General features: G+C 40.3%; 65 protein-coding genes, 6 riboswitches and 1 other annotated feature (1 of these 72 cut by a window edge). Of the genes, 46 read left to right on the top strand and 19 right to left on the bottom strand.

All coding sequences use genetic code 11. From position 1 onward, the window contains the following. Positions 1-2 precede the first annotated feature (2 nt). Positions 3-863 (bottom strand): dimethylarginine dimethylaminohydrolase family protein, encoded by an 861-nt coding sequence (locus tag BA79_RS01205; RefSeq protein WP_035700470.1) that lies wholly within the window; start codon positions 861-863, stop codon positions 3-5. 179 nt (positions 864-1,042) lie between these two features. On the opposite strand from BA79_RS01205, the gene BA79_RS01210 reads away from it, so the two are divergent. From BA79_RS01210 to BA79_RS01230, 5 genes are all read left to right on the top strand, one after another. After that, complete coding sequence (locus BA79_RS01210) at positions 1,043-1,564, top strand: acyl-CoA thioesterase (RefSeq protein ID WP_008346212.1); 522 nt, start codon at positions 1,043-1,045, stop codon at positions 1,562-1,564. A gap of 114 nt (positions 1,565-1,678) precedes the next feature. Then, complete coding sequence (locus BA79_RS01215; protein WP_035700473.1) at positions 1,679-2,005, top strand: PadR family transcriptional regulator; 327 nt, start codon at positions 1,679-1,681, stop codon at positions 2,003-2,005. A gap of 4 nt (positions 2,006-2,009) precedes the next feature. Then, a complete protein-coding gene (locus tag BA79_RS01220; RefSeq protein ID WP_035700476.1) occupies positions 2,010-2,762 on the top strand; it encodes an HAAS domain-containing protein in 753 nt (250 codons plus the stop codon). A 110-nt stretch (positions 2,763-2,872) separates the two neighbouring features. Then, a complete protein-coding gene (locus BA79_RS01225; protein ID WP_035700478.1) occupies positions 2,873-3,361 on the top strand; it encodes a small multi-drug export protein in 489 nt (162 codons plus the stop codon). Between the two features lie 16 nt (positions 3,362-3,377). Next, a complete protein-coding gene (locus BA79_RS01230; RefSeq protein WP_035700479.1) occupies positions 3,378-3,923 on the top strand; it encodes a GNAT family N-acetyltransferase in 546 nt (181 codons plus the stop codon). Between the two features lie 18 nt (positions 3,924-3,941). Here the strand turns inward: BA79_RS01230 and BA79_RS01235 are convergent, their stop codons facing one another. After that, positions 3,942-4,985, bottom strand: coding sequence for a bifunctional transcriptional activator/DNA repair enzyme AdaA (locus tag BA79_RS01235; protein WP_024719619.1), 1,044 nt, complete (start codon positions 4,983-4,985; stop codon positions 3,942-3,944). Positions 4,986-5,184: 199 nt separating this feature from the next. After that, a riboswitch (guanidine-I (ykkC/yxkD leader) is annotated at positions 5,185-5,294 on the top strand. 66 nt (positions 5,295-5,360) lie between these two features. Between BA79_RS01235 and BA79_RS01240 the strand changes: the two genes are divergently transcribed. Then, positions 5,361-5,690 carry a DMT family transporter gene (locus BA79_RS01240; protein WP_035700482.1) on the top strand — a complete coding sequence of 110 codons (330 nt, stop codon included), beginning with the start codon at positions 5,361-5,363 and terminating at the stop codon, positions 5,688-5,690. Further along, positions 5,687-6,001, top strand: coding sequence for a DMT family transporter (locus tag BA79_RS01245; protein ID WP_035700485.1), 315 nt, complete (start codon positions 5,687-5,689; stop codon positions 5,999-6,001). Before BA79_RS01240 ends, BA79_RS01245 begins: the two co-directional genes overlap by 4 nt. 33 nt (positions 6,002-6,034) lie before the next feature. Here the strand turns inward: BA79_RS01245 and BA79_RS01250 are convergent, their stop codons facing one another. Further along, positions 6,035-6,220 carry a hypothetical protein gene (locus tag BA79_RS01250; RefSeq protein ID WP_024719622.1) on the bottom strand — a complete coding sequence of 62 codons (186 nt, stop codon included), beginning with the start codon at positions 6,218-6,220 and terminating at the stop codon, positions 6,035-6,037. Positions 6,221-6,383: 163 nt separating this feature from the next. On the opposite strand from BA79_RS01250, the gene purU reads away from it, so the two are divergent. The 6 genes from purU to BA79_RS01280 all read left to right on the top strand — a co-directional run bounded on the left by purU (position 6,384) and on the right by BA79_RS01280 (position 11,959). Further along, positions 6,384-7,286, top strand: coding sequence for a formyltetrahydrofolate deformylase (gene purU / locus BA79_RS01255; protein ID WP_007498809.1), 903 nt, complete (start codon positions 6,384-6,386; stop codon positions 7,284-7,286). A gap of 43 nt (positions 7,287-7,329) precedes the next feature. Next, positions 7,330-7,549 (top strand) — a binding site (T-box leader). 56 nt (positions 7,550-7,605) lie between these two features. Then, positions 7,606-8,703, top strand: a complete 1,098-nt coding sequence (gene proB / locus BA79_RS01260; RefSeq protein ID WP_035701045.1) for a glutamate 5-kinase — start codon at positions 7,606-7,608, stop codon at positions 8,701-8,703. A gap of 12 nt (positions 8,704-8,715) precedes the next feature. Beyond that, positions 8,716-9,963 (top strand): glutamate-5-semialdehyde dehydrogenase, encoded by a 1,248-nt coding sequence (locus tag BA79_RS01265; RefSeq protein ID WP_035700487.1) that lies wholly within the window; start codon positions 8,716-8,718, stop codon positions 9,961-9,963. A gap of 124 nt (positions 9,964-10,087) precedes the next feature. Continuing rightward, the gene (locus tag BA79_RS01270) at positions 10,088-11,224 is read left to right on the top strand and encodes a response regulator aspartate phosphatase (RefSeq protein WP_008346192.1); all 1,137 of its coding nucleotides are present in this window, start codon (positions 10,088-10,090) and stop codon (positions 11,222-11,224) included. Then, positions 11,214-11,348 carry a hypothetical protein gene (locus BA79_RS01275; RefSeq protein WP_008346190.1) on the top strand — a complete coding sequence of 45 codons (135 nt, stop codon included), beginning with the start codon at positions 11,214-11,216 and terminating at the stop codon, positions 11,346-11,348. Before BA79_RS01270 ends, BA79_RS01275 begins: the two co-directional genes overlap by 11 nt. 182 nt (positions 11,349-11,530) lie before the next feature. Beyond that, entirely contained in the window at positions 11,531-11,959 is a 429-nt protein-coding gene (locus BA79_RS01280; RefSeq protein WP_017367099.1) for an organic hydroperoxide resistance protein, read from the top strand. A 33-nt stretch (positions 11,960-11,992) separates the two neighbouring features. Here BA79_RS01280 and BA79_RS01285 read toward each other — a convergent pair whose 3' ends face one another. Beyond that, complete coding sequence (locus BA79_RS01285; RefSeq protein ID WP_008346188.1) at positions 11,993-12,439, bottom strand: MarR family winged helix-turn-helix transcriptional regulator; 447 nt, start codon at positions 12,437-12,439, stop codon at positions 11,993-11,995. Positions 12,440-12,600: 161 nt separating this feature from the next. On the opposite strand from BA79_RS01285, the gene ohrB reads away from it, so the two are divergent. Then, entirely contained in the window at positions 12,601-13,020 is a 420-nt protein-coding gene (gene ohrB, locus BA79_RS01290; RefSeq protein ID WP_035700491.1) for an organic hydroperoxide resistance protein OhrB, read from the top strand. 73 nt (positions 13,021-13,093) lie between these two features. On the opposite strand, the gene guaD is transcribed toward ohrB, so the two are convergent. The 3 genes from guaD to BA79_RS01305 form a co-directional block, all read right to left on the bottom strand. After that, on the bottom strand, positions 13,094-13,564 hold the full coding sequence (gene guaD, locus BA79_RS01295) for a guanine deaminase (protein WP_008346184.1): 471 nt from the start codon (positions 13,562-13,564) through the stop codon (positions 13,094-13,096). Between the two features lie 142 nt (positions 13,565-13,706). Then, positions 13,707-15,995 carry a 5-methyltetrahydropteroyltriglutamate--homocysteine S-methyltransferase gene (metE, locus tag BA79_RS01300; protein WP_035700494.1) on the bottom strand — a complete coding sequence of 763 codons (2,289 nt, stop codon included), beginning with the start codon at positions 15,993-15,995 and terminating at the stop codon, positions 13,707-13,709. 156 nt (positions 15,996-16,151) lie between these two features. Continuing rightward, a riboswitch (cobalamin riboswitch) is annotated at positions 16,152-16,344 on the bottom strand. Between the two features lie 112 nt (positions 16,345-16,456). Then, positions 16,457-17,416 carry a S8 family peptidase gene (locus BA79_RS01305; RefSeq protein ID WP_007498796.1) on the bottom strand — a complete coding sequence of 320 codons (960 nt, stop codon included), beginning with the start codon at positions 17,414-17,416 and terminating at the stop codon, positions 16,457-16,459. 460 nt (positions 17,417-17,876) lie between these two features. On the opposite strand from BA79_RS01305, the gene BA79_RS01310 reads away from it, so the two are divergent. The 9 genes from BA79_RS01310 to BA79_RS01350 all read left to right on the top strand — a co-directional run bounded on the left by BA79_RS01310 (position 17,877) and on the right by BA79_RS01350 (position 24,572). Then, complete coding sequence (locus BA79_RS01310; protein ID WP_035700497.1) at positions 17,877-18,179, top strand: hypothetical protein; 303 nt, start codon at positions 17,877-17,879, stop codon at positions 18,177-18,179. A 1-nt stretch (position 18,180) separates the two neighbouring features. Then, positions 18,181-18,384 carry a helix-turn-helix transcriptional regulator gene (locus BA79_RS01315; RefSeq protein ID WP_172673023.1) on the top strand — a complete coding sequence of 68 codons (204 nt, stop codon included), beginning with the start codon at positions 18,181-18,183 and terminating at the stop codon, positions 18,382-18,384. Positions 18,385-18,583: 199 nt separating this feature from the next. Next, the gene (locus tag BA79_RS01320) at positions 18,584-19,270 is read left to right on the top strand and encodes a response regulator transcription factor (protein WP_008346176.1); all 687 of its coding nucleotides are present in this window, start codon (positions 18,584-18,586) and stop codon (positions 19,268-19,270) included. Between the two features lie 3 nt (positions 19,271-19,273). Next, the gene (locus BA79_RS01325) at positions 19,274-20,623 is read left to right on the top strand and encodes a sensor histidine kinase (RefSeq protein ID WP_035700503.1); all 1,350 of its coding nucleotides are present in this window, start codon (positions 19,274-19,276) and stop codon (positions 20,621-20,623) included. 66 nt (positions 20,624-20,689) lie between these two features. Next, complete coding sequence (locus tag BA79_RS01330) at positions 20,690-21,379, top strand: PepSY domain-containing protein (protein WP_035700505.1); 690 nt, start codon at positions 20,690-20,692, stop codon at positions 21,377-21,379. 93 nt (positions 21,380-21,472) lie between these two features. Next, complete coding sequence (locus BA79_RS01335) at positions 21,473-21,991, top strand: PepSY domain-containing protein (protein ID WP_008346169.1); 519 nt, start codon at positions 21,473-21,475, stop codon at positions 21,989-21,991. A gap of 76 nt (positions 21,992-22,067) precedes the next feature. Continuing rightward, a complete protein-coding gene (locus tag BA79_RS19475; RefSeq protein WP_008346168.1) occupies positions 22,068-22,211 on the top strand; it encodes a hypothetical protein in 144 nt (47 codons plus the stop codon). A 131-nt stretch (positions 22,212-22,342) separates the two neighbouring features. After that, positions 22,343-22,506, top strand: a riboswitch (M-box (ykoK) riboswitch). Positions 22,507-22,713: 207 nt separating this feature from the next. Then, positions 22,714-24,072, top strand: a complete 1,359-nt coding sequence (mgtE, locus tag BA79_RS01345; protein WP_007498785.1) for a magnesium transporter — start codon at positions 22,714-22,716, stop codon at positions 24,070-24,072. 101 nt (positions 24,073-24,173) lie between these two features. Beyond that, positions 24,174-24,572, top strand: coding sequence for a hypothetical protein (locus tag BA79_RS01350; protein ID WP_007498783.1), 399 nt, complete (start codon positions 24,174-24,176; stop codon positions 24,570-24,572). A 144-nt stretch (positions 24,573-24,716) separates the two neighbouring features. On the opposite strand, the gene BA79_RS01355 is transcribed toward BA79_RS01350, so the two are convergent. Next, positions 24,717-25,580, bottom strand: a complete 864-nt coding sequence (locus tag BA79_RS01355) for a LysR family transcriptional regulator (protein WP_025207232.1) — start codon at positions 25,578-25,580, stop codon at positions 24,717-24,719. A 204-nt stretch (positions 25,581-25,784) separates the two neighbouring features. Between BA79_RS01355 and BA79_RS01360 the strand changes: the two genes are divergently transcribed. Continuing rightward, complete coding sequence (locus BA79_RS01360) at positions 25,785-26,147, top strand: cupin domain-containing protein (RefSeq protein ID WP_079919273.1); 363 nt, start codon at positions 25,785-25,787, stop codon at positions 26,145-26,147. A gap of 232 nt (positions 26,148-26,379) precedes the next feature. Here the strand turns inward: BA79_RS01360 and BA79_RS01365 are convergent, their stop codons facing one another. Continuing rightward, positions 26,380-26,709, bottom strand: coding sequence for a MerR family transcriptional regulator (locus BA79_RS01365; protein WP_007498778.1), 330 nt, complete (start codon positions 26,707-26,709; stop codon positions 26,380-26,382). A gap of 192 nt (positions 26,710-26,901) precedes the next feature. Here BA79_RS01365 and BA79_RS19480 point away from each other — a divergent pair, with 192 nt between their 5' ends. From BA79_RS19480 to BA79_RS01375, 3 genes are all read left to right on the top strand, one after another. Further along, positions 26,902-27,057 carry a hypothetical protein gene (locus tag BA79_RS19480; protein ID WP_008346151.1) on the top strand — a complete coding sequence of 52 codons (156 nt, stop codon included), beginning with the start codon at positions 26,902-26,904 and terminating at the stop codon, positions 27,055-27,057. A 38-nt stretch (positions 27,058-27,095) separates the two neighbouring features. Further along, positions 27,096-27,254 carry a hypothetical protein gene (locus BA79_RS01370; protein ID WP_035700511.1) on the top strand — a complete coding sequence of 53 codons (159 nt, stop codon included), beginning with the start codon at positions 27,096-27,098 and terminating at the stop codon, positions 27,252-27,254. Between the two features lie 356 nt (positions 27,255-27,610). Next, positions 27,611-28,075: a MarR family winged helix-turn-helix transcriptional regulator gene (locus tag BA79_RS01375; protein WP_088004396.1), complete on the top strand. Its 465-nt coding sequence runs from the start codon at positions 27,611-27,613 to the stop codon at positions 28,073-28,075. Between the two features lie 234 nt (positions 28,076-28,309). Here the strand turns inward: BA79_RS01375 and BA79_RS01380 are convergent, their stop codons facing one another. Then, complete coding sequence (locus tag BA79_RS01380; RefSeq protein ID WP_035700516.1) at positions 28,310-30,733, bottom strand: bifunctional diguanylate cyclase/phosphodiesterase; 2,424 nt, start codon at positions 30,731-30,733, stop codon at positions 28,310-28,312. Between the two features lie 248 nt (positions 30,734-30,981). Here BA79_RS01380 and BA79_RS01385 point away from each other — a divergent pair, with 248 nt between their 5' ends. The 4 genes from BA79_RS01385 (at position 30,982) to BA79_RS01400 (ending at position 34,845) form a co-directional block, all read left to right on the top strand. Further along, positions 30,982-31,596 (top strand): DedA family protein, encoded by a 615-nt coding sequence (locus BA79_RS01385; RefSeq protein WP_007498772.1) that lies wholly within the window; start codon positions 30,982-30,984, stop codon positions 31,594-31,596. Between the two features lie 78 nt (positions 31,597-31,674). Beyond that, positions 31,675-31,845, top strand: a riboswitch (yybP-ykoY riboswitch). A 32-nt stretch (positions 31,846-31,877) separates the two neighbouring features. Continuing rightward, the gene (locus tag BA79_RS01390; RefSeq protein WP_035700518.1) at positions 31,878-32,669 is read left to right on the top strand and encodes a TerC family protein; all 792 of its coding nucleotides are present in this window, start codon (positions 31,878-31,880) and stop codon (positions 32,667-32,669) included. A 215-nt stretch (positions 32,670-32,884) separates the two neighbouring features. Continuing rightward, positions 32,885-33,640, top strand: a complete 756-nt coding sequence (gene sigI, locus BA79_RS01395; RefSeq protein ID WP_008346139.1) for an RNA polymerase sigma factor SigI — start codon at positions 32,885-32,887, stop codon at positions 33,638-33,640. Further along, the gene (locus BA79_RS01400) at positions 33,637-34,845 is read left to right on the top strand and encodes an anti-sigma factor domain-containing protein (protein WP_248596522.1); all 1,209 of its coding nucleotides are present in this window, start codon (positions 33,637-33,639) and stop codon (positions 34,843-34,845) included. Before sigI ends, BA79_RS01400 begins: the two co-directional genes overlap by 4 nt. 23 nt (positions 34,846-34,868) lie before the next feature. On the opposite strand, the gene BA79_RS01405 is transcribed toward BA79_RS01400, so the two are convergent. Next, complete coding sequence (locus BA79_RS01405) at positions 34,869-35,063, bottom strand: alpha/beta-type small acid-soluble spore protein (protein ID WP_008346135.1); 195 nt, start codon at positions 35,061-35,063, stop codon at positions 34,869-34,871. A 124-nt stretch (positions 35,064-35,187) separates the two neighbouring features. Beyond that, positions 35,188-35,904, bottom strand: a complete 717-nt coding sequence (locus BA79_RS01410; RefSeq protein ID WP_035700520.1) for a DUF1836 domain-containing protein — start codon at positions 35,902-35,904, stop codon at positions 35,188-35,190. Between the two features lie 279 nt (positions 35,905-36,183). Here BA79_RS01410 and htpX point away from each other — a divergent pair, with 279 nt between their 5' ends. From htpX to BA79_RS01430, 5 genes are all read left to right on the top strand, one after another. After that, on the top strand, positions 36,184-37,083 hold the full coding sequence (gene htpX, locus BA79_RS01415; RefSeq protein ID WP_007498762.1) for a protease HtpX: 900 nt from the start codon (positions 36,184-36,186) through the stop codon (positions 37,081-37,083). A gap of 143 nt (positions 37,084-37,226) precedes the next feature. Further along, a complete protein-coding gene (locus BA79_RS01420; RefSeq protein WP_007498761.1) occupies positions 37,227-38,573 on the top strand; it encodes a TrkH family potassium uptake protein in 1,347 nt (448 codons plus the stop codon). Positions 38,574-38,873: 300 nt separating this feature from the next. Continuing rightward, the gene (locus tag BA79_RS01425) at positions 38,874-39,401 is read left to right on the top strand and encodes a DUF421 domain-containing protein (protein ID WP_017359458.1); all 528 of its coding nucleotides are present in this window, start codon (positions 38,874-38,876) and stop codon (positions 39,399-39,401) included. Next, entirely contained in the window at positions 39,398-39,562 is a 165-nt protein-coding gene (locus BA79_RS19485; protein WP_008346124.1) for a hypothetical protein, read from the top strand. Before BA79_RS01425 ends, BA79_RS19485 begins: the two co-directional genes overlap by 4 nt. Next, complete coding sequence (locus BA79_RS01430; protein WP_008346122.1) at positions 39,555-39,737, top strand: hypothetical protein; 183 nt, start codon at positions 39,555-39,557, stop codon at positions 39,735-39,737. Before BA79_RS19485 ends, BA79_RS01430 begins: the two co-directional genes overlap by 8 nt. 32 nt (positions 39,738-39,769) lie before the next feature. Here BA79_RS01430 and BA79_RS01435 read toward each other — a convergent pair whose 3' ends face one another. Continuing rightward, positions 39,770-40,789 (bottom strand): acyltransferase family protein, encoded by a 1,020-nt coding sequence (locus BA79_RS01435; protein ID WP_007498757.1) that lies wholly within the window; start codon positions 40,787-40,789, stop codon positions 39,770-39,772. 293 nt (positions 40,790-41,082) lie between these two features. Between BA79_RS01435 and BA79_RS01440 the strand changes: the two genes are divergently transcribed. From BA79_RS01440 to BA79_RS19780, 3 genes are all read left to right on the top strand, one after another. Beyond that, on the top strand, positions 41,083-43,278 hold the full coding sequence (locus tag BA79_RS01440; RefSeq protein WP_035700522.1) for a PAS domain-containing sensor histidine kinase: 2,196 nt from the start codon (positions 41,083-41,085) through the stop codon (positions 43,276-43,278). A 1-nt stretch (position 43,279) separates the two neighbouring features. Continuing rightward, complete coding sequence (locus tag BA79_RS01445) at positions 43,280-43,771, top strand: methylated-DNA--[protein]-cysteine S-methyltransferase (RefSeq protein WP_035700525.1); 492 nt, start codon at positions 43,280-43,282, stop codon at positions 43,769-43,771. An 89-nt stretch (positions 43,772-43,860) separates the two neighbouring features. Continuing rightward, on the top strand, positions 43,861-43,995 hold the full coding sequence (locus tag BA79_RS19780) for a hypothetical protein (RefSeq protein WP_263485674.1): 135 nt from the start codon (positions 43,861-43,863) through the stop codon (positions 43,993-43,995). A gap of 24 nt (positions 43,996-44,019) precedes the next feature. On the opposite strand, the gene mtnA is transcribed toward BA79_RS19780, so the two are convergent. Further along, on the bottom strand, positions 44,020-45,081 hold the full coding sequence (mtnA, locus tag BA79_RS01450) for an S-methyl-5-thioribose-1-phosphate isomerase (protein WP_035700527.1): 1,062 nt from the start codon (positions 45,079-45,081) through the stop codon (positions 44,020-44,022). A gap of 6 nt (positions 45,082-45,087) precedes the next feature. Beyond that, complete coding sequence (gene mtnK, locus BA79_RS01455; RefSeq protein ID WP_035700530.1) at positions 45,088-46,281, bottom strand: S-methyl-5-thioribose kinase; 1,194 nt, start codon at positions 46,279-46,281, stop codon at positions 45,088-45,090. A gap of 82 nt (positions 46,282-46,363) precedes the next feature. Beyond that, positions 46,364-46,521: riboswitch (SAM riboswitch) on the bottom strand. 166 nt (positions 46,522-46,687) lie between these two features. On the opposite strand from mtnK, the gene BA79_RS01460 reads away from it, so the two are divergent. The 6 genes from BA79_RS01460 to BA79_RS01485 all read left to right on the top strand — a co-directional run bounded on the left by BA79_RS01460 (position 46,688) and on the right by BA79_RS01485 (position 51,723). Next, positions 46,688-47,869, top strand: a complete 1,182-nt coding sequence (locus BA79_RS01460) for a pyridoxal phosphate-dependent aminotransferase (protein WP_035700532.1) — start codon at positions 46,688-46,690, stop codon at positions 47,867-47,869. A gap of 52 nt (positions 47,870-47,921) precedes the next feature. After that, a riboswitch (SAM riboswitch) is annotated at positions 47,922-48,023 on the top strand. 99 nt (positions 48,024-48,122) lie between these two features. Then, positions 48,123-49,340, top strand: coding sequence for a 2,3-diketo-5-methylthiopentyl-1-phosphate enolase (gene mtnW, locus BA79_RS01465; protein ID WP_035700535.1), 1,218 nt, complete (start codon positions 48,123-48,125; stop codon positions 49,338-49,340). Beyond that, complete coding sequence (locus tag BA79_RS01470; RefSeq protein WP_017367123.1) at positions 49,341-50,036, top strand: 2-hydroxy-3-keto-5-methylthiopentenyl-1-phosphate phosphatase; 696 nt, start codon at positions 49,341-49,343, stop codon at positions 50,034-50,036. Beyond that, positions 50,000-50,632 carry a methylthioribulose 1-phosphate dehydratase gene (locus BA79_RS01475; RefSeq protein WP_035700537.1) on the top strand — a complete coding sequence of 211 codons (633 nt, stop codon included), beginning with the start codon at positions 50,000-50,002 and terminating at the stop codon, positions 50,630-50,632. Before BA79_RS01470 ends, BA79_RS01475 begins: the two co-directional genes overlap by 37 nt. 16 nt (positions 50,633-50,648) lie before the next feature. After that, a complete protein-coding gene (locus tag BA79_RS01480; RefSeq protein ID WP_008346104.1) occupies positions 50,649-51,179 on the top strand; it encodes a 1,2-dihydroxy-3-keto-5-methylthiopentene dioxygenase in 531 nt (176 codons plus the stop codon). A 301-nt stretch (positions 51,180-51,480) separates the two neighbouring features. Continuing rightward, positions 51,481-51,723: an aspartyl-phosphate phosphatase Spo0E family protein gene (locus BA79_RS01485; protein ID WP_008346101.1), complete on the top strand. Its 243-nt coding sequence runs from the start codon at positions 51,481-51,483 to the stop codon at positions 51,721-51,723. Positions 51,724-51,774: 51 nt separating this feature from the next. Here the strand turns inward: BA79_RS01485 and kinD are convergent, their stop codons facing one another. Next, positions 51,775-53,274 carry a sporulation kinase KinD gene (gene kinD, locus BA79_RS01490; protein WP_008346092.1) on the bottom strand — a complete coding sequence of 500 codons (1,500 nt, stop codon included), beginning with the start codon at positions 53,272-53,274 and terminating at the stop codon, positions 51,775-51,777. A 204-nt stretch (positions 53,275-53,478) separates the two neighbouring features. On the opposite strand from kinD, the gene mhqR reads away from it, so the two are divergent. Next, positions 53,479-53,934 carry a MarR family transcriptional regulator MhqR gene (mhqR, locus tag BA79_RS01495; protein WP_003211701.1) on the top strand — a complete coding sequence of 152 codons (456 nt, stop codon included), beginning with the start codon at positions 53,479-53,481 and terminating at the stop codon, positions 53,932-53,934. 186 nt (positions 53,935-54,120) lie between these two features. Here the strand turns inward: mhqR and motB are convergent, their stop codons facing one another. From motB to BA79_RS01510, 3 genes are all read right to left on the bottom strand, one after another. Beyond that, the gene (gene motB / locus BA79_RS01500) at positions 54,121-54,888 is read right to left on the bottom strand and encodes a flagellar motor protein MotB (protein ID WP_024719648.1); all 768 of its coding nucleotides are present in this window, start codon (positions 54,886-54,888) and stop codon (positions 54,121-54,123) included. Beyond that, on the bottom strand, positions 54,881-55,675 hold the full coding sequence (gene motA, locus BA79_RS01505) for a flagellar motor stator protein MotA (RefSeq protein WP_008346088.1): 795 nt from the start codon (positions 55,673-55,675) through the stop codon (positions 54,881-54,883). The genes motB and motA overlap by 8 nt, the downstream gene beginning before the upstream one ends. A gap of 562 nt (positions 55,676-56,237) precedes the next feature. Beyond that, positions 56,238-56,408: the 3' end of an ATP-dependent Clp protease ATP-binding subunit gene (locus tag BA79_RS01510; protein WP_035700539.1), read on the bottom strand. It continues 1,935 nt past the right edge of the window; 171 of the gene's 2,106 nt are visible here — the last part of the coding sequence; its start codon lies off the right edge, out of view — the gene reads right to left on this strand; it ends in the stop codon at positions 56,238-56,240.

The raw sequence follows: 56,408 nt of genomic DNA on the forward strand, positions 1-56,408 counted from the left end.
TTTTATGAACGCCTAATAGGTAATGTACAGCATCTAAAAGAGCCGCCGGATTTAATGATTTCTGAAAAATCTACTTCAATGACGGTGTAGCCGCGGGCTGTTAATGCAGCATTTGTTTCTTGATTGATTGGTAAGCTGATGACTTTTTTCTGACCAATGGACAACACATTTGGTCCAAGTGTGAACTGCTCTTGCTCACTTATTTCAATGAGATCATAATGCTTTTTGAGCATATGAAGATCCTTTTCCGTAAAAGCTTCAGGGTAAATCAAGATCTCATGATGAGAAAGAATATTCATCACACAATCAAGATGCAAAATGTGAGAAGGAAGATGAATAGGAATGATGTCGTGATTCGGCAGTTCTTTTTTGAGCTGCTGGATGGCGGCTAGATTTGTTCTTTTGCTGATCCCCACAAATACACGGGTTTGGTCTACAAGCACATCGCCGCCTTCAATCGTTCCATCATCCAGCGTGATGGTTGTCCATCCTTTTGTCTGTGCCCATTCTTTTAAGGAATGTTCTTCTCCTTGTCTGACAGGGGCTGCCATGTTTGAAACAAATAAAGTCTGTCCAATTGTAAATCCAATATCCCGAGTGAAGACTTGTTCAGGGAAACGTTCATTTGCAGGAAGAAGGACAGGCCGGACATGATGGTTTTTCAGCGTTTGGATGAATTGCTTATGCTGCGTGAGGGCTTTGATTTGAGAAATATTTTCTCTTGCAAAATGCTTTTGGGTTTCATTGATGATCTGTTTAATTTCCATATAAATTGGACTGCATAAGAGGACTTCTTGTAAATCATCATATTCACTCATACATTGCGGCGTTTTATACACTTTCTCTGATTTCATAGAATCCATCAAAGGGCCTCCTTGTTTATCGATAGTTATATTATTCCTCCTTCTAGTAAATGTTGAAACATTTCCGAAAGAAAATCTCTCATGAGAGACTAAAGCAAAAAGTTTAGACAAACCTAATAGAATAGTGTTTAATAAAAGTCGTTCCGCATCAACGAAAACAGCAAGAAGGAGCTATGACGATGAGTGAAGAAAATTTCAAATACTGCAAGGAATCAAAAGTTGTGAAAACCAGCAGGGTATTCCCCCTCGATACGAATAACCACCAAACGTTATTTGGCGGGAAATTAATGAGTTATATAGATGACATTGCTTCCATCTCGGCAGCAAGACACAGCCGTAGTGAAACAGTCACCGCATCAATGGATTCAGTTGATTTTTTAGAGCCGATTGGACAGAAAGAGTCCGTCTGCTTAGAATCTTATGTGACATGGGTCGGCACATCTTCTATGGAAGTATTCGTCAAAGTCATTAAGGAAAACTTGATGTCTGGAGAGCGCAGACTCGCAGCAACTTCATTTCTTACATTTGTCTCGCTTGATGAAAACGGGAAGCCAAAACGAGTTCCACAAGTCATGCCGGAAACAGAGGAAGAAATCATGCTTCATCAAACAGCGAAGCAGCGGGCAGAGGAAAGAAAAAGCCGCCGAAAGCATAGTAAAGCTTTGGCTGACGCACTTGGGACGGATAAGCCTTGGGCTTAAAAATCACCCTTTAAGCGGTGATTTTTTTCTGAGTCGGTATCTTGCATGGCAAGATAGTGTGTGGTAAGATCAAACTATCTTGTCATGCAAGGTACTGAAAGCGGAGGATCGATGATGACACAATCAACACAAATGCTAAAAGGAATTTTAGAGGGATGCCTGCTGTCGATTATTTCTGAAGGTGAAATTTATGGGTATGAAATGACAAAGAAGCTTGCGCACTATGGGTTTGATCAAATTAGTGAAGGGAGTATTTATCCGATCTTGCTGCGCATGCAAAAAGAACAACTAGTTCATACGTCTACAAAAGCATCGGCGAGCGGGCCGAAAAGGAAATACTATACGCTCACACAAAGTGGCGAAGAAGCGCTGACTGATTTTACCATGCGATGGAATGAGCTGTCAGGGAATGTAGAGCGATTATTACATAAAGGGAAGTGAGAAGATGGTAACAAAAGAAACGAGACACATCTTATTAGAGCTGCAACTCTATCTCATATCAAAAGGGAAAAATCAAGACGAGATCGACGAAGTGATGGATGAATTAACGACACACGCTGTCGAAGCTGAGAAAGATGGGAAAACAGGGGAAGATGTATTTGGCGGAGATCCACGGGGCTTTGCTGATGAGCTATCAAAAGAGCTCTCTAGAAACCATAAAGATTGGGTTCCGTTTGTCAGTGCTTTTTTAATTGGATCTCTTTTTTACATGATGTTAGCAGATGCCATCAGTCAAAGTTTATCGTATTCTTGGTATGCACTCATTGGTTATCCGCTAATAATAGTGGCCAATGTGATCATGACCATTGTGATGTTTAGGGCTTCTGCCTTTCAAACAAGCAGGAGGGCATTCTTTTACTTTTGGATATTAGGTGTTTTTCAGATGACAGCCTTGATCACAGTGAAATTATTGGACCAAAAACTTGGTACTCCTTTACTTGTGCTGACCTCGAGCCAAAGATGGGGCGTCATTCTTCTGTTACTGCTGTGTATTATCTTATTGAATGCCATTTTAAAAGCCAATATGGTGTCGCTCATTCCGCTGATCTTCTTCGGACCGCAGCTCCTATTCGAATGGCTTGGATGGACATCACCTCTCATGCTTCTTTTCACAAGTCTGGTATCCATTGTGATTTTAATCTTGCTCACAATCGCTTTTTTACGGAAAACAAACAAGAAAAATGAACATTTAATGTAGATAGAGCACATCACTTGCGATGTGCTTTTCTTTTTCTAAAAAAATGTAGATATGGGATCACATTTTTCTTTACAATGAGAAGAGGACAAAAATGAAAAGGGGTTCTGTGATTGGATATTGTATTGGGGTATGTACTCGTTTTTATATTGGCTGCTTTACCTTTCTTTGAAGTGGTTGGTGTCGTTCCGCTGGGGATTTTAAGTGGTCTGCATCCTGTGACAACGGCAGTTATTGGATTCGTCGGCAACTTTCTTACCGTCTTGCTACTCATCGTCTTCGTGGACCGATTTAAAGCGTGGTGGCTGAAGAGGAAAGAGGAGAAACATGATGAAAAAGGAGAGAAAAAACAGCTGAAAGCCAGAAAGGTTTGGGAACGGTACGGTCTCCCTGGTTTGGCACTTATCGGTCCTTTTATTATTGGCAGTCATTTAGCGGCTTTTATGTGTATGAGCTTCGGTACGAAAAGAAAACAAGTCACTGTGTGGATGACGGTCAGTTTAATCATGTGGACCGCATTAGCTGCTAGTTTAACGGGTGCGGGGTTCCATTACTTTGCCCCAGATTCAAATGGGTTGTTCGGAGATATTTTTAGCAAGTAAGCAGGGGGGATAACAAATGACACATCAAACACGGATCGTGTTTGAAACAGAGCGCCTCAGACTGAGAACAATGGATGAAGACGATGCGCCTTTTTTATATGAAAAGCTGTTCCAAGATGAAGAGGTCATGAAGTATTATCCTTCACTAAAGGATGAAAAGCAGACAAAAGAGTGGATTGCTTGGAATCAAAAGAATGACCGCACGTACCATACATCCCTGTGGATCATTGAAGAAAAAGAAACGAAAGAACCACTTGGACAAAGCGGAATTGTTCTCCAAAACGTCGAAGGACAAACAGAGCTTGAAATTGGCTATATGCTAAAGAGATCGGCATGGGGAAAAGGATATGCTGTTGAGGCTGCAAAAGGCTGTCTTGCGTATGGTTTTGACGAAATGAAGGTGAGGCGAATGGTCAGCTTAATTCGCCCTGACAATGAAGCGTCAGTCAAGGTCGCAATGAAAATGGGGATGAAAAAAGAAAAAACCATTTCAAAATGGGATCAAATGATTGATGTTTACAGTGTTACTCGTGACGGAAAAAGCGGCTCGCTTGAATCATAAGGAGAGCCGCTTTTTCTTTTATAGACGCTGTTCTAACTGAAGTAAATATTTCTTTCGTTCGATTCCCCCGCCATATCCGCCAAGTTCACCGCTTGTTTGAATGACTCGGTGACAAGGAATGATGATGGCCAACTGATTGGCACCATTTGCATTTCCAACTGCCCGAACCAAATGGGGATCGCCAAGCATGATGGCAAGATCTCGATACGATCTCGTTTCGCCTGGCGGAATCTGTAATAGAAGATCCCATACCCTTTTCTGAAAAGGGGTGCCATGTATAGCAAGTGGCACAGTAAACTGCGTGAGTTTCTTTTCAAAATATAAGGCCAATTCCTTTGCTAATTGCTGATGGACGTTTGTTTCTCCAACTAAAATACGGGCATGATGTTTTTTTCTGATGTTCTCAATTTCTCTTTCTAATCCTCGCCTGTCCATAAATTCAAGCAAATACACATGGGTTGCATCTGAAATGCTCATCATCCGCCCAATCGGAGTAGAAATAAAATTCGCATGCAAAATATTGACTTGCGCCTTTTTGGGTGGATTCCCCATGATTTTCGTAAAGGCATCATTGAAGGCACTGGAAGACTCGTAACCGAAGGTGACTTGCTGATCAATGACTTTTTTTCCGTTCAGAATCTCTTTAAACGCTAGCCCCATTCGGCGTGATCTAGCATATTGAACAAAGGTCATTCCATAGATTTCTTTGAATTTTCTCCGAGCTGTTGCAGAGTGAATCCCTAATTGGCGAAAATCTTCTTCTTTCCACCGTTTCTCAGGACTCTCTTCAACTGCTGATACAAGTGTTTTGACTTCTTCTGGAATGCTGTTAGGATATGTTAAAGGCGTGCATCGCTTACACGGCCGATACCCTGCAAGCAGCGCCTCCTCTGCTGTAAAGAAAAACTCACAGTTTTCATATTTTGGTTTTCTAGCAGTACATGTGGCATGACAGAAGATGCCGGTTGTTTTAATACCTGCAAAGAACGTGCCGTCATATTGCGGATTCTTATCAACAAGTGCTTGATAAAATTCGTGTTTTTGTTCGTCGGTCATCATCATTTGATCCACCTCTTGTTTTATTATATCAGTGATGTGGTCGTTCCTCTTTCTAACATTTAGTATACTTCGCTTTCATCCACTTTCTTTCGAAAAATGAACAAGTATATTTGAAGGGAAAAAGCAAAGTGGTAGACCGGCATATCACGGTGTGATACACTTTTTCATACAGAATCGGCTCTACGCTAGATCTGATTATCATGAATTGGTTTTCTAGGGTTCCGTGCGGGCAGCGCAGTCTGGACCGAGAGAAAACACATAGGGTTTAGACAATAGACCGTATGGACACGGAGGGATAAAAGCCCGGGAGATTTGATCAAACGATCGATTTCCGGGCTTTTTTTATTGCTTGGAATCGGTAAGAAAGGAAGAGATCGAATGAAATGGGGAAATGTTTTGATTGCAGCCGTATTTGAAGTCGGCTGGGTGATGGGGTTGAAATATGCTGGCTCTATATTGGAATGGAGCGCCACCATCGTTTGTATTGTTGTCAGCTTTTATTTACTCCTGAAAGCCACGACTGTACTTCCAGTTGGCACACTTTACGCCGTTTTCACCGGACTTGGAACAGCAGGTACGGTCATAGTAGGGATGATCATGGGTGAGCCGGTACATCTAGTAAAATTACTTTTGATCATGGTACTTTTAAGCGGTGTATTAGGACTCAAATTGACCACAGGTGAAAAGAAAGGGGAGGCTGAATCGTGAGCTGGCTTTTACTCATTGGGGCAGGCATCTTAGAAATGCTTTGTGTCACCATGATGAATCAATTTCAGAAAGATCGCCATATAAAATGGATCGTCTTCATAGCAGCTGGCTTTTCGCTTTCCTTTCTGATGCTGTCTCTTGCGATGAATACAATTCCGATGGGAACGGCGTATGCGATTTGGACAGGAATCGGAGCAGCTGGAGGAGCGATTGTTGGGATGCTGTTTTATGGTGAGTCGAAAGACGCAAAACGTATTTTCTTTATCGCACTGATTTTATCAGCAGCGGTCGGGTTAAAAATCATTGAATAAGAAAAGGCTGGCAAACATGAGCCAGCCTTTTTGCTACATCGAATGATGATTGGAATCGTTTTCATTTTTGCGGTAAAGCTGACTCACAAGCAGAAAACATACACCAAATGTAAGTAAAGGAATGAGTCTTTCTCCGGTCATAAATAGATAAATGCCCGTGATTAGACATACGATGCCGAGCCAAAAGCTCACTTTACCAAACAAAGTCATGCTTTTCATCTCCATCACTCCTTTTGTGATAAAAGGTCTATTCATATTATATCACGCCAGGTGCAGAATTGAATGAATATTCAATAAAAAATACGCCACTTAATTGCTTTTTCTCTTTCCAGTCCAGTATAATATTTCATTAGAATGAAAAACGTAAATGAGGTCATAAGCCATGAGAACATTGATTACAGAGAAACTTGAATTACACAGACAAAAGCATGAGCAAAAAGGCAGGCTTTTAGTCAGCTGCCCGGATCAGCCTGGTATTGTGTCAGCTGTTTCTACTTTTTTATTTGAACATGGAGCAAACATCATTGAATCTAGTCAATACACAACAGATCATGAGAGTGGCCGGTTCTTTTTAAGAATTGAATTTGATTGGAAAGACATTTCTGCCAACTTAGATCAATTGAAAAGCAGTTTTGAGCCAATTGCGCAATCATTTCACATGACATGGAGCATGTCGCGTGCAAGTGATCTGAAAAAGCTGGCGATCTTTGTGTCCAAAGAGCTTCATTGTTTACATGAACTTTTATGGGAATGGCAAAGCGGTAATTTAATGGCTGAAATAGCGGTTGTCATCAGCAATCATGAAACGGCAAAAGATACAGTCGAAGCACTCGGCATTCCATTCCACTTCGTGAAAGCAAATAAAGACATTCGCCAAGATGCAGAAAAACAGCAGCTTGCATTATTAGAAGAATATGATATTGATGCGGTTGTGCTTGCTAGATACATGCAAATTTTGACGCCAGCCTTTATTGAACAGCATCCGAACAAAATCATCAATATTCATCATTCCTTCCTGCCAGCGTTTATCGGTGCAAACCCATACAAGCGGGCATACGAGCGGGGAGTCAAATTAATTGGTGCGACTTCTCATTACGTGACAAATGATTTAGACGAAGGGCCAATCATTGAACAGGATATTGAGCGGGTAGATCATAGAGATGATGCAGAGGCATTAAAAAATATTGGTCGCACGATTGAGCGCAGCGTGCTTGCCCGTGCTGTCAAATGGCATCTAGAAGATCGAATCATTGTCCATGAGAATAAAACGATTGTGTTTAATTGACCGCTTGACTTTTCTGAAGCAATTGGTGATAATATAAAAAAATTAACGAGCGTTGAGAAGGAATAGTAAGCAGGACCTGCTGTGTAAAAGAGAGCAAATGACATGCTGAAACATTTGCCGCAGACAGCTGCTGAACCTACCCTTTGAGCCTTAGAGGAAAAATCTAAGCGCATGCCTGGCGTTACAGGAGTTGAGTGGAATAAGCAGACGTATGCTTATTCAATGAAGGTGGTACCACGGAAAATCCCTTTTTCGTCCTTTACATAAGGAGAAAAAGGGATTTTTTATGTGGTGAAAGGTATAGCGGAGGGAATCAATGATGAAAAAGCAAAGGATCGTCATAAAAATTGGTAGCAGTTCATTAACAGAGCAAAAGGGAGCCATTGATGAACAAAAAATGCAGGATCATGTCAAAGCCATCGCAAAGTTAAAAGAGGCAGGACATGAAATCATTCTCATTTCGTCAGGTGCCGTTGCGGCGGGATTTGGCAGTTTAGGATATCCGTCAAGACCTGTGACCTTAAAAGGGAAGCAGGCTGCTGCTGCTGTTGGTCAAGGCTTGTTAATGCAGAAATATACAGAACTATTTTCACAGTTTCAGATGACGCCTGCACAAATGCTTTTAACACGTAATGACTTTTCAGATCGTACAAGATATCGAAATGCTTACGCAACGATGATGGAACTGCTCGAAAGAAAAATTTTACCGATCATTAATGAAAATGATTCTGTGTCCATCGAGGAGCTTACCTTTGGTGATAATGACATGTTATCAGCACTGGTGAGTGGCTTAATTCATGCAGACCAATTGATCATTTTAACAGATATCAACGGAATTTATGATGCCAATCCAAGTGAGAATCCTGATGCGAAGCGGTTTGATGTGCTGACTCACATTTCAGATGAATTGTTCTCATATGCGAAGAGTACGGGTTCAAAGGTTGGAACAGGCGGGATGAAATCTAAGCTTTCAGCTGCACAAACAGCTCTCTCCCTTGGCGTTAAAGTCTTCATTGGTACAGGTGCAGGGGGAGACAAGCTTCTTCACATTCTCGCTGGTCAAGGGGACGGCACATATATTGGTGAACAAGACTTATCATCAGTCAATAACCGTCGCCAATGGATTCAATTCCACTCACCAGTCTCTGGAAAGATCATGATTGATGCGGGGGCAGAGGCGGCGATTTTGCATAATGGAAGAAGTCTTCTTCCAGCTGGTGTCATTGATGTAGCTGGTGAATTCTCTAAAGGAGAGGTCGTCGAAGTTGTTGGTCCAAACGGGTTAGTCGGTAAAGGGCAAACATTGTATGATTCTGATGAGCTTCTTGGCATTAAAGGGATGCGAAGTCAGGAGCTTTCTTATGAAAAACCTGAAGTCATTCACCGAGATCACTGGGTTCAGCACATACAAAACTGAGGAGGGAAAACGATGAATGAAGTTCTAGAAAAAGCAAAAAAGGCAAGCGCAGCAAAAGATCAGCTGCTATTAAAAACAACTGAACAAAAGAATGCTGCATTAGACGCTATTGCAAAAGCATTAAAAGCATCTTCAGCGTATTTAATTGCCGAGAACCAAAAAGATGTTCAGGCGGCTATAGACAAAGAGTTCACGCCATCTGTGATCGACAGAATTACATTAACAGAAGAGAGAATTGAAGCGATTGCAGACGCTACGCATCAACTCATTCAGCTCAAAGACCCAATTCGTGAAACATTAGAGACCATTCAAAAAGAAAACGGGCTTTTCATTGAAAAAGTACGTGTGCCTCTTGGAACGGTTGGGATGATTTACGAAGCAAGACCAAACGTGACAGTCGATGCGGCCACTCTTTGCTTGAAAACTGGAAATGCTGTGATTCTTCGAGGAAGTTCATCGGCCATTCATAGTAATAAAGCGATTGTGAAAGTCATTCACGAAGCGCTGCAACCAACGGATATTCCCGTAGACAGTGTACAATTGATTGAAGATACAGGCCGTGAGACGGCTAAAACCCTGTTCACTTTAAATGACTATCTAGATGTCCTTATTCCACGTGGCGGGAAACATTTAATTGATCTTGTTGTGAGAGAGTCTACTGTTCCAGTACTTGAGACGGGTGCAGGGAATTGTCATATTTACATTGATGAAACAGCCCAAAAAGAAATGGCTGAACAAATTGTTCTGAATGCGAAAACACAAAGACCATCTGTTTGTAATGCCATTGAGAGCATTGTCATTCATGAAACATGGGCAAAAGAACATGGTGCTTCGCTCTTTGAAGCACTTCAGACACATGGTGTAGAGATACGGGGCGATGAAGCAGTATGTGCACTTGCACCGAGTGCCACATTAGCTAAGGCCACTGATTTTGAAACGGAATTTTTAGCGCCGATTGTCAGTATTAAAACCGTCAAGACCATTGAAGAGGCGATACAGCATATTCAAATGTATAGCTCTAAGCATTCTGAAGCGATCATTACGGAAAACGACCAGCATGCGGCACTTTTCTTAACAGCCGTTGATGCTGCCGCTGTGTATCATAATGCATCTACCCGGTTTACAGATGGCTTTGAATTTGGCTACGGAGCGGAAATCGGCATTAGCACACAAAAATTGCATGCTAGAGGACCAATGGGTCTGCCAGCCCTAACCTCTGAAAAATTTGTCATTCGTGGGCAAGGACAAATAAGAGAATAACCAATCCAAAAGAGAGTCTTATCGCACAAGGCTCTCTTTTTCCTTTCATTTTTGTATTTCTCCGGTCAAGTATGATAAAATATGGTAATGTTTTATATTTTGAGAAGATTGGAGAAGGCAACGTATGGCGAAAATCATTCCCTCTTCGGATATTGGAGTGAAAATCAACAAGTGGTATGAATTAATCCGCAGATTTGATTCAGAACAAGCAGAACAGTTAAAGCAGGAAATTCGCACCTCTCTTGATTCAATGGAAGAAGATCAGAATTTGCTTCTCTATTTTTCTTTAATGGAATTCAGGCATGAGGTCATGCTCGATTATTTAAAGCCATTAAAGGAAGGAAAGCTTCGCGCCAACTTTTCCGAGCTTTCGAAAGAAATAGATGAGCATCAAACGCATGTCACAGGCATGCTTGAATATTACTATCATTTCTTCAGAGGCATGTATGAGTTCGGCCGGAGAGAGTACATTGCTGCCATATCGTCCTATCAAAAGGCAGAGCACAAGCTTTCTTTTGTATCCGACGATATTGAACGTGCAGAATTTCATTTTAAAATGTCAGAAATATATTATCACATGAAACAAACACACATTTCGATGCACCATGCCAAACTAGCGCTGGATGTCTATATTCAGCACGAACTATATGCGCTTCGTACCATTCAGTGTGAATTTATTGTAGCCGGTAATTATGATGATATGAGAAGGCATGAAAAGGCATTGCCACATCTCGAAAGAGCACTTGCAAGGTCAAGAGACTTTCAGAATGTGCGTTTTATTGCTTCTTCTTTGTTTAATATGGGCAACAGCTATTACAGAATGGGAGACTTGAACCGCGCACTCGACTTAATGAAAGAATCCATCTCATTATTTGATCAAAACCAATCTGATCATCTTCGTCGATCGATAGACCCTCTTTATACAGCCGCTCAGATCTTATACAAACAAGGTAAAAACAATGAAGCATTATATTACAGAGAAGAATGTATGAAACGAGCAGAAGCTCTGCAGGATGACATTCATATTCAGAAGACCATTTTTTTAGAAGCGTTGTACTTACGACAAGATGCAGAGCATATTAAACGAATTTTCCATTTTTTAGAATCTTCCTATGCATATCCAGATATAGAAGAGCTGGCTTTAGACACCGCAAAGTATTATAATGAAATGGAGGATTATGAAAAATCTTCCATGTTCTATGGGGAAGCGGAACATGCTCGTATCTATATTCAGAGAGGGGATTGTTTATATGAATTTTAAAAAATGGGCAGTCGTCTGTACAAGCATCACGATCTTGGCATTATGGATCACATCACCTAATGCCGACCCCGATAACAGAAACCATACGCTAGAAAAACCGAATCCGCAGCATATCACGATCTAAAAAGCCCTTTTTAAAGGGCTTTTTTTTATTGCCTTGATTGGTTCCATCATCGTGCGATGTACATTCATAAAAATAAAAAAAGGAGGAAAGATGAAAGTGAGTGTTTTTCATTGACTCTTGAATTTAGATTGTGTACAATTCAATTGTAGAAAATATTATTAGAGCGAAAGAGGGTTATATTCATGTCAGAAGTTTTATTTACTGCAACGGTATCAGCTGTAGGAGGAAGAGAAGGTAAGGTTGTTTCAACAGATGGTGTACTAGAGCATGATGTAGCAATGCCAGGAACGCCAAGAGCGAAAAAGCTTGAGAAAGCAACGAATCCAGAGCAATTATTCGCAGCGGGCTATTCTGCATGTTTTGATTCAGCCCTTCAAATGGTCGCAAGACAAGAGCGTATCCGTTTTGAAAGTGAAGTAACGGCACATGTAAGCTTAGTCAAAGACAGTTCAGACGGCGGTTTCAAACTAGGTGTCAAATTAGAAGTAAAAGGAACTGGAATTGAGCAATCTGCACTTGATGAACTTGTTCATAAAGCACACGGCGTTTGCCCATACTCAAAAGCAACGCAAGGAAACATTGAAGTAGAATTAGTAGCTGTCGCTCAATAATAGACATCAAAAAAAGGCTGAGGGAATATTCCCTCAGCCTTTTGATTGTGTTAATTTTTGCAGAAGCTCATGTAAAGAAGCGCGAAGTGTTTTCAGCTCTTCTTCTGATCTGCCTGTTCCAGACAGCATTTGAAATGGAATCGAAGTGGCCTTCTCTTGTAAAGCTTCTCCGTATTCTGTTAAACGAATTTGGACCGAACGCTCATCCTCTTTCGAACGTTCGCGGATGATGAGTCCATTTTGTTCCATTCGTTTTAGCATAGGTGTGAGTGTACCGGAGTCTAAATATAAAAGCTCTCCCATTGTTTTCACATTTAATGTCCCATGCTCCCATAACAAAAGCAGTGCCAAATATTGCGGGTATGTGATATTTAACTCTTCTAATAATGGTTTATACTGCTTCGTCATTTCTCTTGAACTTGCATATAACAAGAAACAAAGCTGATTTTCCAGCTTCATATGTTCAAATTCATTTGTCATATCTGTCACCAACTATTTTTTGTCATACTTATCATTGTATAAGATTTTCTTCCTTTTTAAAATAAATACAGACTAAAAATGAAAAATTCTTCAATGTGCCATAAATGTTTGAGCAACGAATAGAACGTGAAAGGTATAAGTAGAAGAAGGAGGAGATCAAGATGAAACCATTATTTACTGCAAAAGTAAAAGCACAGCACGGAAGAGCAGGACATGTTCGTTCTGATGATGGTGTGCTTGACCACAACATTGTGATGCCAAACGCAAAGAAAGATGGAGAAACTGGTACGAATCCTGAGCAATTATTTGCAGCGGGTTATGCGGCCTGCTTCGGAGGGGCGCTTGAACAAGTCGCCAAGAAGCAAGGTGTCGAAATTGAATCAGAAGTAGAAGGACATGTCAGTCTATTAAAAGATGAAAGTGATGGCGGTTTTAAACTTGGCGTGAAGCTGATTGTTTCCGCTAAAGGGCTTGACCATGACAAAGTGAAAGAGCTTGTTGAGGCTGCACATGAATTCTGTCCATATTCAAAAGCAACAAGAGGAAACATCGAAGTAGAGCTTGAAGTGGCGGAATCATGAAAAGAAAAAAGGGCTAAAATTTAGCCCTTTCTCAACAATCTACTGACACCTGCTGTGGAGCAGGTGTCTTTTTTTAATATTCTTTCTTTTTGTCGTATGTGTCCCATGCTTCAAATGGAGCAAGGGTTTTTTGAAGGGTCAGCTGGTAAAATGGAATGTTTCTTGATTCGTATTCTTTGTTGATTTCTTCATAAATAAAGGAGTCATCAAAACCAGAAGTCGCTGCATCCTTGTGTCCAGCGGCAAAATATACGGCCTTTGGTCTAGCCCAATAGATAGCACCAAGACACATTGGACAAGGCTCACAGCTTGTATACAAAATACAGTCTTCTAATTGGTATGTATGTAGTGTTTGGCACGCCTTTCGAATGGCTGTCACTTCTGCATGTGCGGTTGGATCATTACTCGTTGTGACATTGTTGCTTCCCTCTGCAATAATCTGACCGTCTTTGACAATGACCGCTCCAAAAGGGCCGCCTGTGCCACTATTTACTCCTTCTACTGCAAGATCAATTGCGCGTTGTAAAAAAGCTTCGTGATTCATTGTCTTCCTCCCTTTGTTCGACTGACTTCTCTAGTATAAACGAATCATGATAGAAAAGGAATCATTGTAGGAGGAGATCGAACAGGACAATTTACGGATAAAAAACCCCTGCCAAATGTTCAGCAGGGGAAGAGTGAGTTAATTATGCGTGCTGCGCTAGCTTTTTACGAGCGACTTCAGCAGCTGTCACCATGTTTTTCAAAGCAGCAATGGTTTCAGGTTCTTGTCTTGTTTTCAGTCCACAGTCAGGGTTGACCCAGAAGCGATCTGTCGGACAGACGTTCAGTGCATCATCAATGATTTTACTCATTTCTTCAACAGCTGGAACGCGCGGGCTGTGGATGTCATATACCCCAAGTCCAAGGCCTTTCAAATACGGGTGTTTTTCTAAATAATCGAGGAACCCGCCATGACTGCGTGAATGTTCAATCGTAATCACGTCTGCATCAAGGTCTTCAATCGTATCAACAATATCCTCGAAATTGCTGTAGCACATATGTGTATGAATTTGCGTTTCATTTTGAACAGACGATGTCGATAGACGGAATGACTCTGCTGCCCAGTTTAAGTATGCTGCCCAATCACTCTCTTTTAAAGGAAGACCTTCTCTTAGCGCAGGTTCATCCACTTGAATCACTTGAATACCCGCTGCTTCTAACGCTTCTACCTCTTTACGTAAAGCAAAAGCGATTTGGAAGGCAATGTCTTTACGAGAGATATCTGTTCTTGGGAAAGACCAGTTTAAGATCGTGACAGGCCCTGTCAGCATTCCTTTGACTTTTTTCTCCGTTAAGCTTTGAGCGTAAACCGTCTCTTTCACTGTCATTGGCTCTGTAAATTCTACATCTCCATAAATGATCGGCGGCTTCACGCAGCGTGATCCATAAGATTGAACCCAAGCGAATTTTGTAAAGGCAAATCCAGCGAGTTTTTCACCGAAGTATTCAACCATGTCTGTACGTTCAAATTCTCCATGAACGAGTACATCTAGGCCAATCTCTTCTTGAATATCAATCCATCTTTTTGTTTCTTTTTTAATAAATTCATCATACTCTGCATCTGTCCACTCATTTTTGCGCCATTTTTGACGAGCACTGCGCACCTCAGCTGACTGAGGGAAGCTTCCGATTGTTGTGGTTGGAAGAAGCGGCAGTTCAAGAGATTCATTTTGAATGCGTAGTCGTTCTTCAAAAGCAACTGGACGTTTAAAATCTTTTGATGAAAGATTATTGCGTTCTGCTGTCAGGTCCGCATTCGTTCCTTTCGCGAATTCTTTTAACGTCAGAAGTGCTTCATTTGCTGCATGGATGTCTGCATCAATGGCAGCCGCTCCTTTTGATAAGCCTTCTTTTAATAGCGTTAATTCAGCCAGTTTTTCAGTGGCATAAGAAAGTCCGTTTAATAGTTTTTCTTCAAGCTGTTCGCTTGGATGTTTTGCAACTGGGACATGTAGCAGGCTGCTTGAAGGCTGCAGCCATACTTCTTTTGGCTGCACGTCAGCAATCACTTCAGAAATAAACGATAATCTTTCTCCTAGATCTGATCTCCAAATATTTCTGCCGTCGATGATACCGGCTGCTAAAATTTTATCTTTTGGGAAGCCGTGTTTTTTCAATTGTTCAAGGTTTCGTCCTTGATCATGGACAAAATCAAGACCGATGGCTTCAACAGGATACGTCACAAGCTCTTCATAGGCATCTACTGAGTCAAAGTATGTTTGAAGGAGAACGTTTAAGGCAGGTACAGCTTCTTTAATCGTTTGATAGATGGCTTTTACTGCTTTCACGTCTTCACTTGAAGCTGTGACTAAAGCAGGCTCATCAATTTGAACCCATTTTACACCGGCTTCTTCAAGCTCTTTTAACAACTGAGTATAAAGCGGCACTAGGCGTTGCTGAATCTCTTTCACTTCATTGGCTTCATAGCCTTTAGAAAGAGAAACAAATGTATAAAGACCGAGAACGACAGGTTTTGTTTCAACACCAAACGCTTTTTTCACCTTTTCGTATGCTTCAAGCGGTTTGTTATGTGTGAGTTTGAATTCTGTGCTTTTTTCATATTCTGGAACGATGTAGTGATAGTTTGTATTAAACCATTTTGTCATTTCACTTGAGACAGCATCTTTTGTTCCTCTTGCTATCGCAAAGTATGTATCTAGCGGGTCTTTCAAGCTGCGGAAGCGCTCTGGAATCCAATTGAACATAACGGCAGTATCCAGCACATGATCATAGAAGGTGAAGTCGCCAGAAGGAACAACGTCAATTTGTTGATCAATTTGAGTTTTAATAGCGGCTAAAAATTGTTCATCGAGTGTGCTTAAGAGGGTTTCTCGGTCAGTTTGACCTTTCCAATAAGACTCAAGTGCTTTTTTCCATTCTCTGTTTAAACCAATTCGCGGGAAACCTAGATTACTTGTTTTAACAATTGTCAATTCCAATTCCTCCTCTAAATATAAAAAGACACTTACACTCATGGTCAAGATTGATGAGGGCAAATGTCTGGTTTAAAAAGACAAAATGTGTGTGCGAAAGAAGGCGTAAGTATCAATGACGAACGCTTTTCCGACATCTCCTATCAACCGTAGGGGGTTTGATGTGATAGAGCGGCTGGTATCCTGGCTCGTGAATCTGCAAGCTTTTCATCCTTCCCATCTTTACGACAGTGGATGATTAACGAAAAGCTCTCCTCACTTACAGTGGCGGGACCGCGCCGGATTTTCACCGGTCTTCCCAATTAAAATTCGACGTGTGATCGAATTACCGACTCTCAAACTATGAATTTATTGTGTTCGATTATATAACGTTCACTTCATTTCGTCAAAGTAAATTTTGAATAATTTTAATTAAAAAAATCCTGAGAAAATTCTATCTTTTCTCAGGACCTAACATGTACCTATAGAGACAAAAGTTCTGCTTCCAATGTTTTCTCAAGAAGCACATCTGGTGCAGTTAAATATAAAAACCCGTTTCCTACAAGGGTTTTTGATTGTTTTAGCGGAAGGGTTCTCCGTACGAGCTGAGCATATACCTCAGGTTCTGTCAGCTTACGCTGGAACGCTTCTTCTTCGGCATTTTTAATAATGGCGAGTGCACCGCTCACATGAGGGGCAGCCATGGAAGTGCCTGTTAGTCTTCCGTATTTATGGTTAGGGAGAGTGGATAAAATGTCTTCACCTGGAGCGACGAGGTCGATTTCTTTATTCGCATTGGAGAATTCAGAGGATTCTCTTGCAAGAGAGACAGAGCCGACGGCAATGACCTCATTGTATGCAGCTGGGTAGGAGAACTCTTCAGTACGCTCGTCTCCGTCACCTTCATTTCCTGCTGCGCAGACAACAAGCACACCGCTGCTTACCGCATGTTGGATGGCCTTTTGCAGTTCTGGTTCATTGCTTGGCCCACCGAGAGACATGGAAATGATATCAACCTTCTGCTCAACCGCATAGTTAATGCCATTGATAATCCATTCGTATTTCCCGCTGCCATTTTTCCCTCCAAGAACTTTTACGATCAACAGCTTGGCTTCAGGTGCAACCCCTAAAATGCCGCCATTTTGATCCGTTGCTGCAATCGTTCCTGATACATGGGTACCATGCCCGTTGTAGTCTTTTACATTCTCAGCATCTCCATTGTCATCATCGGTAAAGTTTTTTCCTCCGATAATCTGATCTTTTAAATCGGGATGCTCCGTGTCGCAACCTGTATCAAGGACAGCAATGGTTATGCCTTTTCCTTTGAAGCCACTTGACCAAAGTTCGGGTGCTTTAATCTCCTGAATACTTTCCGGCGTCTCTTTCGCTTCCATCACATTGGCTTTTACTTCATACGGAATTAAGCGAATTTCACCTTTCATAAGAAAGCCCTCCTTATTTTGTTTTCAAAGTAGATTCAGGTTGCGTAATGTTATTGTATAAAACAAATGTTTGATCGGAAAGGGTCAATTGTAATAATTTTTCAAATAATCAAATAATTATTTATTGTGCAGTTCTCCTCATATCTTGCCGAAAGAAGTCACCTTTTGAAGAAAACTCTTAGTATCATATGAAAAAGAATGAAATGCTGCATAGTGAGCTTGCACCTGTACAGATGAAAATGGGTGAAAAGAACTAAAAAAGGCAGATCGAAAAAACAATCATATAAAGAGATAGAGGATGACAGAAAAGAAAAAGGTACATGCCATGTGCAGATGATTGTTTTTTCATTATAATGATCGAAAGAATATAGAATGTAAAAAGTATTTGACATTTTTTAAGCGGATGATATGATTGAAATGTAAAAAGTATTTGACATTTTGATTGGGAGGGGACTAACCGTTGGATGTTGTAAAAGTTGTGTATTCAGTCATCTTATTAGTGATCGGACTGTTCATTTTTATTGCGCCTATGATTCAAAAGGGTGATGAAAGAAAGAGATTTATCTACTCAAAAGCGCAATCGTATGCATTTATGGTGGTCATTGGTATGCTTTTATTAGAAGTCGCACAGTCCATATTTTTAACGACCCAAGGGAACAATTCTGATAAGGGGTTTGGGATTTCTCCCATCATGTTCCTAACTGTGATTTCGGTCATTTATTTAGTTACATTACTCATATACAGAAAAAAATATGGTGATTAAATTGGAAAATCATATAAGAGAACTAAGGAAATCCATTAAATTATCCCAAGAAGAACTTGCTAAACGGTGTAAGGTCTCGAGACAAACCATCAATGCCATTGAAAACGATAAGTACGACCCTACTTTACAATTAGCCTTTGACATCGCCTCTGTTTTGAATACGACTGTAGATGAGCTTTTTGTCAGTCAACCTAAAAAGAAGTAAGGGACCAGCCTCAGAAAAGAGGCTTTTTTTGTTGATTTGTGTAATGTGAAAGGATCAGCTGAAAATAAAAATCAACCATATTACATAACAATTCCTCATTCATGAAAAATAAGATATGAAGATTGTGACTGTTCCAATGGAGAAAGGCAACATATAATAATGGAAAGACAAGCTTGCCTTTCAGATAGGAGAGATAGAGATGAACAAAGGGAAGATACTCGTGGTCGAAGATGAAAAGAAAATTGCAAGAGTGCTGTCATTAGAACTTGAATATGAAGGATATGAGGTCACAGTCCAAGATACAGGGATGAAAGGGCTCCAGGCGCTCGAGGAGGAGAGTTTTGATTTAGTGCTTCTAGATGTCATGCTTCCAGAATTAAGCGGACTTGAAGTGCTTAGAAGGGTTCGAAAGACAAATACGGCAACACCGATCATTTTGATTACCGCAAGAGGAAGTGTTCCCGATAAGGTCAGCGGTCTTGATCTTGGGGCAAACGATTATATTACAAAACCCTTTGACATAGAAGAATTATTAGCGCGAATTCGTGCACAGCTGAGGTTCAATCACAATGCGCAAGAGGAAAAGGAAATTGAGCTAAGTATTGCAGATTTAACGGTGAATGAGAAAACAAGAGAAATTCAAAGAGGCGGTCAGACGCTTGAGCTGACACCGAGAGAATATGACCTGCTTGTTCATTTATTGAAACATCAACAGCAAGTGCTCACAAGAGATCAGCTTTTAACAGCTGTTTGGGGTTTTGACTATTTTGGTGACACGAACGTGGTTGATGTCTATATTCGCTATTTAAGGAAAAAAATCGATTACCCGTTTGAAAAACAATTGATTCACACAGTGAGAGGTGTGGGTTATGTGATGAAAGGATAAAGCATGAGATTAAAAAATAAGATCCAGCTTTATACATCGTTGTCCTTGTTTTTAATGGTGCTGCTGTTTCATACAGCGATTTATTTTATTTTTTCGATGACCTTGACGCAAAAAGATATGTCCAGACTGTCGGAAGTAGCTGAAAATATTGCGATTGCACTAAAGAAGTCAGAAGAAGAGGGCCTTCCATCTTCAGAGCTTCTGAAAGCGTATCTGCCTCAAAATGGTATGATCCGTGTCGTCACAGAGAAAGGTGAATCAAAGCTGACCGTCACGAAGGAATCTACGTTTAGCTCACTTCCTTTTACATACGAATCTGGTCAGACAGCAGAAATTCAAGAATACAATAAGCAGTTGATTGCGTTTGCGGCTATCCCTGTCATTTGGACAAATGGGGACATTGTGTCGCTGCAAGTATATGAAGAAATTGAAAATACAGAAGAGAACTTGGCGTTATTAAAAATGATTTTAATCACTACTGGCGTTTTGTTTATTGTGCTTTCTTATTTTGCAGGCCACATTTTAACGAAACAAATTGTCCGCCCAATTAGTAGAATGACCAATACGATGAAAGCAAGTATGAGAGAAAAGGCATTTAAACGAATTGAATTAACAGGCGATTCAAAGGATGAACTGTATCAAATGGGTCAAACCTTTAATGAAATGGCTGAAATTCTCGAGAAACATTATGAAAAAGAGCAGCAATTTTTACACGATGCTTCTCATGAATTGAAAACACCCATTACCGTCATCATGAGCTATAGCAATTTACTAAAACGCTGGGGGCAAAGCCGGCCAGAGGTCGTAGAAGAATCCTCTCAAGCCATTCATGATGAGGCGAAAAAAATGAAAAGGCTGACAGATCAACTACTCACACTGGCGAAAAATGGGCAACCGCTTTACTTGGACATGAAGCCGGTTGATCTTGGTCAATTGTGCAGCCAAGTCGGCCATACACTTGAAGTGGCAACCAATCGAACCATCCTTACTCATGTACAAACAGATCAGCCTGTGATTGCTGAAGCAGACGAAGAGAAGATCAAACAGCTTTTGACCATCTTGATTGATAATGCGGTTAAATATAGTGCAGAGCCAGTTGATGTGAACTGCGGACGATCAGGAGAGAAACCGTTTATTTCGGTTGTTGACAAAGGAATTGGCATAAAAGAAGAGGATCTGCCGAAAATCTTTGACCGCTTTTTCCGTGTGGATGAAGCGAGAAACAGTGAGACGGGCGGAACTGGGCTTGGCCTGTCAATTGCGAAGCAAATTGCTGAAGAGCATGGGGCTGAGCTAAAGGTAGACAGCCGTATCGGTGAAGGAACCGTGATGACCATTCTTTTTCAGAAATAAGTAGGTCTTTTCTCATCAATTTCTCATTTCCTCCTTATAAAATAGGAAATAGGAAGGAGGCGCTGCATGTCTAAAAAAATGAAAATGCTGCTTACGCTCGCAGGGTGTCTTTTCATTCTTGTGGCCTTTGCAATGCTCATGATTCAAACCATTGACCAAAAAATATTAAGCGAAGCAGACATTAAAAAAATCATCGCAAAAGACTACAATGGAAACATCACAAATATTGAGCTGATCAATCATAAACAGGACTATACATTGACGCTTGAAAATTCAAATGGCATCTATCAAATCATTGCATCTTCCTCAAGCGGTCAAATGAAAGAGATGAAACAGTTAAAGAGCTATCAAAAACCAAATGAGAAAAATGCCGAACTCCAAGCAGAAGAAGTGGCAGTGAAAAAAGTGAAGGGTACCGTGATTCAAAAGAAAGAAAAATCGGATCGCTTTATCTTTACGATTCAATCAAAAAAAGAACTGTATCAAGTGGATGTTGAGAAAGACACGTTCAAGGTGATTGAAGCAGAAAAGAAAAAGCCAACCTCTAAAGAAAAGAAGCTGACAAAAATAACAGTAGAAGAAGCCATTCAGATTGCCGTAAAAGAAGTGGGCGGCACAGTGGATGATGCAGATCTTGAAACTTTTAGCGGAATGCTCGTGTTTGAGGTAGAGCTCGATTTGCCGGATGGAAGAGAGGCAGAGGTATTAGTGAATGCCTATACAGGAGATATTGAAGGGATTACGTACGAAAACTAATCATTTTCTCATAATTTTCTCATGTTCCTTTCCTTCCTTTATCATCTTGTTTTTTTAAGATAAAGGAGAAATCAAACAGAGGAGGAGTTAAACATGATAAAAAAAGTACTAGTAGCTACAGCATTCACAGGAGCCCTTGTCGCAGGTGGTTTCACCCTTCAAGCGCAAAATACCAATCAAACGGCAAATGCCGAACAAGTGGTGCAAAAGAAATCTTCATTTGTCTCAAAGAAACAGGCTGAAAAAGCAGCATTAAAAGTTGTGAAAGGCTATGTAGATGATGTAGATCTTGAGCGTAAAAAAGGAAAATGGGTATATGAGGTCGAGATTAAAAAAGGCGGCTTTGAATATAAAGTATATGTCGATGCCAAAACAGGCAAAGCGCTCAATGATCCAGTCAAAGAAAAGAAACAAAATGTAAAAATCACCAAAAAACAGGCTGAACAAATTGCCCTTGCAAAAGTAAAAGGAACAGTCACAGATTCAGAATTAGATAAAGAAAATGGTGTGTACTTGTATGAAATTGAAATTACGACACCAAGCGGCGAAGAAGTTGATTTTGAGATTTCCGCTAAAACAGGCAAAATCCTCAAGCAAGAATGGGACGATTAAGGTATAAATGAACCTTACACTTTTATGTGTAAGGTTTTTTCATTGGGACAAACTACTTGAAAGGAGGCGAGAGAATATGATGAAGAAAAAAGAAGAAGAACAGACGATGGATCGTGCGGAATATGTTCCCCATCCTGATGGAGAAGGATATGCTTTGTTTTTGCATGATTCCTTTCATCTCCTCTCCCAAGAGGATATGAATCAGCCGGAAGAAGAATAAAAGACATGAAAGGGCGATGGTCAACTTGTCGATCGCTCTTTTTTTGAAAAGAAAGCGAATACATCAGGAAACTTGGCATCTTGCTTATTGACATCATTGCGCTTTTTCTGTAATCTCAGTGTGTCAACAATATGAGACTTCGTTAGGTGAGGCTCCTGTATGGAGATACGCTGCTGCCCAAAAATGTCCAAAGACGCCAATGGGTCAACAGGAATCATCGACATAAGGTGATTTTTAATGCAGCTGGATGAATCCTATGCCATACAGTGCTAAAGCTCTACGATTGAAGGAGCAAGTGTTTATTTGTCATGCTTACAAAGCGCCTTCATTCGATTGAAGGTGCTTTTTTATGAGAAAAGGAGGTGTGGGGATGGATCATCCCGATTCGAGACACATAGAGAGTATGTCAAAAGATCAGATTGACGCATCAGATAGAGGAGATCCTGACCCCCGCACAATCTAAGGGATTCGGGTATCTCCTGATTTTGGGGAGGTAACAGCGATGATACAGAACATTACGTACGATGAACTCATTTTACGCATCATTATTTTACTAAGAGATGGAAAACGTAAAGAATTTAAAAACATTATGGAAGAACTTCAGCCTTATGATATGGCCTACTTATTCAAGGAGCTTCCAGAAAAACACCGCGGCCGCTTTCTCAGCTTTTTAACAGTCGATGACGTGACGGAAATGATGGGTGAACTGGAGCGGGAATATCAAGAGATTGTTCTTGAAAAAGTAGGGAAAGACAAAGCCACCTTCGTCACAAACAAAATGGATAACGATGATCTAGCCAACTTGTTTGATGAGATGGAGGATGAGCTGAAGGATCAGCTTTTATCTAACATGGAAGCAGAGGAATCCAAAGCCGTCCAGCTTCTCATGAATTATCCTGCTGAGACAGCAGGTCGGATCATGACCAATCGGTACGTTTGGATTCCGCAGCATTATACGGTTCAGGATGCCGTGGTGAAGCTGAAAAGCTTTGCTGAAATTGCCGAATCGATCAACTACTTATATGTCATAAATGATCAAAAACAGCTTGTAGGGGTACTCTCATACAGGGATCTTATTTTAGGTGAGCCAGATGAAAAAGTGCAGGATCTTATGTTTACAAGAGTCATTGCCGTTGGTGCCTTTCAAGACCAGGAAGAAATCGCAAAGCTCATTGAACGATATGATTTCCTTGCCATACCTGTTGTAGAAGAGAACAATGTCCTAGTCGGAATTGTGACAGTCGATGATATCATTGATGTTGTGATTCAAGAGGCAGGAGAAGACTATGAAAAGTTTGCTGCCTCTGGTAAAGATATCACGTTCGACACACCGGCATTTGTGGCGGCATACCGCCGTCTTCCGTGGCTTATTTTACTCTTATTCATTGGGCTGATTTCAGGCAGTATCTTGAATTATTTTGAAGATACTTTGCAACAAGTCGTTGCTTTAGCGTTCTTCATGCCGATGATTGCAGGTATGACAGGGAATACAGGGACACAGTCTCTAGCGGTTGTCATTAGAGGATTGTCAAAAGAAGAATTAACGAAAAAAACCATTATGCGCTTGATTTTCAGAGAGCTGAGAACAAGTATTTATATTGGGATTGTTTGTTCAATCATTATTACGGTCGTTGCCATGGTATGGCAGGGCAATATGATTTTAGGTTTTGTTGTTGGTTCCTCGCTTCTTGCAACACTGATTATTGGGACAATGGCAGGTACGGTCGTGCCGATTATTTTACACAGATTAAACGTGGACCCAGCCATTGCATCTGGACCACTGATCACAACATTGAATGATATTTTATCCTTACTCATCTATTTTGGAATTGCAACAGCATTTCTTCATACACTGATGTAGTCAAAAGACTGTAAAATGTAACGTTTTACAGTCTTTTTTGAATAAAGATTGCATATAGCGCTTCCATCCTTTACATTTTAAGGAGAAGGTGGGAGAGAAAAATGAAGAAGTTTTTATTCATTTTCATGTGCATTGTTTTGCTAAGTGCATGTTCAAGAGAAGACGAGGGGAAAGACAGAAGACTTGTGGCATCAGAGCATATGCTTGAAGCAATAACTGAAGGAAATAAACGAAAAATGGACAATGTCTATGTCGAAGGCGCAGTCCCAAGCCCAAGTGACATTCTTAAATCGAAAAAGGAATGGGGAATTGAGACGCTTTCTTATGAAGATTTTCAATTGGAAGAAGCCAGCATCCATGTCTTTCATGCAAATTATAAAGATGCAAACACTGGAGAAAAAAAGGCGCTTGCCTTTCGGGTGAAAGAAGATCCTGAAAAAGGCGGCGTACGAATTGACTTTGTAGGGGTTGTTGAAGGAACTGATGCTTCATCTAAATAAAAAGAATCGTTCATATGCTTTATGATCAGTCAGGCATAAGTTGAGATGATGTAAAAGGATAGAAGAGCTGAAAGAATGTCGCTCTATCTATCCTCTTTTTTTATCACACATGATCTTATTTATGAAACAATGATCTGTCTCAGATCACTTATTCGTGATGCCCATTAACTCCATAAATTGTGACAGGGCACTGGTCATGTACGAATCACGTCGCCTGATCAACACAGTGGGCACGATTCGATGTGGTTCTGGTAATGGATGACAGGTGAATTTGCCTTCTCCCCGAGATTCAACCATAGATTTTGGTAATACGGTCACTCCCAGCCCGCTTTCAACACATTTAAGGACGCCCTCTAACGTACCATATTCCATGACCTTCATAGGAGGATAGCCGTTGTTCTCTAGCCACTTTTGCCATCGTCCTAAATAAATACAATGGGCGAATGACGAGAGCAACGGCTCATGTAAAATAGATTCTACCTGGAATTGCTCCGTGGAGTAGCTTGTAATGAGAACGAGGGATTCTTCCAATACAGGATACTCGATGATTTCTGGATGAAGAATTGGCCCATCTACCAAGGCGCCGTCTACTTTGTAGTTGAGGATAGCGCTAACTTGATCGACTGTAGGTGCCATATACAAGCTCAATTCTACTTGTGGAAATTTTTTGTGATATTCTGTGAAAATGCTGGGCAATCTTGTAGATGCGGTGGACTCTATAGATCCAATGTGTAAAGATCCCCGCGGAGTAGAGGAAAGCTTTACTGCTTCTATCGCTTCTTCGTAATCGTATAGTAATTTATTTACATAGGGAAGCAATTCACGTCCTGCAGGCGTTAAAGATATTTTCTTATGATATCGATAGAGAAGAGGTACACCTAACTCTTGTTCAAGACGTTGGATTCTTGCGGTGACATTGGACTGCACATAATTTAATTTTTGAGCAGCTTTTGTGATGCTTTGTTCAATGGCAACGGCTTTAAATACTTCCAAAGATTTAATATCCAAACTAACTCTCCTTTTTGCATCACAAATTGTGATGATCTATATGCTATTTTTTGATTTTACGTGATCCAATGAAGTATGTAAACTGAATGATAGAAGAGGTTGATGCTCATTGCGTCCCTTTTATTTGATCGAGAGGAGAAAATGAGAATTTTTTAGCTGTGGCAATTAAAACAGACGTTTCCATTTAATAAGGAGGGGAATCGATTGATTTCAAAGGTAAATATCGAAGAAAAATTTTCGCAAATAAATGATTATTGGAATCCTAGAATAAGTGGAGAGTTGAACGACTCATACATGAAAATGGTGAAAATTAAGGGTGAATTCATTTGGCATCACCATGATGATGAGGATGAAATGTTCTTTGTGTGGAAAGGCAATCTAGTCATCCGTTTTAGGGATAGGGAAATAACGCTTCATGAAGGAGAATTTCTTGTGATTCCAAAAGGAGTTGAACATCAGCCAATTGCTGAAGAAGAAGTTCACTTGCTCTTAATTGAACCCAAAACGACGCTAAACACGGGGAATGTGCTCAATGAACGAACTGTTTCGATTCCTGAACAAATTTGAAAAACTAAATCGTTAAAGATCAAGTATCTTAGGTGATAAATAGTAGAATGGTTGTTTTAGCTAATAACGAGGCTGCAATTGCTGCCTCGTTTTGCTGTTTCAATGATTCATTGGCTTTCGTTGTCTGAAATAGACTCTTCTGCAAGAATCGGTCTTTGGGTAAGTTCGTGCTTTCATCGTTCCATATTCAGGTGCTAAGTCAATTTTGCCGAGTAAGCGATTTTTATTTAGTTCATCGATTTTTGTACCGGAAGTGTGCGTTAATTTGACCTTCCAGCATTTTTTTCTTATATTGTCCGCTTTTTAATGCCTGTTCTTTTTTCTTCATGTCTTTTAAAATTTCCGCTGTCTGCACACCATCTTCCCGTTTATTGGCGATATCCATTAAACGTTCTACATCAGAAAAAGAATATTTTCGTGTGCCTCTTGTTGAGCGCTGGGGGTAGATGAGTTTCCGTTCCTCATAATATCGGATTTGCCTGACGGAAAGCCCTGTTAATTCACTGACAATCCCGATTGAAATGACTTTTTTATCTTTATAAGATACATCTTCCTGCGTCATATCCTCACCCCTGCAAGTCTTTTCTTCATATTATATCGAACAGTCAGTAAAAAAACCTAACGTTTGTTAGATAATATAACACAAAAATGAAAAAAGTGAAAAACAATGGAAGGAAAATTAACATATAACGTGCAAATTATGTCACGTGAACATATGATAATAAAAAGAAAAAATGAGGAGGAGGCGCACTTGATGGAGAAAACACAGATCATCCGTATGGCAAAAGAAATCATCGCATTAGATGTGAAGAGGGATGAACTGCTGGAGCAGTTCATGCAGGCTGCGGGTCAGAATGCACATGCTCTTCTTAGAGCCGTACAAAATGATTTGTATAAAAAGTCCTCATAAGCACCCGATCCATATCCATTGATAGGAGGGGAGATGTCGTGCGGCTAAAAGAAGCTTTAGCGAAAGAAAGACATTATTATACGAAGCAGCTTTGCTCACTTGGGGTATATAGCCCTGATATGACCAAGAACATGACAATTAGTGACTTAAAAAAAGAGTATCATTTCTTTTTCAACAAAACCGATCGCTATCTTTAACATCCCTATCATGTGCACTGTCACATGAAGGGTTCTTTTTTTGCGTGTTTAATATTATAGCAATATTGAATTTTGTAGAAATTTGACGAATCAAATGTAAGAAAATATAGAGCCTTTACAGATTATGTTAAAATTTGTCGTAACTTGATGGTTTGCTGGAAAAGCTTTTTTTCGAGATGATTGTGAAAAATAAGAAGGATTTTAAAAGTTTATATCGAAATCTTATACATAACACGAATGGAGTCACTTATGTGGTTGAAAGGGTTTTCAAAAACGTACTTCTATTTTTTACGAAAGGCTCCAACTGCACCGCAAGAAAGCCTTGAAGTTAAAAAAATATTATAAGAGGTAGATATGTGATGAGACTATCGTTTAATGAAGAAGAAGTAGAACGTTCAATGACGCTTTACAAAGTTTTTGCAAGAGCATTTAAAAGCGTTTCCGAACACAGTATTAGAGACAGCAAGGAGCATGGATTCAATCCAACTGAATTTGCCGTTCTCGAATTACTGTATACGAGAGGTGCTCAAAAACTTCAGCAAATCGGCTCAAGACTCCTGCTTGTCAGCGGGAATGTGACGTACGTAATTGACAAGTTAGAACGAAATGGTTTCATTGAAAGAGAACAGGACCCAAAGGATAAACGGTCAGTTTATGCCCATTTAACGGATAAAGGGCGCAGTTATCTAGATAAAATTTATCCAATCCATTCTCTTCGAATTGCGCGGGCGTTTTCTGGTCTTTCGCGTGAAGAACAGGAGCAATTAATTAGTCTGCTGAAAAAAGCAGGTATTCACAGTCAGCATTTGTTATTTAGATAAAACGAAAAGGTGCCATGGTTGGCACCTTTTAGATTGTTGACAAAGGGCTAAAATGAACTTGATTTTAGCCCTTTGTCTTCTTTTCAGCCCAGCGTGATAGAAAACCTTTGCAGTCTAGGAAGGACGAGTACTGGCGCGGAGCGAATTTGACATTCGTGAGCACCAGCACGCAGGACTGACAACGAATGCGAGGGTTTGTCTACACGCTGAAAGGTGCCATGGTTGGCACCTTTTTTATGTATCCAGCTGATGAGCAGGATAGGCGATAAATTTTTCAATATCACTAGCTGGAAGTGGCTTGGCATAATAAAAGCCTTGTAGATCGTCACAGCCCTGCGTAGATAAAAGTTGTGCTTGTGCAAAAGTTTCAACACCTTCAGCAATGACTTCTAGAGATAGCTGGTGCCCCATTGCAATAATAGCCCCTGTGATTTGCTCAGACTTTGAATCACTCAAAATATCCTCGATAAATGATTTATCAATTTTCAGACGGTGAATCGGCAAATCCTTCAAATAGCTTAAAGAGCTATGGCCTGTACCAAAATCATCAATACTAATACGGACGCCAAGTTGTTTTAGAGATGTCAGTACTTGTTTTGACTGCTTGATGTTATCCATTGTCATGCTTTCTGTCACTTCAAGCTCAAGAAGTGATGGTTGAAGGTCGTATTTTTTTAGCGTTAGTTTGATCAAATCAATTAAGTCTTCAGAGTTAAACTGCTTAGCAGATAAATTGACCGCTACAGGGATTTTCAATTGCTTGTCATACCACAATTTTGCCTGCTGACATGCCGTGTCAATGACCCACCTTCCAATATCGATAATCAGGCCGGATTCTTCAGCAAGTTCAATGAAAGCCTCGGGTGATTTTAGAGAACCGTCTGGTGCTTTCATTCTTAAAAGGGCTTCAACACCTGTCATTTGTCTTGTTTTGGCGCTGATTTGCGGCTGATAATGAAGCACAAACTGCTTTCTTTGAATGGCATCTCGTAGCTCCAGTTCGCGATTGAGTCTGTCCTCACTCAATCTCTCCATAGATTCAGTAAAGAATTCATAGCGGCTTTGTTTATGTTTCTTTGATAAATACATGGCCATATCTGCTTTTCTCATCAATTCCATGCCATTCTTTCCGTTTTGCGGAGAGATGGCGATTCCAATACTAATGGATGTAATGAGCTGATGGTTTTGAATGAAAAAAGGTCGTTCAAATTGGCGAATGATGTTTTTCGAAAGCTGTTCAATTTTATGTGTACCATGCTCCAGGTGAGGGAAGATCATTAAAAATTCATCACCGCCAATTCTTGCAATAAAACCATTGTCAGGCAAACATTTGGTTAGTCTGTTTGCGGCGGCTTTCAACAGCAGATCGCCTATGTTATGACCAAGGGCATCATTAATAATTTTAAACCGATTTAAATCAAGAAAAAGAACTGCCGTTGACGTTTTTGTCTCTTCTTGAGCGGATAAAACATCATTTAAATGATTAATTCCGTGACGACGGTTCGGAAGTTCAGTTAATGCATCATAATGTGCCATCACATGAATTTCTTTTTCAGCAATCTTCTGCTGGGTTAAATCCTTTAAAACGAGATAAATGCTGTCAAGTGTATGGTTGACGTGTACGGGTATGTATGTAACATGATAATAATAAAAACGATCTGCTGCTTTCAGTTCTGCTTCACGCGTAATTGCTTTTTTAGATTGATCAATAAAGTCTTCCCACATCTCAGTCGGCATGACATATTGACTCACATCATCACCAATCCAGGAATTGCACATTTTCAAAATGTGTTTGCCTGGATCATTCGCAGATATCACTTTTCGATCAACAGATAACACGATAATCCCATCTATATTATGTTTGATCAGTGATTGGAACCGCTGTTCATTTTCTTTTAGCTGATCGGATTGTGACATAATCCGGTGATCAATATAGGCGCCGAAAATCATAAGTGATTGGACGATAAGCGTCATCAGGCCGATGAAAATGGACAGGCTAAATGGTGACATTTCAAGAGAACCACCCGCAGCGACCTGACCATCTGAATGAAAAAACATCGTCGAAGACGCCATGCCTGTGTAATGCATGCCCGCAACAGCACCGCCCATCATCAGTGCACCCGCTATTTTTAACAGCTGATCTCCCCGCCTTTTCTCAGAGCGATGGAGCCGGAAAAAAAGGTGTAATGAAAAGAATGAAGCGAGCGCACCAATAAAAAACGAAAGAAAAAAGAGAACAGGGTCATAGCTGATGGTGACATTCGCCATTGATTCCAATCCGAGGTAGTGCATGCTGCAAATAGCTGAGCCCATCGTGATCGAACTAATCAAAAGTCGTCTTGTAGAAAGTTGTTGCTGAATACATATTGAAAATGCAATGAAAGAACCGATAAAAGAGGCCAAAATCGATAAAATGAGTAAGGGTGTTTCATATGTGATACCAGAGCGTAGGTGAAACGCCATCATGCCAATAAAATGCATTGACCATATTCCCATCCCCATGATCATCGCACCAATGATCAACCATACTCTTTTCTTTGCGCCGCTCGACTGGATCACCCGGCTGGCTAATTGAAGAGCTGAGTAGGAGGCGACAGCGGCGACAGCGACTGACAGAAAGACAAGCCATCCGTTGTAGCTTCCTGTTAAATGTGTCATGTAAGAAAACCTCCTGTATCTAAAAACAGACATATACTTAATATATCGGATCAAGTGGCGCCTGTGTTCACTTTTCCTTTACTTAAAAAGGGCATTCAGCATTTTTTTTGAACATTTTTTATAGTAAAATCAAATTTAATGTAAAAAAACGAAGAAAAGTGAATCATTTTTGGTTTTTTATTCGTTTAATAGGTGGCACGGTACGATTTGCAAGCATAGCCTGTCAAACTGATTATGTGTGAAAGGGATTGATAAACATCGAAGATTTTATTATTTCATTAGCTGATGCCTTTAAGAATTTGTCGTACTTCGGCATCTTTCTTGCATTATGCATTGAATTTGTTCCTGCTGAAGTGGTGTTGCCTCTTGCAGGTTACTGGGTTTCAAAAGGGGACATGGCCTTCATCGGTGTTGTGGCTGCCGGTTCTATTGGTGGTGTGGCAGGCCCCTTGACCTTGTACTGGTTAGGACGTTATGGAGGGAGACCCTTTTTAAATAAATATGGGAAATATTTCTTTGTGAAACCTGAGTCACTTGATAAATCGGATGCCTTTTTTGAAAAACATGGCGGATTTGTTGCGTTTAGTGGCCGGTTTATTCCAGGGGTCAGAACCCTTATTTCCATTCCGTGCGGGATTGCGAAGATGAATGTGTGGGTTTTTTGCCTGTATACGTTTTTGGCGATTACGCCAATTACATTTGTATATGTGTATCTAGGATTTGTCCTTGGGGAGAACTGGCAAGAGGTTGGAACCATTTTAGAACCATATGTATTGCCGATTGGAATTGGTATGCTCTTATTGTTTGTTCTCTACGTGTGGCTGAAACGAAGAAAAAGAAAAACAGAAACACCAACGGCTTAATCAGTGGGTGAAGATGAAAAGTCACCTGTTGACAATACGGGGTCTGTTGATTATGATATAAGTAATCTAAATATTCTTAATCCCACCAAAGGGGAGTAGCGTCCGGTTTTTACCGGAAACAAAGTCGTCATTACATGGAACCTCATTCCATCGGCTTTGTTGGCATGATTTACATATCACATGTCTAGCAAGACCTTTGCCATTACAGGCAAAGGTCTTTTTTGCATTCATAAGCCTTTGTCTGTTGTGGGACAATAGATAAAAAATAAGGAGGAATGATGATGGATGCAGCAATTATTTTAGAGTACGGGTGGGTTCTTCTCGTATTGATTGGATTAGAAGGGATTTTAGCAGCTGATAATGCGCTGGTTATGGCTGTGATGGTCAAACACCTTCCTGAAAAACAAAGGAAAAAGGCATTATTTTACGGACTTGCGGGAGCATTTGTCATGCGATTTGGTTCTCTTTTTCTTATTTCGTTTTTAGTAGATGTGTGGCAAGTTCAAGCCATTGGCGCAATATATCTTCTCTATATTTCGATTCACCATATTTTAAAATCGCACGTATTTAAGAAAAAGGAAGCAGACACAAACATGAAACAAAGCGGCTTTTGGGCAACCGTCGTAAAAGTTGAGCTTGCTGACATTGCATTTGCAGTAGATTCTATTTTAGCAGCCGTTGCATTAGCTGTGACTCTGCCAGTAACAAACCTTCCACAAATTGGTGGGCTTGATGGCGGTCAATTTATTGTCATTCTATTAGGCGGTATCATTGGTCTAGTGATCATGAGGTTTGCGGCGACTGTATTTGTGAAACTGCTTAAAACGAGACCAAGCCTAGAAACAGCAGCATTTGTCATTGTTGGATGGGTTGGCGTGAAGCTGACGCTCTATACACTTTCTCATCCAGCTATTGGGGTCGTGTCCTCTCATTTCATTCATTCAACATTATGGAAAATCATTTTCTGGACGGTCCTTCTCGCAATTGCAGCATTTGGTTGGTTTTTATCAAGTCCATCAAGAAAAGGCAGCCAGCAAAACGAGGAAAAACAAGAGATGCGGCTGGAAGAGTAGGTTTTTTGAAAGAAATATCATTTCATTTTCATAACACGTATATTACAAAAAAGGGGGGGATACCCCCTTATTTCTTTGCTTTTAAACGAAACGTTGTAAAGTAGATAAAGAAATACATGTCACAATTGAGTAACAGGAAATGAATTCCTCATTTCTTCCTTTGCGCTTCCCTCATAAATTAGCTATCATAAATGAGTAATATAGGGAGAACTGAGGTGAAACCATTGCTTAGCCTTTTGTTTAAAAAGGGAAAGAAAAAGCAAACATTAGAGCAGTCGGCAATCAACATCCAACAGGGTGATACCGAGCTGCAAAATGCATTAATAGAGCAATACAAACCATTTGTCGCTAAGACGGTTTCATCCGTTTGTAAACGATATATAGATGAAAAAGATGATGAATTTAGCGTAGGCTTAATTGCCTTTAATGAAGCGATAGAAAAATACTCTGCCGAAAAAGGCAACTCACTCCTTGCATTTGCGGAGTTAATTATTAAAAGAAAAGTAATCGACTATATTCGAAAAGAAGCAAGAAACGCGCCAACGGTTCAAATGGACCTTCAAGAAAGTGAGAATGGCGAGTACTCGCAAAGCATGATTGAAGCAGAGCTTTCTGCAAATGAATATAGGCGTTTAATTGAACAAGAACATAGAAGAGAAGAGATTGAACATTTTAAAGAACGATTGAAAGTATATGGTCTTACGTTTCAAGAACTGCTTGAGCATTCACCAAAGCATGCGGATGCGAGACAAAATGCCATTAAAGTGGCCCATACACTCGTGAAGCACGATGAACTGAGAACCATTTTATTTCAGAAAAAACAATTGCCAGTCAAACAGCTGGAAAAGCTAGTGGAAGTCAGCCGCAAAACGATTGAGAGAAATAGAAAATATATTATTGCGATGGCGATCATTATGACAGGTGATTATGTGTATTTGAAAGATTACCTTAAAGGGGTGCTTAATTCATGAGAAGAGGCATTATAGTAGAGAAAAACAAAAAATATGTCACACTGCTGACCCCTGATGGACAATTTCTGCGGACAAAGTATGAACAGCAAGACTATGAAATCGGTCAAGAAGTGACGTTTCCGAATGAATCACGTCTCGAAAGAAAAAGAGCCGGTTTTTTTGACCTGCTTCGTTTACGTCCGTTAAATGCAGGAATTCTATCAATTGCAGCAATTATTGTCGTGATTTTCACTATGATGCCATCTTTCTCAAGTCAAAAAGCATATGCATATATGACGATTGACATTAACCCAAGCTTTGAGCTGAAACTCGATCACAATTATCAAGTGATCGGTGTCACTCCGCTGAATAAAGATGCGAAGCAAGTACTGGCCAGTATGAAAGATTTAGAAAAAAACGACATGACCAAAGTCGTGCAGGAAATCATCGATGATTGTGATAAAAAGGGATACGTGAACCACTCTAAAAGCATTTATATTTCAACTGTTTATGAAAACAAGCAGGATCATACATACAAAACAAACGTAAAAAGTAAAATCAGCACCATCTCGGGGGAATATCAAAAGCGCAATTATAAGCTGGAAACTGTGGAAGGTGACCTGGAAACAAGAGAAAAGGCACAAAAAGCAGGCATTTCAACAGGAACTTATATTAGAAATCAAGAAATGCAAGACAACGAACAAGAGGACGTTAAAAAAGAAGATGAAGATCCAGCAGATGACGAGGCTGTCAAAGAAGAAGAGCCGAAAAATGCTGATGAAGATCAAAAAGACGAAGACAAAAAAGAAGACATCAAGACAGACGATAGCGATGAGATGCAGCCTGATAAAGAAGCTCCTGAAGGCGAAGACAAAGAGCAGAAGGAAGTTGAGAGGGAAGAGCAAGGAGCTGTTCAAAAGCCTCACCAAACAAGCCCTAATCTTGACAACAAAGAGAAAAAGGGAAAAGAAGAAAAGGATCGCTCTTTTGAAAAAGACAAAGAGCAAAAAAAAAATCACTCGACTGATCCAAATGAAAAAAAACATCCAAACGGCACATCACGTGGTGATACTGAAAAGCATGTAAAAAAAACGACAGTGCTCAGAATCGTCCGTACGGCGAACGTAACAGAAATGACGTCAAACAAAAAGGAAAAAACACACCGCCCTCATACCGTGAAAACCGGGATGAACCTACATATGAACAGTAAAAAAACGCCAGAATAGATCCGGCGTATTTCACCATGTCTTTATTTAGTTGAATGGCCCATTTGAGATTGCGCCTGCTGTACGAGTCTTTTTGTCATCTCGCCGCCAACAGAACCGTTTGAACGTGCGACTGTATCTGAACCGAGATTCACGCCAAATTCTTGAGCGATCTCGTATTTAAATTGATCTAAAGCTTGTTCTACTCCAGGAACAAGAAGTTGATTTCGATTTGCCATCACATATTCCTCCTTTCACCTCATGTTTGTTGCGCCTTCTTATTTTGAAAAAAACAGCCTGCAATTATGCTGGCAATTGCTGCACAAAAAAGCCGAGGTGATGAAGGTCACCTCGGGCTCAGTTTTAAGTCTTTTTCAGCTGAAGCGTATTCAACATCATTTCTTGCGCTGTGCTTTGCAAGTGAGAAGTGAAAACGGAGAACACGGTAGAACTGATAATGCCTTTAATCAAATGCCATTGCGGCTTCGTCAATTCTGTGAACTCTTCGTGGAGTTTGTCCGTCTGCTCTTCTGTCATTTCTCGTAAATTTGTTTCCTTTAATGGAAAATGTGTATGGTGATAAATAAAATCAAGGACGTGCGCATATGCTTCATAAAAACGGATGGGGCTGATAATATCATCCGTTCGATCTGTGATCGTATTAAATAAGGCAGATAAGATCGTACGAATAGAATCAAAATCAAATACTGATTTTAAATCCCGGACAATTAATAAAATAACGACTTGATCAATGGAGTACTTCTTGCCAAGCTCTGGATGGCCGATCATATCTTTAATATCGCGCTTGATCCAGTTTTGAATGGCTGTCGATTTAAGAGAAGTCAGTTCACACAAGTTGCCAAGCTCAACGATTTCGTTCGTTGAAAGCCCGTGCTCTGATTTTTGCTTCCGCCGTTCGAGTTTTTCAAAAAACGAAGGGATTCTTAATTCATCATATTCATGTTCCTTATCGCTTTTTACAGATAAATTCAAAAGCTGAAGCGGAGTCAGATCTCCCTCGCCTTTTAGAGAATACAGAAGTCTCGTCATGTCAATTCTCGTTAATTTAAAAGTCACCATGTTCCACCTCATTTTGTACGTCAAAAACGTGATTATTGATCTAATTCAACATCATAATCTCTTTTTAATGAAAATGCAAAATAAACTAAAATAGGACCGGTGCGTCACAATTTGTTCACTTGTTTGCGGATGCAAGTAGCGTAATCATTGAAATGACGAGGTTTTAGCCAGTATGATAAACATAGAAAACGATTCCTTTTTCCTTGCAATTTGAGACGTTTATTTTTATAATTTTATTAATAAGTTCAAATGAACTTAATATGACAGCGGAGGTTATGTATGGGTAAAAGAATATTTCTGTTTATATTAACGAACATTCTTGTTATCACTACGATTGGTATTGTCCTATCGGTTATTAGTGCAGCAACTGGTGTTGGTTCTTATATAGGAGCAGACGGAAGACTTAATATCCTTTATCTTCTTGTATTCAGTGCAGTTGTTGGTTTTGTAGGCTCGTTTATGTCACTAGCGATGTCTCGCTGGATGGCAAAAATGATGATGGGTGTGCGTGTGTTAAATCCAGAAAAGGATTCATTAACATATGATGAGCAGCAGCTTGTTGACCGCGTTCACAGACTATCAAGAGCAGCAGGCCTTTCTAAAATGCCTGAGGTCGGTATTTACCAATCATCTGAAGTAAATGCATTTGCGACAGGTCCTTCTAAAAGAAGATCGCTTGTTGCCGTATCAACTGGATTGCTTCATGAAATGGATGATGCAGCAGTTGAAGGGGTTATCGCTCACGAAGTCGCTCACGTAGCGAACGGTGACATGGTTACAATGACGTTACTTCAAGGAATCGTCAACACGTTTGTTGTCTTCCTTTCAAGAATTGCGGCATGGATCGCAAGCCGTTTCGTTCCACGTGAAGAGCTTGTGCCGATTGTTCACTTTATCGCTGTGATCGTCTTCCAAATTATTTTCTCTATCTTAGGAAGCCTTGTCGTATTTGCTTACTCTAGACATCGCGAATTCCATGCAGACCGCGGCGGTGCGGACCTTGCAGGAAAAGATAAAATGATTCATGCGCTCCGTTCACTAGAGGCGTATACATCAAGAATTAAAGATGATGATCAAACAGCTGTTGCTACACTGAAAATCAGTGGTAAAAGAAAAGCTTCTCTTTTCTCAACACACCCTGATTTAAACGAAAGAATTAGAAGACTCGAAGCAAAATAAGAAAGATCAAAAGACATTCTGCGTAAGGATGTCTTTTTCTTTTTGATGAAAAAGTAAATAAAGCACAAAATACCTTTAAAATCTTCTCTCTTTTCATTAAAATGATATAGTATTCGAAAAGAAAGATAAAAGAAGGAATAACCATGAATCCAATGAAAAAACTAATCGACCGGCTGTCGGCTTTTCAGCTGATTGCCCTTTATTATTTTCTTGCTGTGACCGTGTCGTTCATACTACTCAGTCTGCCAGTGGCTCACCAAGAAGGAGTCAAATGGACATTTATTGATGCGCTGTTTACAGCTGTGAGTGCTGTCAGTGTCACGGGTTTGACTGTTGTCGATACGTCACAAACATTTAGTGTGACCGGGATGTGGATCCTTGCATTTGTTTTGCAAATCGGGGGTATCGGCATTATGACCCTTGGTACATTCGTCTGGCTGGTTATGCGAAAAAGGATCGGCATTAAAGAAAGAAAATTAATTATGGCAGACCAAAACCAGAGCAACTTATCAGGAATTGTAAAACTCATGAAGCAGGTCTTATATTTAATCTTACTGATTGAGTTTGTAGGCGGTCTGATTTTAAGTATGTATTTTCTTAAGTATTACGATGTGCAAGGCGCTTTTTTACACGGATTTTTCTCTAGTATCAGTGCCACAACCAATGGAGGCTTTGATATTACTGGGAATTCGTTAATTCCTTATAAAGATGACTATTTCGTCCAATTTATTACGATGCTGCTCATCATTTTTGGCGCTATTGGCTTTCCGGTACTTGTCGAAGTAAAGGATTATTTATTCAATCAAGACCGAAAACATGCATCGTTTTCATTGTTTACGAAAATTACCACGATCACGTTTGGCCTTCTTGTTGTCGTTGGGGCAATTGGGATTTATGCACTTGAAGCCCGCTTCACTTTTCTAGGGAAGAGCTGGCATGAAATCTTGTTTTATTCTTTGTTTCAATCAACAGCTACTAGAAGTGGCGGGCTTTCGACATTAGATATTACGCAATTGACAGAGCCGACACTGTTATTTTTATGTTTGCTGATGTTTATCGGGGCATCTCCAAGTTCGGTAGGGGGCGGAATTCGGACAACCACGTTTGCCCTTAATTTACTTGCTTTGTTTCATTTTGCGAGAGGAAATAAGTCCATTAAAATCTTTAAAAGAGAGCTTCATCAAGCGGATATTAATAAATCCCTCATGGTGACGATGATGGCCTTTATTTTAGTGTTTGGTGCTACGTTTCTGTTAACTTTATCAGACCATCATACACTTCTTGAAACTTTATTTGAAGTTTGTTCTGCCTTCGGAACAACAGGACTGTCGCTCGGAATTACGTCTGACTTGTCGGTATTTGGTAAGTGTATTATTATGGTCGTCATGTTTATAGGACGGATTGGAATTCCAAGCTTCTTGTATTTAATTGGCCGCCGGGAAAGTGAAGCGAATTATCATTATCCGAAAGAGCGTGTGATCATCGGCTAACCAGCATTCCTACTGAATGCTGGTTTCAGCGTGTAGACAAACCCTCGCATTCTTTGTCAGTCCTGCGTGCTGGTGCTCACGAATGTGAAATTCGCTCCGCGCCAGTACTCGTCCTTCCTAGACTGCAAAGGTTTTCTATCACGCTGAAAAGAAGACAAAGAGTTAAAATAACGATCATTTTAACTCTTTGTCGACAATCAGACCAGCATTCCTACTGAATGCTGGTTTTTTTATTTCCATTATATAACTGGCTAAATCACAAAGGATGTTCGCAATCTATAGGTAAGAGGTGAAAGAGACGTGCTGGATGTGTTATGGAAAGCAATTGTAATGCTGCTCGTTGGTACCTTGCTGCTGAGAATAGCAGGGCCTAAATCCATTAGTCAATTAACGGTTCAACAGACAGTCATCATGATTTCGATTGGATCGATTATTATCCAACCCTTTATTGAGCATAATTTACTTGAAACCATTTATGCGGCCGCCATTTTTATTGTGGCGCTTGTGATTATGGAAAAGCTGTCGATCCAATTTGATTTTTTTGAAAAATTGGTTTCAGGGAAGTCTGTGGTGATTTTAGAGGATGGAGAAATGCTTGATCACAAGCTAAAAAAAACGCGACTGACAAGGGACCAATTCAAAATGCGCTTAAAGCAGCAGGGCATCACAGACATCAGCAGTCTCAAAAAAGCAACGCTAGAAGCGAATGGGCAAATTGGATATGAGTTAAAGCCTGAGGAAAAACCAGTGACAGTCAAACAAATGAAAGAGCTGTTTGATCAATTGAGCGAAGAACTAAACATGTTAAAAAGGAATGATGACAAATGAAAAGAAAAACAGCAAAAAATGAAGCTCTCACGAATAATATGACGCCTACAGAAAGCATGGCACACGATCAAGGACAAACACAATTTGACGAGCAATCAGAAGACCGCCAGGCGAACCGAAATTCTCATCAAGGGAAACAGGGGGGAGCATCTCGTGACTAAAAAACATGTGAAAAGTAAAGATATGAAAGACCATAAAAAACCGATGAACCCCGATATCTTGGAAGAGGAATTTGGCAGCGAGCTGGGAGATATAAACAGCAGTAAATGGATTGATACCTTAATGAAGCCTAAAAAAAACGATGAATGTCACACTGAACAGAAAAACAAAAAATAAATAGAAAAAACGATCCAGAGAGATCGTTTTTTCTATTTAATATAACTGTTTTGTCTGCCAGTAATGGTTCGCATCAGACTGGTCATTTTGAGCTCGATGACTGGTTGTGCAACAGTTTTAACAAATGTACTAGATAGGGTAAAGGTTAAGAGGACCGTAAGCAGCAATAGAATCAATACACTTGCCGTATTTAGTGCCCAATCATCAAACCAAGTCGTTCTTAAAAGCTTAATCACAAAGCCATGAAGTAAATAGACATATAAAGTTCTTGTGCCCCATTTGGTAAAAAAGAACCGGCGGGTTGGGACTAATGCAAAGAAACTAAAGGTAGCAGCAAATGCAAGTAAATACCATGCCATTCGTTTCATCGCTGCAATGAGTCCTTCATCTCCAAGAGAAGCGTACGATTGTGATCCAAATAAAAAGGAATAATCGAATTCATAAAAATAGCAAAACATGAACACGGCCATCAGTACAAGAAGTGCAGTCAGTTTCCCTTTGCTTGTTCGGATAAATTCAAAGTGCTGCTTTTTTAAATAAAAGCCAGCTAAAAACATCGGCAAAAAGACAAACGTACGAGATAGGCTGAGCGTATCACTAATGCTGTCCACGTAACCGACAAGTAACGCCATCGATAAACTGACAATCATTGCCCAGTGGAATGGCAGTTTTGAAAAAGGAATGAGTAGTAAGTTCCAAAAGAATAAACTGATTAAAAACCATAAAGACCATTGTGGATCAATCGGATTTAAGTTAGAGATGCTTTGATCCTGTAAGAAATAATAATACACAGAATAGATGACCTGAAAAATCAAATATGGGATGATCAGCTTAACTGCGACTTTTTTCATAAAACCTGGTTTTCTAAAACCTTTGGCAAAGAAGCCAGACACCAATATAAAAGCGGGCATATGGAATGTATAAATAAATTTATATAAGTAGAGTATCCAGTCATTATCATGTATGAATGACCGTAACAAATGACCAAAAACAACTAGAAAAATCAGAAGAAATTTTGCATTATCGAAATAACTGTCTCTCGTTGACGTCATAACATCACCTTTCCTGCTTCATTTCGAACATAAACGTTCTAAGTGCACTGTTCCCTCATTTGCCCCATTTTAAAATACAAATTGGCTCATTTCGCTATTTGATGTGAAATTGTAGAACGGTTGTAAAAGAAGCGTAAGAAAAGAGAATCGTTATACAATCGTGTCATCCAAATGAAACAAATGAAGCAAGCCTCGTGTAAAAAGTTCTCTTTTTTTATGAGTCGAATGAAGGAACAATGAAAATCTTGTAGAAATATTGTAGAGGAATGAGGCTGGAAAAGGAGTGTAAGAGAATGACTGAAACGCTCGATGGTGCGAAAAATATCAGAAAATTAGAAAAAGAGAACGAATATTTGCGAAATGAATTGATACAGCACAAAATGCTGTTAAATAAGACGTTAGATGCCATTTTTATATTTGATCAGCACCTCAACATTATTCAAGCCAATGAAGCGACATGTAGGCTTGTGCAAACACCGAAAGAAGACCTCCTCAATAAATCCGTTCTAGATTTCCTATACGGCATCCCGAAAAACAAAATTGACTGCTCACTTGAGATTTTTTTTCGAAAAGGAACGTTAAAAAGAGAGATCTCCATTCAACTTGAAAATGGAGAGACAAAATATATTGAATTTGTGGCGGAGCACGACGTGGTGAATCAACAATATATTGTCGTCATGCGTGATATTTCTTCAAAGAAAATATTAGAGCGAGAACGTTCGATGAATGAGCAGCTGTTTAAAGATTTATTTGATCGAGCGATTGACGGTATGGTCATTTTTGATCAGGATGGTTGTATGATTGACGCCAATCACTCTTTTTGCCAGAGCTTTGAACTTCAAAAAACAGATTTAACAGACCGCTACTTAAATGAATTTGTTGAAGAAGAAAACCTTCCATCGCTCCAGCAGCTCTTAACTTCATTGAAAGAAACAGGGAAAGCAAAGGGAGAACTTCCTGTTACCCTTCAATCTGGGCAGCACAAATTATTCGAACTGACCATCACATCCAATGTGATGAGTGGTTTTTACATGTCCATCATGCGTGATATTACAGAAAAAAGATTAATGGAAGAAAAGCTACTAAAAAGTGAAGAACGTTTTAGAGAAATATTCGAAAATGCGATGGATGCCATCATCATTTGGGCGGATGATGGAGAAATTGTTAGAGCAAATGAATCCGCCTGCCGAATTTTTGAATTACCGATGCAGCAGCTGATTGGCAAGAAACTCATGGATTTTCTAGTCAAATCTGATCGCAGATACCGGCCGACAAGAAGACGGTATATCAGGAATCTTGAAATCAGAGAAGAACTCCTCTTTAGAATGGCGAATGGCCAATTCAAAGAGCTTGAGTTCACCTCTAAGCATGCGGTATTAGAAGGACAGCACTTAACCATTTTACGGAATGTCAGTGACAGAAAGCGAATGGAAGAGGAGCTGCGAGAAAGTGAGCTCAAATTCCGTAAAGTATTTAATGGCTCTATGGATGGCATTGTTCTTTTCGATAATCAATACCGGATCATTGATGTGAATCCATCCGCAAGTGAACTGCTTGGCCTCAAAGATGATCACTTAACGGAAATGAATCTTTTTCATATCCTTGCGCCATATCAAATTGAAAATTTGGCGCAGCCAGCTCAGGCGATGTCATTAGATGAGATGGACAATGAAGTTCCATTTGTGCTGAACCATCCAGATCAACGTATTTTGGAGTTTTCTTTTAAACGAAATATTATTCATAACATGAATTTGGCCATCTTTAGAGATGTGACTGAACGCAAGGAATTAGAAGAGCGGGTAAGAAAATCGGATACGCTTCATGTTGTCGGAGAGCTTGCCGCTGGAATTGCCCATGAAATTAGAAATCCAATGACGGCTTTAAAAGGCTTCATTCAGCTGCTCAAAGGAAACATTGAAGGGGAGTATTCGCTCTATTTTAATGTCATTACATCAGAGCTAAAAAGAATCGAATCCATCATTACAGAATTTTTGATTTTAGCGAAACCGCAGGCCATCATCTATGAAGAAAAAAATGTCGTGCAAATTGTCAAAGACACGATGGACCTTCTTCACGCACAGGCCAATCTTGGCAATGTGCAAATGCACTTAAATGTGCTGGATGATATTCCGCTCATCTACTGTGAACAAAATCAGTTAAAGCAAGTCTTTATTAACATTTTGAAAAATGCGATTGAAGTAATGCCTCAGAAAGGAAATGTTTACGTGAGCATTCAAAGGAAGGGGGAGGAGCACATTGTGATTTCTCTTCGTGATGAAGGCTGCGGCATGACAGAGGATAAACTAAAGCGTCTCGGAGAACCATTTTATACAACAAAAGAAAGAGGCACTGGACTTGGGTTAATGGTGAGTTATAAAATTATTGAAGAGCATCAAGGAACCATTGAAGTAGAGAGTGAAGAAGGGGTCGGAACAGTGTTCCATCTCACGCTTCCACTCCGGCAGCAGAAACAAGAAGGGGAGCTTTAATGTGTATTATACAGTCTATACCGCACCAATCGGGGCATTATACATACTAGAGAAAGATGGTGCCATCATTGAAGTGAAGTTTGATGATGAATCGTTTTTGGTCAAAGAACAGAGAGGCCATTTTAAACAAGAAGACACGCCTGTATTAAAAGAAGCGAAAAAACAGCTGGATGAGTATTTTAAGGGCGATCGGAAAGTGTTCGATCTCCCGCTTAAGCAAGCAGGCTCTCCGTTTCAAGAGCAAGTGTGGGAGGCACTTTCTACTATTCCGTATGGTGAATCAAAAAGCTATGCTGATATTGCAGAAGCGATCGGCAATCCAAAGGCTGTCAGAGCCATTGGACAAGCTAATAGACGCAATGCATTGCCAATTTTTATCCCGTGTCACCGGGTCATTGGAAAAGACAGGACTCTGACTGGCTATGCAGGGACGAAGACAGGGATGAAAGCGATCCTGTTAGAATTAGAAGGCATCCCATTTGTTCAAAAATAAATGAATTGACCTGTTCCAAATGTTTAGTGAGCGACATATCCTTTTATTAAGCTAAAAAAGTTGGTCTAGGGAAAAAGGAGGCTGCTAACATGTTATGGGGCAAAAAAGATAAAATGTACGCCGTCACATCACTATGTGTCAAAATGAAGGTGTTGACAGAAGAACAGAAAAAAGAAATATTAGCAAAAACGAACGAAACAAAAAAGCGCGGTGCTCTTAAATGATAAGAACCCCGCGCTTTTGTTTGATTAAAGTGACGCGCTTTCGGTGAATAGTGCATCAATCTCTTCTGTATAGTTGGAAGTGATAATGCCTTTTTCTGTAATGATACCGGAAATGAGATGGTGAGGAGTGACATCAAAGGCAGGGTTAAATACCTGCACGTCAGGAGGCGCAATTTGGATGCCGTTTAATTCCTTTACTTCCTGCGGGTCGCGTTCTTCAATCGGAATATCTGATCCATCCTGAGTTGACACATCAAAGGTCGAAAGAGACGCTGCCACAAAAAATGGAATTTGAAAGTGTTTAGCTAAAATAGCCAGACTTAACGTTCCAATTTTATTTGCTGTATCACCGTTTCTAGCGATTCGATCTGCACCAACAATAACGGCAGAAATTTGTTTTTCTTTCATCGTATGGGCTGCCATATTATCCGTGATAAGCGTCACATCTACGCCGCCCTGCATCAATTCCCATGTCGTCAGACGAGCGCCTTGAAGGACAGGACGTGTTTCACATGCGTAAATGTGAAGATCGAGGTTTTTCTTTTTCGCTAAATAAAAGGGTGCAAGCGCTGTTCCATACCGGCTTGTGGCAATGGAGCCTGCGTTACAAATGGTCATAATTCGATCACCAGATTTAAAGAGCTGAAGAGCATTTTGACCGATTTGCCGACATGTTTCTTCATCTTCGATTTGAATTTGAATGGCTTCATGGACAAGATCAGTTTTGGCTGCATTCACCGAAGCAGCACGCTGAGTGCGCTGATAAAGCCGGTCTAATGCCCAGGTAAGGTTTACAGCGGTTGGACGAGCACTGTTTAAATATTCTTTTAGGCGAGCGACTTCTCGCTTAAAGAGATCAATGTCTTCTGTATCAATCTCTTGTGCACTAAGTGCGAGCCCAAAAGCCGCTGTAATGCCAATAGCAGGTGCTCCGCGCACTTTTAGCGTCACAATGGCATCATACACATCTTCTTTTGTATATAAATGCTCAAACACGGTTTCAGCAGGTAATTTTTGCTGATTCAAAATGTTGATACGGTTTTCTTCCCATTCGACGGAACGGGGAACTTCAAATTCTTTAGACAAAACTCGTCACTCCTTTACAGTTTGCTGGAATAATGCGACGAGGTCAGACGCTGTTTCCACTGCTTGATATTGTTTGATCAATGTTTTTCCTAGTGTAAGTGCTGCTTTTTTCTGCTGAATCCTTCTAGAATGTGATGGAATCGCATCGAGATCAGCCGCATGCGCAAGACCGATGGTTCGGCGAACAAGCTCACAGCCAGCAAAGCCGGTGGCCTCTTTTAAAATACGGTCAAAGGTTGTTTCTAAAAAGCTGTCCGATACACTAAACGCTTCAATACTGTCTTCTTTCCATGCTTTTGTGAACACTTCTTTGAATGTTGCCCACACATTGACGACATGATCAAAAAGGTGCTGCTGATCCTGCTCATTCTCATGAGATAAAGCATTGATGAACAAATTGGCAATAAAGTGACCGATATCGAATCCGAAAGGACCGTAAAAAGCGAACTCTGGATCAATGATTTTCGTTTCCGCTTCGTTTGCAAAAATACTGCCTGTATGAAGATCTCCATGTACCAGTGTTTCAGCAGAGGTTAAGAAGATCCGTTTCAATTCGGCTGCTTTTGCTTGCAGTTCAAGATCAGCCCATAGTGCTTGTGCCTCTTCTCTTAATTCCTCTTCGAAGTCATTCGTTTCGCTGTCAAAGAAAGGATCTGTGAAGACGAGTTTCTCTGTAATGTCACAAAGATCAGGGTTTGTAAACTGCTTCACGAATTGTTTTTTGATTTTAGGATTTGTGGCAAAGTCAGACGTGTAAAATAGTGTTTTGCCTAAAAATTCTCCGACATGATCTGATAAATACGGATAATGTTTTCCGGCAATTAGCCCTTTTCTGACGATTTCAAGGTGTGATAGATCCTCCATTGCCGTCACTGCAAGAGCTGTATCCGAATAATAGACGGCTGGTACGAGATGTGGTGCATACTCTGATTGCTTGATGAGTGCTGCACTTTCAATTCTTGCACGGTCTAATGTCAGCGGCCAGCTTTCTCCAACGACCTTTGCATAAGGAAGAGCCTGCTTGATAATCAGTCCTTTTGCTTGTTTGTGATCATAAATATGAAAGACGTAATTTAAATTTCCGTCGCCAATTTCAGTACAGGTCAAATGACTGCTTTCTTGAATCAATCCAAGTCTAATGGCTAATGCAACTGCCGAACTCTCTGTTAATTCTTCATATGATGCCGTAAGTGTAACCAATTGCTTCCCCTCCAAATCATATAAAAAAGCCTCTTTCTCCTGAGAGAAAGAGGCTTGATGGCGTGTATGCTCGAAGCCTCTCTTATCTCTCAGCACATACGTCTGATGGAATTAGCACCGTGCCCTATAAGACAATAAATTGTCTTGGCGCTGTTCTTGCTGCGCCCCACTTCACAGTGGTATTAACGGTCGGTTGCTGTTGGGGTCAAAAGGCCAAATCCCTCGCCCAACTCTCGATAAGAGAAATCAATATGTAATTGTTTCATGTCTACTTGCATTTCTTAATTCTAGATATTATCAGAGCTGCAGTTCACATGTCAATCTTTTTTCAAAATTGCTTTACAATTCATAAAACAATCCATTACAGTGATTGTATTGTCATGTAACTTGAATAGAAGGTGAAAAAATGGAATTCCAGCAATCGGATGTATTGAAACATTTACCGAAACAATTTTTTGCGTCGCTTGTACAAAAAGTACAGAAAAAAGTGCAGGAAGGGGCAGATGTGATTAATTTAGGTCAAGGAAATCCTGATCAGCCCACTCCTCCACATATTGTGAAAGCGATGCAGGAAGCGGTAGCAAAACCTGAAAATCATCAATACTCCTCATTCCGCGGGACAGCGAAACTAAAAAAAGCTGCAGCTACTTTTTATGAAAGAGAATATGGTGTCACGCTTGACCCAAAGACAGAGATTGCCATCTTATTTGGAGGGAAAGCGGGACTAGTCGAATTGCCGCAATGTTTACTGAATCCAGGTGATACGCTGCTTGTTCCAGATCCGGGCTATCCTGATTACTGGTCAGGCGCTGTGCTTGCCGGAGCTCGCATGGTCACAATGCCTCTTCTTGAACAAAATGATTTTTTACCTGACTACCACAAATTGTCAGAGCAGGATAAGAATCAAGCAAAATTGATGTACTTAAATTACCCAAATAATCCGACTGGTGCGACTGCAACCCGGACATTTTTTGAAGATACTGTTGCGTTTGCGAGTGAAAATAAGATGTGTGTTGTCCATGATTTTGCATATGGCGGCATAGGATTTGACGGCGAAAAGCCCCTTAGTTTCCTGCAAATAGACGGAGCAAAAGAGACAGGTATTGAAATCTATACATTGTCCAAAACGTATAATATGGCTGGTTGGAGAGTCGGTTTTGCAGCAGGGAATGCCTCTGTTATCGAAGCCATTGAGCTTTATCAGGATCACCTGTTTGTGTCACTGTTTAAAGCAACTCAAGATGCAGCAGCAGAAGCACTTTTAAGCGATCAAACGTGCGTACAAGTACAAAATGATCGGTACGAAAAAAGACGAAACACTTGGATTGCTGCATGCAAAGAGATTGGCTGGGACGTCAGTGCGCCAAAGGGCTCGTTTTTTGCTTGGTTAAAGGTGCCTGAAGGGTATACATCTGAAACTTTTTCTGATGTATTATTAGAAAAAGCACATGTTGTTGTTGCACCGGGGAATGGCTTTGGTGCTCACGGTGAAGGCTACGTCAGAGTCGGTCTTTTAACAAGTGAGGAGCGGCTAAAGGAAGCCGCTGATCGTATCGCTGCCTTGCAGTTATTTGAAAAAAGCCATTGACAACGTAAAAAAATGGTGCGATAATTCAGGCAATATTTAAGAAAATTGAATATTCTTATCAAGAGTAGGCAGAGGGACTAGCCCAATGAAGCCCGGCAACCGACTTCCATGAAGCACGGTGCTAATTCTTGCAGCAAGCGCTGAGAGATAAGATTCGGATGAATGAGACGAAACCTCTTTAACGCGCTGATCAAGCACTTAAAGAGGTTTTTTTATTGACCATATACAGGACGCAATCGAAAGGGGATTCCTAGTGAGTGAACTACTGGCAACATACGTACTAACACATCGAGAGGATGAACAAATAGACCGAAAAGCAGAGCAGATCGCACTTGGGTTAACGGTCGGGTCATGGACGGACTTGCCGCAGCTCAAAAAGGAGCAGCTGAAAAAACATAAAGGCCGTGTGGTGAGCGTAAAAGAACAGTCCCCCGCAATTGGTGGTCTGTATCAATCAGAGGTGACCATTGCTTATCCTGAGGCGAACTTTTCAGCTGATATACCAGCGGTGTTGACGACGATTTTTGGAAAGCTTTCACTGGATGGGAAAGTAAAGCTCGTCGATATTGAATTTTCGGAAAGGTTTAAACGCTGTCTGCCAGGACCGGTATTTGGCATTGAGGGGATACGAAAGAAAGTAGGCGTGTTTGATCGGCCGCTATTGATGAGTATATTTAAAGGCGTAATCGGCCGTGATATGGAGGATTTAAAAGAACAGCTCCGCTTACAGGCTTTAGGTGGAGTAGACTTCATCAAAGATGATGAGATTTTATTTGAAAGCCCATTAGCGCCTTTTGAAGATCGAATCAAGGAAGGAAAAAAGATATTAAAAGAAACATATGAAGAGACAGGACATCGCACGCTTTATGCTGTTAATTTAACTGGTAGAACTTTTGATTTGAAAGATCGAGCAAGAAAGGCAGCCGAACTAGGGGCTGATGCGCTTTTATTCAACGTTTTTGCCTATGGACTTGATGTCATGCAAAGCTTAGCTGAAGACCCAGAGATCCCATTGCCGATCATGGCACATCCAGCAGTGAGCGGTGCAATGACATCCTCTCCAGACTATGGATTCTCGCATTCCCTTCTTTTAGGCAAATTAAATCGATATGCTGGCGCTGATTTAAGTCTTTTTCCCTCTCCTTATGGATCAGTCGCCCTTCCGAAAAAAGATGCCTTTGGCATTTTCGAAGCATGTGTGAAAGAGGATACAGTTCAACAAACATTTCCTGTTCCTTCAGCAGGCATTCACCCGGGTATGGTGCCGATCTTAATCAAAGATTTTGGACTTGATCATGTCATTAATGCAGGCGGGGGAATTCACGGACATCCGCGGGGAGCAATCGGAGGAGGGAAAGCCTTTCGTTCAATCATTGATGCGGTGGTCAAAAAAGAGTCTATCGAAGAAAAAGCATCAACTTGTCAAGACTTACAAGCAGCACTTGATCTTTGGGGAAGGGTAGCAGAATAAATGAAAAAACCAATTGTATGTTGTGATTTTGATGGCACGATTACGAAAAATGATAATATCATTCGCATCATGAAGCAGTTTGCTCCAAAAGAATGGACGAAATGGAAGGATGGTGTTCTAGCAAAAGAGATCACGATCCAAGAAGGCGTCGGACAGATGTTTCAGTTACTGACGAGTGATCAGAAAGAAGCCATTCGGTCATTTATTTTAGAGGATACAGAGATTCGTGAAGGATTTGAACAGTTTGTCGATGATGTCAAAAAAGCAGACATTCCTTTCTATGTACTCAGCGGCGGTATGGACTTTTTTGTCTATCCCATCCTTGAAGGGATTGTCGAACAAGAGAATATTTATTGTAACCATGCATCATTTAAAGAAGACCATATTCAAATTGAATGGCCGCATGCCTGTGATTCAGAATGCCAAAATGGCTGTGGCTGCTGCAAGCCTTCCATTATTCGAGAGCTGACGCAGGAAGATGATTTTATTATCATGATTGGTGATTCAGTGACTGATATTGAGGCAGCGAAACATGCGGATCTCACGTTTGCACGTGATTATTTACTGAACGAATGTAAAGAGCTAGGGCTCGTACATAAAGAGTATGAAACATTTGTTGATCTAAAAGCGCAATTTGATCAAATAAAGGAAGTGAAGGAATGGCAGACGAGAAGAGTAAACGCTGGAAGGAACTAGCAGACGTCAAACGTGAATTGGCACAAAGAGACTGGTTTTACGGAACGAGCGGCAATTTATCGATAAAAGTGTCGGATGATCCCATCACGTTTTTGGTGACGGCAAGTGGCAAAGATAAACGAAAAGAAACCGATGAAGATTTTGTTCTTGTTGATGTAGCAGGTCAGCCGGTTCATCCGAATCAGCCGCTCAGGCCATCAGCTGAAACACTGCTTCACACATACGTTTATGAGCGGACGAAAGCAGGATGTTGTCTTCACGTCCACACGATCGATAACAATGTCATTTCTGAGCTGTATGGCGATAAAGGAGAAGTTCGTTTTAAAGGCAACGAAATCATTAAAGCGCTTGGTTATTGGGAAGAGGATGCAGAAGTTGCTGTTCCTATTATTGAAAACCCAGCTCATATTCCGCACCTTGCAGAGCAATTTGCAGTGCACCTGACGGACGATGCTGGTGCTGTACTCATTCGTAATCATGGCATCACCGTTTGGGGGAAAACCGCATTTGAAGCCAAACGAGTCTTAGAGGCTTATGAATTTTTATTTACCTATCATTTGAAAGTAGCGCTTTATCAAAAGCAGCTTGTTAAATAAAAAGGAGGAAACACACATGGCGACCATTTACATTCATAATGAAGAGAACACGTTACTTGAGAACGAACAAGAGGTCCGGGCGTATTTAGAACAGCAAGGGGTCATTTATGAACATTGGGATATTGAAAAACTACCAAAACAGTTATCAGAAAAGTACGATTTAACAGATGATGAAAAGGAAGAAATTTTAACTGTGTTTCAAGAGGAAATAAAGAGTATTTCCGAGCGAAGAGGATACAAAGCGCAGGATGTGATTTCATTATCAGATGCGACCCCTAACCTTGATGAACTGCTTCAAAACTTTAAACGTGAGCATCATCATACGGATGATGAAGTCAGATTTATCGTGAGCGGTCATGGAATCTTTGCCATTCAAGGCAAAGACGGCGTCTTTTTTGATGTGAGACTGAATCCAGGTGATTTAATTTCTGTACCCCCAAATATTCGTCACTACTTTACACTTCAAGAAGATCGTCAAGTTGTCGCAGTTCGCATATTTGTCACAACTGAGGGCTGGGTGCCAATTTACGAAGAAGAAACGGTTTAATAGTGGGAGCTGATCATTTCGCATGAGGCGGAAGATCAGCTTTTTTTTAGGAAAATAGACATAAAATGAGAGAGAAAATAGTTGATTTTGGTCTTCTGCATAGGATAAAATTCTGTTTAATCAATGTGTCAGTCCTGTCCAATTTTGAAGTTTACCCCCAGAATTCATTGGGTAAAAGGTCTTTAGGCTGTAAAAAATTAAATAAAATAAGCATATTTAATTTAATTTACAAATAAAGTATAATTTTGGTGTCGGATCATTTAGAGCGTAGACAGACGAATTCATAGCGGGAGCTGAGATCATGAATATTTATGTACGGAAAGAACAGCTACTAATGTCAATTGATGAAAAGAGAAGACAAATGGTAGAAGCTGCTCAAGTAGAAGGCTATACAGGCGAGACGACAATTAAATATAGTCAAGAACTGGACAACCTGATGAATGAGTATCAGTATCTTCTTTTTCATGAACAACAATCTGTTGCTTCCTTTCATGATCTTGTATCACAAATGAGTCTCCTTTCTGTCAATCGTCCTTCTTATTGACATCAAAAAACCGGTCTTGCCATTAGCAAAACCGGATGAATGCTTCAGCTATTAGTGTGCAGAAGGGAGCATGATGATCACGGTTGTTCCTTTATTCACTTCGCTCTCGATATCGATTGTCCCCCCATACATCGAAATGATTCGTTTACACACAACAAGCCCAAGACCTGTTCCTTTTTCTTTCGACGTAATAAAAGGGAGGAAGATATGTTTCAGCATCTCTTCTGGTATACCTTCACCTGTATCTTTCACTTTTATGATGACCTGTTCTTTTTCAGCCTCAATGACAATCTTCAAATGACCGCCATTTGGCATCGCTTCTAACGAGTTTTTCGCTACATTCAATACCACTTGTTTAATGTGATCCTTCGTGCAATACACGCCAACATCTTGAATGGTATTGATTTGCAAATCAACCTCGACATTATAAAGATTCGCCTCAGAAAATACAATGGGCATGATCTCACTCACAATTTCTTTCACAGAATTATTTTGCCACTTTTCAGCCGTTGGTTTTCCTAGTACAAGAAACTCACTGACGATTTGGTTAATCCGTTTAATTTCTTCCTCGATGACAGAAAAATAAAGCTGATCCTCTTCTGAACGATACTTCTTTTGCAAAAGTTGAATAAACCCGCTAATGCCTGTTAATGGATTGCGAATTTCATGAGCTGTACTTGCCGCAAGTGTTCCAATGAGTTCAAGCTTTTGTGCTTCATTTTGGTGGCGTTCCTGCTGGGTTTGTCGTCTTAAAATGATATATTGGACGAGTGTGAATAAGATATTTAAGAGAATAAATGCACTGGATAAAGGAAACAGCATCACAGACAGGACTTCACTTGTTGTCGCACGCTGCGGAAAAACCTCCAGCTTCCAGCTGTTTTCATCTAAATATGTAGACACGGTGCTATCACTTTCAGATGCTGGCTGTGGACCACTTGTAAACACAACGTCTCCATTTTGATTCAGCATCTTAAAATGAAGCTCTGGGTTTAATACATTCATAATATTTCTTAAATAATCAATTTGAATCGCAGCGACTAGCACATCCGTGACTTCGTCGTTTTCATTCAAAACAGGGACACAAATGGAGAGAATCCGCTGCTTAGTAATGCGGCTTACATAGTTATCTGTGATGACGGTCTGTTTTGTGACTTGAATACGTTTAAAGTAATCTCTAAATGACAGGTTGATTTTTTCCTTTAATGGTGTGGTGCTGGCTGTGACATTTCCTTTTTGGTCTAGGAGATACAGGCCTGAAAAACGAGGTTCTTGTTTATAGATTTTCTCTAGGATGTTTTGTACTCTTTTCGTTTCAAGCGGCTGGTCAAATCCCATGGCAAGGGAAGTTAATCTTGCTTCTGTTTCACTGATTAAATAATTCATTTGGTTTTTGTGAATATTTAACATAAGTGTAGCGGTTTGTTTGTTTTTTACATCAATTTTCTCAGTTTCTTTTTCGTAGATAAAATAACTAATGATGAGGGTTGGAATCACGACCAAAATAAGGTAAAGCTTGATCTTCTTCCAAAACCCTTTCAGTATACTCATGATTCATCGCTCCAACGTATTACCTAATAGACTTATTATAGCATTGAACCTATCTTTATTACGATGACTTGTGAGATTTTTAAAAAATTAGGTGATTCGTTCTGGTCTCTTTTTCATGCTAAAAATGGTTCAACATGTTGACATTTTACTTATTGTTTATTAATGTCACATTAGTGGGTTGCATTTCATAAAGGATGATAAAAAATGGAAAATCATAATGTTGAGAAATCTTTGAAATTATTTATTGTACTATCACGTGCCTATCGCTCCATTAATCACCACATGAACAAACATATTGTGAAGCACGGTCTGAATCCGACTGAATTTGCTGTATTAGAATTGCTGTATCATAAAGGTGATCAGCCGCTTCAGCAAATAGGTGATAAGATCTTACTCGCAAGCGGAAGCATCACGTATGTGGTTGATAAATTGGAGAAAAAAGAACTCCTTAGCCGGAAAGCTTGTGCAGAAGACCGCAGGGTGACATTTGCACATATTACGGAGCAGGGAAGAGCGTTGCTTGATGACATCTTCCCAGATCATGCAAAAGAGATTCACGAGATGATCAGTGTGCTTAGTGAAGAGGAAAAGGATGCCTGCATCGATATGCTCAAACATGTAGGACTGCGTGCCAAGCATTTATATGATCATAAAGAATAAACACATAAAAAAGGAAGCCGCTGGCTTCCTTTTTAGTATGTAGACTAATCCTCGCATATGGTGTCAGTCCTGCGCACCGATAAACGACAAGCGCTTTCAAACGCGCTCATAAGAAAGACAAAGGACTAAAATAAACATCATTTTAGCCCTTTGTCATGATCTGAAAGGAAGCTGCTGGCTTCCTATTTATTTTGCTTTTTTCTCAATTGGCAAAATAAGAACTTCGACGCGTCTGTTTTTACTTCTGCCTTCTGCGGTATCGTTAGAGGCAATCGGTTTAAATTCACCGTAACCTTTTGTGCTAAAGTTCTCTTGGTCTAGGTTGCTGTTTTCAAGGAGAATATTTAAAAAGTTGACCGCACGTATGGCGCTTAAATACCAGTTGGATTCAAATTCAGAATTCCGAATCGGAACGTTATCTGTATGTCCGCTAATGACGATGTCACGAGCAGGGTTAATGACGAGCAGCTTGGATATTTCTTTGGCTAACGGAACATCCTGCGAGCGGATCACCGCTCGCCCAGAATCAAAGAAGATGCTGTCTTCAATTGTAATAAGCAGACCTTCATCCGTCAGCTTTGTTTCAAGCTTCGAACCAAGTTTTTTATCCGCAATGAATGAATCTACTTGCTTTTTAACCTTTGTTAAAACCGCTTGGTCACGAGCTTTCGCTTTTGCTTCTTCTTCTTCATCTTCTGCGGATTTTTTGGTTTGATTGCTGTTTTCTGTTTCTTCGGTGCTCTGCATGCTTGATTGGTCCATTACGCCAGTGCCGCCAGTAAAGACAACATTAAACGATTTAGCCATCTGTTCATATTTTGCCGCATCAATGGAGCTAGATGCAAACAGCACAATGAAGAGGGCGAGAAGAAGCGTAAGAAGATCGGCGTAAGGGATCAGCCAAGACTCATCTACATGGTCTTCATGATCATGTTTTTTACGTTTCCTAGCCATTCTGTTTTTCTCCTTCTTCAATGACAAGATTTGCACGTTCTTTTGCTGGTAAGTACATCAGAAGTTTTTGTTCAATGACCTTTGGAGACTGGCCTTCAAGGACAGAAAGAATCCCTTCAATCATAATGAGACGAAGCTTTACTTCTTCCTTAGATTTACGCTTCAGCTTGTTGGCAAATGGATGCCACAACACATACCCTGTAAAAATCCCAAGCAGTGTGGCGACGAAGGCAGCACTAATCGCATGTCCAAGTGCTTCAATGTCTCCCATGTTTGCAAGTGCGGCAATAAGTCCGACAACGGCACCAAGTACCCCTAGAGTCGGAGCGTATGTACCAGCTTGTGTAAAGATTAATGCGCCTGACTGATGTCTCTCCGACATGGCATCGACTTCTTCAGTTAAGACGTCGCGAATAAATTCAGCACTTTGACCGTCAACTGCCATGCTTAAGCCGTTCTTTAGAAAATCGTCATCGACTTCCTCAAGATTTGCCTCTAATGCCAAAAGACCTTCACGACGAGCAATTTGTGCCCAGTTTGAAAATAGAGGAATCATTTCTTGTATCGTTGGAAGTTTGCTATCTTTGAAAATTTTGCCGAATAATTTTGGTGTTTTCTTAATTTCACTAGATGGGAAGGCAATGACAACAGCTGAAATTGTCCCAACCACAATGATCAATATAGCCGCCGGGTTGATAAGAGCGGTTAGACTCACACCTTTCAAAACCATACCGACACTCAGTGCAATAAATGCTAAAATAATACCAATTAACGATGTTTTGTCCATTATCTCACCAAATCCTTTAACTATCTTTTTCTATAGTTAATATCGGTGTCTTCTAGAAGGGTTTTAGTCAGAATATAAAATTAAGACAGTTTATGTGAAGAAATTTTGACGAAAGCGCTTTCTGAAAGCCGTAAAAAAAGAAACTCCCTCATATAAAAGGGAGTTTTCAGCGTGTAGACAAACCCTCGCATTCGGTGTCAGTCCTGCGCTCTGGTGCTCACGAATGCCAAATTCGCTCCGCACAAGTAGCTGTCCTTCCTAGACTGCAAAGGTTTTCTATCACGCTGAAAAGAAGACAAAGGGCTAAAATCAAGTTCATTTTAGCCCTTTGTCAACAATCTGGAAACTTCATCTTTTTTGAGCTGTTTCATCTAAGAGCAATTCTTTTAATTTTTCTTCATGTATGATTTTGATCAAATCGTAGTTCCAATTGATCATGTGATCCATGTGATCCACCTCTTTTTCTTTTATCGTAAAGGAAAAGAGGCGGGGGAGCGTCGGCGCTCAGATGGAATTTAGACACTTCAACATGATGGAGCTGAAGATCCTCCTTAGGATGTACTTAGCTCTTTTTCACAACAATTTCGTCATGTTCAACATCGACTGTAAATCCAGTAAGTTGTTCTTCTTCAAGCAAGATATCCGTCATTTGATCCTCAACATGCTCTTGAATCGTTCTTCGTAACGGACGAGCCCCAAATGCTGGATGATAACCAAGTTCAGCGATTTTTTC

It is taken from the genome of Bacillus altitudinis 41KF2b, assembly GCF_000691145.1.
In the GTDB taxonomy this organism is placed as follows: domain Bacteria; phylum Bacillota; class Bacilli; order Bacillales; family Bacillaceae; genus Bacillus; species Bacillus altitudinis.

Excerpts from the sequence above, each read along its gene's own strand:
- BA79_RS01265 (WP_035700487.1), top strand. The coding sequence starts at position 8,716 with ATGAATGAAGTTCTAGAAAAAGCAAAAAAGGCAAGCGCAGCAAAAGAT.
- BA79_RS01325 (WP_035700503.1), top strand. The coding sequence starts at position 19,274 with ATGAGATTAAAAAATAAGATCCAGCTTTATACATCGTTGTCCTTGTTT.
- BA79_RS01480 (WP_008346104.1), top strand. The coding sequence starts at position 50,649 with ATGGCGACCATTTACATTCATAATGAAGAGAACACGTTACTTGAGAAC.
- BA79_RS01240 (WP_035700482.1), top strand. The coding sequence starts at position 5,361 with ATGAAATGGGGAAATGTTTTGATTGCAGCCGTATTTGAAGTCGGCTGG.
- BA79_RS01280 (WP_017367099.1), top strand. The coding sequence starts at position 11,531 with ATGTCAGAAGTTTTATTTACTGCAACGGTATCAGCTGTAGGAGGAAGA.
- BA79_RS01460 (WP_035700532.1), top strand. The coding sequence starts at position 46,688 with ATGGAATTCCAGCAATCGGATGTATTGAAACATTTACCGAAACAATTT.
- BA79_RS19480 (WP_008346151.1), top strand. The coding sequence starts at position 26,902 with ATGGAGAAAACACAGATCATCCGTATGGCAAAAGAAATCATCGCATTA.
- mhqR (WP_003211701.1), top strand. The coding sequence starts at position 53,479 with ATGGAAAATCATAATGTTGAGAAATCTTTGAAATTATTTATTGTACTA.
- BA79_RS01215 (WP_035700473.1), top strand. The coding sequence starts at position 1,679 with ATGACACAATCAACACAAATGCTAAAAGGAATTTTAGAGGGATGCCTG.
- BA79_RS01350 (WP_007498783.1), top strand. The coding sequence starts at position 24,174 with ATGAAGAAGTTTTTATTCATTTTCATGTGCATTGTTTTGCTAAGTGCA.
- motB (WP_024719648.1), bottom strand. The coding sequence starts at position 54,888 with ATGGCTAGGAAACGTAAAAAACATGATCATGAAGACCATGTAGATGAG.
- BA79_RS01365 (WP_007498778.1), bottom strand. The coding sequence starts at position 26,709 with ATGACGCAGGAAGATGTATCTTATAAAGATAAAAAAGTCATTTCAATC.
- kinD (WP_008346092.1), bottom strand. The coding sequence starts at position 53,274 with ATGAGTATACTGAAAGGGTTTTGGAAGAAGATCAAGCTTTACCTTATT.
- BA79_RS01220 (WP_035700476.1), top strand. The coding sequence starts at position 2,010 with ATGGTAACAAAAGAAACGAGACACATCTTATTAGAGCTGCAACTCTAT.
- BA79_RS01305 (WP_007498796.1), bottom strand. The coding sequence starts at position 17,416 with ATGAAAGGTGAAATTCGCTTAATTCCGTATGAAGTAAAAGCCAATGTG.
- guaD (WP_008346184.1), bottom strand. The coding sequence starts at position 13,564 with ATGAATCACGAAGCTTTTTTACAACGCGCAATTGATCTTGCAGTAGAA.
- BA79_RS01380 (WP_035700516.1), bottom strand. The coding sequence starts at position 30,733 with ATGACACATTTAACAGGAAGCTACAACGGATGGCTTGTCTTTCTGTCA.
- BA79_RS19475 (WP_008346168.1), top strand. The coding sequence starts at position 22,068 with ATGATGAAGAAAAAAGAAGAAGAACAGACGATGGATCGTGCGGAATAT.
- proB (WP_035701045.1), top strand. The coding sequence starts at position 7,606 with ATGAAAAAGCAAAGGATCGTCATAAAAATTGGTAGCAGTTCATTAACA.
- BA79_RS01440 (WP_035700522.1), top strand. The coding sequence starts at position 41,083 with ATGACTGAAACGCTCGATGGTGCGAAAAATATCAGAAAATTAGAAAAA.
- BA79_RS01205 (WP_035700470.1), bottom strand. The coding sequence starts at position 863 with ATGGATTCTATGAAATCAGAGAAAGTGTATAAAACGCCGCAATGTATG.
- BA79_RS01330 (WP_035700505.1), top strand. The coding sequence starts at position 20,690 with ATGTCTAAAAAAATGAAAATGCTGCTTACGCTCGCAGGGTGTCTTTTC.
- BA79_RS01285 (WP_008346188.1), bottom strand. The coding sequence starts at position 12,439 with ATGACAAATGAATTTGAACATATGAAGCTGGAAAATCAGCTTTGTTTC.
- htpX (WP_007498762.1), top strand. The coding sequence starts at position 36,184 with ATGGGTAAAAGAATATTTCTGTTTATATTAACGAACATTCTTGTTATC.
- BA79_RS01230 (WP_035700479.1), top strand. The coding sequence starts at position 3,378 with ATGACACATCAAACACGGATCGTGTTTGAAACAGAGCGCCTCAGACTG.
- BA79_RS01475 (WP_035700537.1), top strand. The coding sequence starts at position 50,000 with ATGGCAGACGAGAAGAGTAAACGCTGGAAGGAACTAGCAGACGTCAAA.
- BA79_RS01405 (WP_008346135.1), bottom strand. The coding sequence starts at position 35,063 with ATGGCAAATCGAAATCAACTTCTTGTTCCTGGAGTAGAACAAGCTTTA.
- motA (WP_008346088.1), bottom strand. The coding sequence starts at position 55,675 with ATGGACAAAACATCGTTAATTGGTATTATTTTAGCATTTATTGCACTG.
- mgtE (WP_007498785.1), top strand. The coding sequence starts at position 22,714 with ATGATACAGAACATTACGTACGATGAACTCATTTTACGCATCATTATT.
- BA79_RS19485 (WP_008346124.1), top strand. The coding sequence starts at position 39,398 with ATGAAAAGAAAAACAGCAAAAAATGAAGCTCTCACGAATAATATGACG.
- BA79_RS01335 (WP_008346169.1), top strand. The coding sequence starts at position 21,473 with ATGATAAAAAAAGTACTAGTAGCTACAGCATTCACAGGAGCCCTTGTC.
- BA79_RS01270 (WP_008346192.1), top strand. The coding sequence starts at position 10,088 with ATGGCGAAAATCATTCCCTCTTCGGATATTGGAGTGAAAATCAACAAG.
- BA79_RS01470 (WP_017367123.1), top strand. The coding sequence starts at position 49,341 with ATGAAAAAACCAATTGTATGTTGTGATTTTGATGGCACGATTACGAAA.
- BA79_RS01390 (WP_035700518.1), top strand. The coding sequence starts at position 31,878 with ATGGATGCAGCAATTATTTTAGAGTACGGGTGGGTTCTTCTCGTATTG.
- BA79_RS01485 (WP_008346101.1), top strand. The coding sequence starts at position 51,481 with ATGAATATTTATGTACGGAAAGAACAGCTACTAATGTCAATTGATGAA.
- BA79_RS01410 (WP_035700520.1), bottom strand. The coding sequence starts at position 35,904 with ATGGTGACTTTTAAATTAACGAGAATTGACATGACGAGACTTCTGTAT.
- BA79_RS01275 (WP_008346190.1), top strand. The coding sequence starts at position 11,214 with ATGAATTTTAAAAAATGGGCAGTCGTCTGTACAAGCATCACGATCTTG.
- ohrB (WP_035700491.1), top strand. The coding sequence starts at position 12,601 with ATGAAACCATTATTTACTGCAAAAGTAAAAGCACAGCACGGAAGAGCA.
- BA79_RS01235 (WP_024719619.1), bottom strand. The coding sequence starts at position 4,985 with ATGATGATGACCGACGAACAAAAACACGAATTTTATCAAGCACTTGTT.
- BA79_RS01250 (WP_024719622.1), bottom strand. The coding sequence starts at position 6,220 with ATGAAAAGCATGACTTTGTTTGGTAAAGTGAGCTTTTGGCTCGGCATC.
- BA79_RS19780 (WP_263485674.1), top strand. The coding sequence starts at position 43,861 with ATGTTATGGGGCAAAAAAGATAAAATGTACGCCGTCACATCACTATGT.
- purU (WP_007498809.1), top strand. The coding sequence starts at position 6,384 with ATGAGAACATTGATTACAGAGAAACTTGAATTACACAGACAAAAGCAT.
- BA79_RS01210 (WP_008346212.1), top strand. The coding sequence starts at position 1,043 with ATGAGTGAAGAAAATTTCAAATACTGCAAGGAATCAAAAGTTGTGAAA.
- BA79_RS01435 (WP_007498757.1), bottom strand. The coding sequence starts at position 40,789 with ATGACGTCAACGAGAGACAGTTATTTCGATAATGCAAAATTTCTTCTG.
- BA79_RS01320 (WP_008346176.1), top strand. The coding sequence starts at position 18,584 with ATGAACAAAGGGAAGATACTCGTGGTCGAAGATGAAAAGAAAATTGCA.
- BA79_RS01400 (WP_248596522.1), top strand. The coding sequence starts at position 33,637 with ATGAGAAGAGGCATTATAGTAGAGAAAAACAAAAAATATGTCACACTG.
- BA79_RS01420 (WP_007498761.1), top strand. The coding sequence starts at position 37,227 with ATGAATCCAATGAAAAAACTAATCGACCGGCTGTCGGCTTTTCAGCTG.